The sequence below is a fragment of the Achromobacter sp. NPDC058515 genome (assembly GCF_042721735.1).
In the GTDB taxonomy this organism is placed as follows: Bacteria; Pseudomonadota; Gammaproteobacteria; order Burkholderiales; family Burkholderiaceae_B; genus Achromobacter.
The window spans coordinates 55,478-110,969 of the sequence record NZ_JBHXNI010000008.1 but is presented as its reverse complement, the minus strand read 5'-3'; the positions used below and the strand labels follow the sequence as shown (position 1 = coordinate 110,969).

Sequence of the window (55,492 nt, the reverse complement as noted above, 5' to 3'; positions counted from 1 at the left end):
CGTCATGCGCTCGGGCCGCCTGGGCAGCCTGCCGGACGTGGCGGTATCGGCACCGCAGGCGCGCGAGGACCGCCGCGCATTGTTCGCGGAGATCTGGCAAGGCGTCTATGCCAAGCGCACCGCGATGCTCTGGATCCTGTGGCTGTTCGCCTTGCTGGGATATTACGGACTGACAACCTGGCTGGGCGCGCTATTGCAGCAGGCAGGCTACGAAGCCACAAAGTCGGTCCTGTACACCGTGTATATCTCGCTGGCGGGCATACCCGGATTCATCTTTGCCGCATGGCTGCTGGAAGCCTGGGGCCGCAAGCCCACCTGTGTGCTGACCTTGCTCGGCAGCGCGGCCTTCGCCTATCTCTACGGGCAGGCCGCGGCCACGCAAGCCCCCCTGGCCTACCTCATCGGGGCAGGACTTTGCATGCAGTTCTTCCTGTTCGGCATGTGGTCGGTGCTGTACGCCTACACGCCGGAGCTGTATCCCACCCGCTCCCGCGCAACCGGCGCAGGCTTTGCCTCATCGATCGGCCGCATCGGCTCCCTGGCTGGCCCCTACGTGGTCGGCGTCCTGCTGCCTGTTGCCGGCCAAGGCGGCATCTTCGCGCTTGGCGCGGCATCCTTCGTGATTGCTGCGCTTGTTGTCGTCCTGCTCGGGGTGGAGACCAAGGGGCGGTCGCTGGAGGAGCTTTCGCACTGATTGCTGGCGGCCGCGTCCGCTCACGGTGAACGGACGCCTACCCTTGGATTGGGGTCCAGCACGATTGGAAAATGTTCCAATGGCATGGAAGCTAGGCGTTGCAGACAACGCCAATCTTGTTTCCAGACGGATCGCGCATGTAGGCGGCATACCAGTGCGGTCCATAGTTCGGGCGCAGACCTGGTGCGCCTTCATCGCTACCACCATTGGTCATGGCGGCCTCGTAAAAAGCATCGACTTCTGCGCGAGACTTAACCATAAATCCGACCATGGAACCATTGCCGGCACTGGCCTGTTCCCCGTTGAAAGGCGTGCAGACCCAAAGGGTAAACCCATTGCCCGTCCCATCTTCAGAGTAAGCACGCCAGCCAGGAAACGCCGTGTACTTACTCCATCCGATCGTCGTTAGTACTGCGTCATAGAAGATGTTCGACTTCGCGGGATCCGATGCGCCCACGGTTATATAGGTTCCCATACTCCCTCCGAAATACTGTATGAATAACCAGTATATATGAGGCGCAGGCGGTGTGGGCGCCTGAGGAAAGAGTTCGATCCACGCATCTCCGGCATCCGATCAACGGAGACTTGGAAAAGGTCCAGACCGGCGACGCCACCCCGATCACCGCCGCGAGCGTGCGTTCGCTGATCGGGCGCGGCAAGCAGAAGAAGGCAGCATGAGCGGGTATCATCTGGCCTTGTCTCCGGCGAACGCCAACCACGCCCCGGACGAGTAGCCAGATGAGTAGCTAGACCGGGTTTTTGGAAGGCACCCCCGCCAAGAACCGCATAAATAAACGGTCTGCAAAATTTATGAAATTAGCCACCTGGAACGTCAACTCCCTGAACGTGCGCCTGCAACAAGTCCTGGACTGGCTCGCCGCCAACCCCGTCGACGTGCTGTGCATCCAGGAGCTCAAGCTCACCGACGACAAATTCCCCGAAGCCGCCTTCACCGAAGCCGGCTACCACGCCGTCTGGGCCGGCCAGAAAACCTATAACGGCGTGGCCATCATTTCGCGCGTGCCCGGCACGACGATGGTGCGCAACATCCCCGGCTACGACGATGCGCAGCAGCGCGTGCTGGCCCTGACCTTCCCCAGCCCCGAGGGCGACGTCCGCGTCGTCTGCGCCTACTGCCCCAACGGCCAGTCCGTGGGGTCGGACAAGTACGCCTACAAGCTGGAATGGTTCGAGGCCATGCGCAAATGGCTTGCCGACGAGATCAAGCAATTCCCCCGCTTGGCCGTGCTGGGCGACTACAACGTCGCGCCCGCCGACGAAGACGTGCACAACCCCGAGAAATGGGAAGGCCAGGTGCTGGTGTCCGAACCCGAGCGCCGCGCGCTGCGGGACCTGCTCGACCTGGGGCTGGCCGATTCCTTCCGCCTGTTCGAGCAGCCCGAGAAATCCTTCAGCTGGTGGGATTACCGGCAGTTCGCGTTCCGCCGCAACGCGGGCCTGCGCATCGACCACGTGCTGCTGTCCGCCCCGCTGGTCAAGCGCTGCGTGGCCTGCGTCATCGACAAGGAGCCGCGCCGCAACGAGCAGCCCTCCGACCACGCGCCGGTCATCGCCACCCTGCAATTCGCCTGACGGATTTAGTTTTCGGGCGTGTTGCGCAGGCTGGGAAGATTCCTGTATATTCTTGATCTTGCTTCATTTGGGGCGGTAGCTCAGCTGGGAGAGCGTCGCGTTCGCAATGCGAAGGTCGGGAGTTCGATCCTCCTCCGCTCCACCAAATTCCAGACGGAAAAGCCTTGGAAACACAACGTGTTCCAAGGCTTTTTTGTTTCTGTTGCCTTGACCGGCAGCGCGACGCTGCGCACCACGGCAACGCTGCCAGCACGCGTCAAGGTCAAGACTCGGGCTTCAGGGTGGCGACATCCTGAAAAACGCCGTCCGGATCGTAGCGCCGCCGTAGTTCACCGATGCGCCGCCAGTTCTCCGGGGCGAAGCAACGCTCCAGCTCGGCGGCACGTGTTTCGATATCGAATTCGTTGATATAGCAACCGCTTGCCACCGCCGCGAGATCGTCGTACAGCCCTTTGAGCCAGGTCCGGTTGATATCGTCGTCTTCCGCATCGTTCCACTGCGCATACGTCGAGAGAAAAAACTGCCCTCGCGCCGAATAGGCCGCGTCGGGATATGTTGGCGCTCCACGCCAGACAATGAGCGGCACGCTGGCCGCAGACGGCTGTAGCGGCAGATGCCTGGCGAGAATCGCGATGGCGTCCTCGGCGTCGTCGGTAAGGATGTTGTCGGTGCGATAGCGCTTCGAGACCAGCATCGCATCGGACTGTTTGTAGATTGACTCGAAACCGGAGGGCTCATCCTCCGCGATTGCCGTGAGCCATTCTCCTGGCAATCGCGACACGAGGGCGCCGTGCAGCGCCTTCGCGTGCGTCGTGCTGTCGGCGAACGCGATTGTGTTGAGCAGCACGTCGCGCCCCTGGTCTGCGCCGCCCCCCGGAATCACGGCGAGCATCACCTGCAATTGCGCTGGTGGCTGGATCTGCCGGATCGCCGTCAGCAGCGATGGAAGCTTGTGGAACGGCGCGCGATACATGTTGCTCGTGATCGCCCGCGGCAACGGCTGGCATGCCAGATGGAAGCGGATGACGGCGAAGAACAGCGCAGGACCACCTCCGCGCGCCGCCCAGAACAGGTCGGGTTCGCTGTCGGCGCTGATATGGCGGACGCGGCCGTCGGCGGTCACGACGTCAAGCGCCTTGATATTGAACACGCTCATGCCACCCCAGGCGGCGCAGTTGATCCCCAGCCCGCCCCCGAGCAGAAATCCGCTGATCGCGACCTCACTGCCATGACCGGTTGGAAAGGCGAGATTGTCCCTGGCGAGGCGTACGCTCAACTCGCGGCTCGTCACGCCCGGCTGTACGATCGCGCGTCGCGCGGACGTATCGATGCTGATTTCCCGAAGCGCCGAGAGGTCGAGAAGAATGCCGCCTTCGCGCAGGAAGCACCCGCTATAACTGTGGCCGCCGCCTCTTACGCTGATACGCAGCCGGCGCGAACGGGCGAACTCCACCGCCTGCACGACGTCTGCCTCGCTGCATGCCTTTACGATGTACGCCGGATATCGTGCGAACGAGCGGCCGTTCCATGTGGTTTGCTTGTGCCAATCCGCGTATTCGGGATGATGCCGCGAGCGGACGCGGCCCTCGGTCTTGATGGAATACTCGCGAAAAACGTCTGCGGCAGCGGTGGTGCGCGGCAACGCCATGGCGCTTACTCCTTGCGACCGGAAAAGCAGGTGGAGGGCGAGGCGCGGACGATCGCCGCAGCGCCGGTCGACGAATCAAGGCTTGCAGTGTCTGCGAGGTCGGCGCTCGTGATCGCGAAGAGCTGGCGCGGATGCAAGCCGAGTCGGGTCTTGATCCTGAAATTGAGCCGGCCGCCTTCAACCCGGCGGCACTGCCGCTCAAGCGCATGCCGATAGCATGTTGCGAAGGAGATCGTGTAGGGACTGAAGTCTGTCTGATCGTAGTCCATGCCCGCGGACCAGATATAGAAAACGCCGGCCTTCTCGAAGCAGATGAGGCCACTGATCAGCCGCCCGTCCCGTTCGATCACGCACAGGCGCACAAGGTCTCCGCATAACTCGCAGAATTGCACCAGTTCTTCTTTGGGGAAGTACTGTGGCGTTCCATGCCGGGCCGTCGTTGTATGGCACATCCCGGCGAGTTGTTCGAGTTTGCCGCCGAAAGGCGGCGTGACGACATGCGCCTGCGTGCCGCTGGCGGCAAACTTCCTGAGCTGGCGATTCATTTCCCACCGACCTTCGCTGGGCAGTTGCGCGACCAGGTCATCGAAGTCCCGGAAGTCGCCGGCATCGAGGTGAAAGCTGTCCACCATGTAGTTGATATGAAGGCCGCAGTCCTTTGCGCTGGCGAGCAACGCCGCGTCGCGGACGTTCAGAATGCCGTAGTACCGCGCCCCAGTGCGCGCCGCGAGTTCCGCGAGCGCCTCGAACAGCAAGCGGTACACATCGGCGCAGGCAAGAACCGAAGGAATAGTGCTTTCGAAGCAGTGCATGATGTGACTGAACAGGCCGAGATCGCCGCCGTCGTCCACGAGTCCGGCGGTTCGCCTGAGGACGCCCAGTGGATCAACGGTGCTGATCTGCTGCAGATAAACGGGAAGGAATGCCACAAGCCGGCGTTCCTGGAAAACGCAAAGGTAGTAGGAGCCCAGGGCCGGGAGCAGCGGCGACCGTTCCGCGGCAAGCAGGAATCTCGGATCGTAGAAGAGCGAAGCCTGGCTTTCCGCATAGAACGCTTCGTAATCCCCGGGCGCGATCCGCTCGAGTGCGTCGGTGACCTCCACACGCAGCTGCATGTCGAACCTCCTCCGTTATGCGTTGATGTGTCGTCTGCTGAAGATCGAACCGGTCAGGCCGGCCAGGACAGCACGACCTTGCCCGCATCGCCGGCGAGCATTGCTTGAAAGCCCTCTTTGTAGCGATCGACCGGCAAGCGGTGCGTAATGATGCCGCGGACGTCGAGGCCGGTGGCGATCAGGTTCAGCATCTTGCGCCATGTTTCGAACATTTCGCGGCCGTAGATGCCTTTGAGGAAGAGCCCCTTGCACACGATACGGCTCCAGTCGAGACTGATCCTTCCCGAGGGCAAGCCAAGACAGGCCACACGCCCCCCCGGCTCCATCGCGCCGATCAACTGTTCCAGCGCTTCGTTGTAGCCGCTCATCTCGAAACCGACGGAAAATCCGTTGACGATATGCAGACGGCTCATGACATCCGCGAGCGGCATCTCGCGCGGATTGACAGTTACCACGTCCGCGACGCGGCTCGCGAGCGCGAGCCGCACCGGATTTACATCGGTCAGGACCACGTTGCGCGCCCCCACGTGCCGGGCAACCGCGGCCGCCATGATGCCGATGGGCCCCGCCCCCGTAATCAGCACGTCCTCGCCGACGAGATCGAACGAAAGCGCGACGTGAACAGCGTTGCCCAACGGATCCAGAATCGCGCCCAACTCGTCGTCGATCTCATCGGGCAGCGGTATCACGTTGAATGCCGGCAGCGCCAGATACTCCGCAAACGCGCCGGGACGATTGACGCCGATGCCGCGCGTGTTCGGATCGAGGTGAAACCGCCCGGCCCGGGCGGCGGCGCTGTTGATGTCGATGATGTGCCCTTCGCCGCTCACGCGCATGCCGGGCCTCAGATGACTGACGAGCTTGCCGACCTCGACGATTTCACCCGCATATTCATGGCCGGTCACGAGCGGCACCGGCACGGTTTTTCGGGCCCAATCGTCCCAGTTCCAGATATGCAGATCGGTGCCGCAGATACCGGTCTTCCGGATTTGAATCAGTACTTCGTCGGCGGCGGGAATGGGCCTGGCAACCTGCTGTAGCCAGAGGCCAGCCGAGTTTTCGGCTTTGACGAGAGCGAGCATGGGGAGCTCCGAAGCATCAAGGAATAGAAGGCTTGCGAAACGGGGTGCGCGATGGGTCGCGCTTGCGGTCGCCCTCGCCCTATTGGCAGCGCAGAATTACCGCATGGGGCTTGGACAGGTACGCGCGGAGCAATTCGGGCGCCCGCTCGATGGGGACGAGGGCCTTGGGAAGCGGATTCAGATGGGCGATCTGCTCAAAGCCGGCCGTCTGCAACGCGGCATTGAGCGATGCGGCGGACCAATACCACGCGGTGACGGTGCCGTTGTATCCGGAATGGAACAGTTCGAGCTCGATGGCTCCGCCATCCTCATGGGGCGGATTCTGCGTCAGCGAGAAGCCATACGGCCGGTAGTACGCTGGATCCGCGACATATTCGGGATGAACCGGAAGCGTCACAAGCCGGCCGCCGGGGCGTATCAATCGCTTCATGCTTGAGCACATCTGCTCAAGCGCCTGCCTGTTCGATGCATAGGGCAATACGTATACGCCGAGCACCAGATCGAACTGCCGATCGAGCTTCGGATCAAGCTTCGAAACGAACGAGATGCCCAGACGATCTTTAGACTCGCGATTTCTCGCATGCTGCAACATGCCCTCGGACTCGTCGAAGCCGACAACTGTGCGTGCTCCTCGTTGCTTGAGCATGCGGGAATACGTGCCGTCTCCGCATCCAAAGTCCAGGACATCCTGGCCAGCAACCTCGCCAATGGCTTCGAGCACGCTGGGAATTTCGATGTCCCGTCGAAACGGCCAGGTTGCCATGTCTTCGTACAAAGTGGCCAGACTATCGAACTGGCTGTTCGTTGCGTTAGTCATGTTGGCTTCCTTGGGAATAGACGTCTGAACGGCGTATGTGAATATTCTTATTACATCTTTAGATACGCCGACATTGATTGGCTGCAGCTCAGGAAAAGACGGGAGAAGTCAATACGGACATTCACCCCTTAACAGCATGGTGAATTTTATGGGTTTTCTTCTGATTGGGCCGTGCGCGATCGGCAATATTTTTCAATATCCGCACGGATACTGATAGAGAGAATATTTACAAAACCGGTATTTGAAAATGTAAAACGCGTCAATGTATGACGCCTATGCGACACGTATCGGTTCTGCTTTGCGCGCATCGCAGCGTCCAAGGGGAAACCGGAAACCCGTCCAAAGCTGCTTCCTCGTCGACGCAATTCGACCGAAAAAACGTGGTTGACTATGTTTGTATATACAAGTTAAATCATGCCCATCGATTGCGCCGCGCAAGCGTCCAGCATGAGCCCCCAATGCGGGGCGTGCGCGACGGCATTCCGTAAGCCAATTCGAGGCTTTCCTGCTGCTCGGCTTCCTATCCCTCCGAAGGAGTTTTGATGCACCGTCCATCCCCGGCTACGCGCCGCGCCGTCATCGCCTTGCCGTACGCATTCGGAATCAAAGCCAGCATGGCATTGGCGGGCATCGTGCTCATGGCGGGCGGCGCGTTTGCATCGCCAGCCGCGCAGCCTGCCCTCGTCCTGGACGGCGCTACCCTGACGCTGGACCAGGTTGTCGATGTCGCCCGCAACGGGCGCGCGGTGGAGGTTTCGAAAGCGGCGCTGACGCGGGTGGAGCGCTCGCATGCGCTCCTGCTGGAATATGCGCGGCTGGGGCAGCCGGTGTACGGCTTGAACCGCGGGGTCGGCCAGAACAAGGACCAGACCATTTTCTCGGGCGACACGATATCCGACGAAGCGCGCGGCCTGTCCGAAGCGTTCAACCATCGCATGCTGCTCTCGCACACCGTGGCGTTTGGCGAACCCGCCCCGGCCGACGCGGTGCGGGCGACGATGGTCATCAGATTGAATACCGCCCTGTTTGGCGGCACAGGCATGAGCCGCGCGCTGGTCGACCAGTACGCCGCCTTCCTGAACGCGAGCCTGACCCCGGTGGTGCTGGGAGAAGGATCCGTGGGCCAAGCCGATATCACCATCTTGCCGCAGATCGGGCTGGCGATGATGGGCGAAGGAAAGATCGACATGGGCGGGGAAGTGATGAATGCGGCCGACGCATTGCGCCGGGCAGGCCTCACGCCGGCCAGGCCCTATGCCAAGGACTCGCTCTCCATCCTGAGTTCGAACGCGTATGGCGCGGCGTTGGCGGTGCTGGCCGCGCACGATGCCGCAGCCATTTTGAAACGGGCCGACGAGGTCGCCGCCCTGTCGCTTGAAGGCCTGAACGGCAACGTGGCGCCGCTGCTGGCGGCCACGCAGGCGCAACGCCCTTACGGCGCGCAGCAGCAGACCGCCAAGGGTATCGTCGAGATGCTGCGCGGCAGCGCGCTCTGGCAGAAGGACGACAAGCGCCCGCTGCAAGACCCGCTGAGCTTTCGCACCATCAGCCAGGTCCATGGCGCGGCGCGCGAGACGCTGCAGGCGCTGAAGGCGCAACTGGCCATCCAGATCAACAGCTCCGACGACAATCCCACGGTCGCCCTGGACGTCGAGCCGCCCAAGGACGCGACCCCGCAAGAGGCCCGCTACTACGTGACCCAGGGCGATGTGCGCGGCGCGATCCTGCCCAGCGCCAGCTTCGATCCCACGGTATGGGTGCTGCCGCTGCAGAGCGTCGGCGTGGCCCTGTCCCAAGTCGCGCAGTCGTCGGCGCAGCGCACTTTGCGCATGGGCGATCCCACGTTCACGCAGCTGTCGCGCTTTCTTGCTCCCGATGACCGGACGCTGGCCTACACCACGATCCAGAAGCCGGTCTCCGTCCTGGCCTCCGAGATCCGTTCGCTGTCGCAGCCCGTGTCTTCGGATGCGCTGGCGCTGGCCGGCAACATCGAGGATATCGGCACCAATGCGCCCCTGGTCGCGCAGCGCGTGCAAAAGCAGGTCAGGTATCTGCGCACGCTGCTGGGAATCGAGCTGATGCATGCGGCTCAGGCCGTGGACCTGCGGACACGGGCCGACCCGCAGCGCCAGACCGGCGCCGGCACCGGCGCGCTGCTCCAGGCATTTCGCAAGCAGGTTGGATTTCTATCGCAAGACCGGCGGTTGGCCGACGACATCGCGCAGGCCGATCGCTTTCTTCAAGGGGCCCGCGACGCTGCACAGTAGCGCCAGGCTGTTTCCGTGCAGTGAGACTTTCAAGGGGAAAATATGAAAACGTCTCTTGCCTTTCGTAGCACCGCTTCCGCAATATTGACCACGGCCGCCATTCTGGCCGGCGCATTGCCCGCGACGGGCGCATCCGCCGCGAACAGCGGATTTCCGGACCACCCGGTCACCATCGTCGTGCCATTCGGCGCGGGCGGCATTGCCGACGTCCTGCCGCGCATCGTGGGCCAGCAGCTCAGCGCCAAATGGGGCGTGCCCGTCATCATCGAGAACAAGCCCGGCGCGTCGGGCAACATCGGCATGGCCCAGGTTGCGCGCGCAAAGCCGGACGGCTACACCCTGGCGCTCGCGCCCACGGGCAACCTGACCGTCAATCCGCTGCTCTATACGCAGCTGCCGTTCAACACCGCCAAGGATTTCGTGCCGGTGACCATGCTGGCCACATCGCCCAACGTGCTGGTGGTAAATGACGCCTTGCCGGTGAAGACCTTCGCGGAGCTGGTCGCCTATGCCCGGCAGCATCCGCAAAAGCTGAACTACTCGTCGCCTGGCCCCGGCAGCGGCGCCCACCTGGCCGGCGAACTGCTCAACCAGTCGGCCAAGATCAGCATCCGCCATATCCCGTACAACGGCATGGCCCCGGCGGTCAACGATGTCATCGCGGGAAATGTCGACATGATCATTGCCGGCGTCTCCACCGTGCTGCCGCAGGTCCAGAACGGCAAGCTGCGCGCGCTGGCCATTGCCGGACCGAACCGCCTGCCGCAATTGCCTGACGTGCCCACCATCGCCGAAAGCGGCTACCCGGGCTTTGACGTGACGTCGTGGTACGGCATCGTCGCCCCCGCGAAGGTACCTGCGGACATCCTGGAAAAGCTGCAAACGGATTTCGCCGCGGCCGTGAACGAAGAAACCGTTCGCCAGAAATTCGCCGGCCTGGGCGTGGATGCCGCAGGCTCATCGCGCGAGGCGTTTGCCAAGACGATCGAGGAAGAGACCCGGAAGTGGGCCGACATTCTCAAGAAAGCGGGCATCGAGCCCATCCAATAGCCGAGGAGACCCCATGCAATCCATAGACATCACCTATCTGAACGGCCCCGACGCGCGCGCGCTCGCGTTGACCGACGCCGAAATCCTGGCGGCCGTTGAAAGCGCGCTCGACGCCCAAGGGCGCGGAAAGACCGTCATCGAGCCGCGCATGCACCTGGTGCCCGAATCCTCGGACAAGGGGCACTTCAACGTCTTGCGCGGCTACATCGAGCCGCTGGGCATCGCCGGCGTGAAAGTCGTCAGCGATTTCGTCGATAACTACAAGTACGACCTGCCCTCGGAAATGGCGCTGCTCAACCTGTTCGACCCCTTCAATGGAAAGCCGCTGGCCGTCATTGACGCGACCGCCATTACCGACATGCGCACGGGCGCGGTCACGGCCCTGGGCGCAAAGCACCTGGCGCGCAAGAACAGCAAGGTGCTTGGCCATATCGGCGCGCGAGGCACCTCCTACTGGAACGTGCGCCTGCTCGACAGCCTCTACGATTTCGACGAAATACGCGTGCATTCGCGCCGCCCGGAAAGCCAGCAGGCCTTTGCCTTGCGGCTGTCCGAAGACCTGGGCAAGCCGGTGAAGGTGGTGAACGATTGGGAATCGTGCGTGCGCGGCGCCGACATCGTGGTCGAGGCCTCGCGCCTGCCCGCCCCCACGCCCTTGCTGAAAACCCAGTGGATCAAGCCCGGCGCGCTGGTCATGCCCTACGGCACGATGAGCGCCGTGGAGCTCTCGCTGACGGACATCATGAGCAAGGTGGTGGTCGACGATTGGGGCCAGTGCCGCAAGGGACTGCCCTACGGCGCGCTGCGCGCCCACGTGGACAGCGACCGCGTCACCGAAGAGAACCTGCATGCCGAACTCGGGCAGATCGTCGCGGGCGTCAAGCCGGGGCGCGAGCGCGAGGACGAGACCATCCTTTTCTGGCACCGCGGCCTGTCGACGACCGATATCGCGCTGGGCCATGCGATGCTGGAGAAGGCGCGCAAGATGGGCCTGGGCCAGACCTTGAAATTCGCATAGGTTCACACCGCCATGACACTCATCACTTCGACCAGGATGTACGACGTGGCGCCGGCCGCAAGAGCGGCATGGCATGCGCTCTTGCATGCGGCCCACGTCCGCGCGGGACTGGATGTCCAGTTCGTCGAGCATGCCTGGCCCACGCCCATCGGCGAACTCTGGGAACGCCCGGGACTGTGCGGCGTGTTCATGTGCGGCTGGCCCTTTGTGCGCGCCGTCCACGAAGGGCGGCGCTACACGCCGATGGCGTGCGTCGTGCCCTCATGGCCTGCGTACGAAGGCTTGCCGCGCTATCGAAGCGAATTCCTGGTCCGCGCGGACAGCGGCTGGCGAACCCTCGCCGACGCGGCGGGCTCGCGCTACGGCTGGATGGTGCGGGATTCCCAATCGGGCTGGAACGCGCCCCGGGCCGCATTGGCCGCGCTTGCGCCCTTGGGCGGTCCCTCGCGTCCGCGGTTTTTTGCCGAATCGAAGGGCCCCTACGGCAATCCGCGCGGCCTGCTGCGCGCCCTGGCCGGGCAGGAGATCGACCTCACCGCCGTGGACGGGTGGTATCTGGACCTGCTGCGCGCGCACGACCCGGCTGCGCTGGCCGGGCTGCGCACGCTGGCCGTCACGCCGTGGACGCCGAACCCCCTGCTCGTGGCCGGCCCCGATGTGGATGCCGGCGCCACGGAAAAGCTCGCCGGGGCGCTGCTGGCCATGCACGAGGACGACCGGTTCAAGGGGCTGTTGCAGCAGGCCCATGTGGCGCGGTTCGTTCAGCCCGACGCCGCCCGCTACGAAGCGTTGATCGATATGGAACGGCAGGCAGTCGAGCGGGGGTACGGGGAAATTGTCTGATCGGCGCGACCGCCCTTCTACCCGTGCCGCGAGATTTCCCTCAAACCGTCTCCTGATCCAGCCTGCGCACCGCGGCGCTCAGGGTCGAGAAATCGAACTCCTTGCGGCGGCGGGCGAGGCAGCGGATCAGCACCGTCGTCACGACCGGCACGAAAGCCGCCAAGAGGAAGGACTCAAGCAGGAAGGTGGGCTTGTCGCCCGGCGCCGGGAAGAAGAACAGGCCGGCAGCCAGGCCCGTGATCGTGGCGGCGGTGGCGGTGAAACCGTCGTGCTTGCGGCTGAACAGGCCATAGAACACCGGGAAGGCCGCCGCCGAGCACAGCAGGTCGGCCAGCAGGAACAGGTAGAGCACGCTGTAGCCCTGCGAGGCCACGATCATGACCGGAATCGCCATCAGCAGCACCAGCCAGCGCGCCAGCCGCTTCATGGTCATGGTCCGGGCGTTGGGCATCAGGCGGCGCAGGTCGACCGCGATAATGCTGGACACCGCGCTGATCGCCGTGTCGGCGGTGCTCATCACCAGCGACAGGCCCAGCGGGATCAGGGCGATGACGAACCACGCCGGCGCGTGCGGCATGATGACGCTGAACAGCGCGATCGAGCTGTCGCCCCCGGGGGCCAGCCCCACAAAGGCCAGGCCGAACAGGCCCATCAGGAAGATGAACGGCGCCACCAGCACGCCGCCCAGCAGGAAGCCGTTGCGCATCGTGCGCGCATCGCGCGCGGCGTAGATGCGCTGCCAGTTGCCCTGGTGAAAAATGCCGGTCAGCAGGATCGCCACGAAGAACGTCAGCCCCGCCTTCACGCCCACCGGATCGGTCAGGTCCAACAATTGCGGGGCCTTGGCCTGCAGCGCCTCGATGGTGGGCAAGGCCCCGCCGGCGGCCTGCCAGCCCACGAAGCACAGGACCACCAGCAGGGGCACGATGACCATCATCTGCACCTGGTCCGTGAAGATGGACGAGCGCAGGCCGCCGTAGGTCGTGTACAGCAGGGTCGTGCCCATCACGATGGCGGCGGTCGCCCACAGCGGCACGGGCGCCAGCATGGCGACCAGCTTGGCGATCGCCGTGACTTCGGCGGACAAGGCGATGAACAGGTAGAACAGCATGATGAACAGCGCCAGCCCGTACATGGGCCGCCCGTAGCGCGCCATCAGGAACTCCGTCAGGGTGTGCCCGTGCGGAATCAGCTCGCGCATGCGCCGCCCCAGCGGAATCATGACCAGGCGCGGCGACATCGAACCCAGCGCATAGCCGATCACCGCCGCCAGGCCGCCCCAGGTTGCCGCCTGCGCGGGCGAGAACAGGATCCAGGCGCCCAGCGTGGACGCCATCAGGGTCAGGATCGTGCCGAAGGCCCCCTGGCTGTTGCGCGCCACGATGTAGTCCTCTAGCGTGCCCCGCTTGCGCCGCGTGTACAGCACGCTGGCCACGGCAAAGCCGCCGGAAAACAGCAGCAGCCACATCAGGGCGGTGGTTTGGGTCAGCATGTAGATCGGTCCTCCCGCGGCCGGCCTTGGGCCGGACGCGCAACGCAGCGGCCCGCCGCAAGGCGTAGGCCGCAAGATGAGTAAAAGTCTAGGGAGGGCGCGCGAGACGTGCGATGTCCTTCCCTTCGCCGGCATTACCCGGATCAGGTTCAAAGGGTTACCGCGGCGACGCGGAATCTCAGCCCGAACAGGGCTCCCCCAGGAATTGCCGCAAGGTTAGGAGAGCGGCGCGGCAATGTCAACGCGCCTTGCAGGCCGCCGCAAGCCAGCGCCCGTGCCGCGGTTTTATGCTAAGTTCGCCCGCTTGCGGCACCCGATGGCGTGCCTGACGATGGAACCGACGAGCCCGATCATGTCTTTTGCCCCCCTCGCCTTCGCCTTTGGCCTGTTCGCCCGCGCGGAGCGCTGATCGCCATGATGCACCTGAACCTGTTCATTTTCGGCTGCGGCCACCACCGCGCCGCCTGGCGCCATCCGGATTCGGCCGCCGAGCGCCTGGGCGACATCAGCTATTACGAAAGCCTGGCCCGCACCGCCGAACGCGGCAAGCTCGACGCCATTTTCTTTGCCGACGGCCAATCGACGGACAACATCGGCGACGGACCTCGCTGGCACCTGGAACCGCTGACCACCATGGCGGCGATCGCGCGCGCCACCACCCATATCGGCCTGATCAGCACCGTCTCCAGCACGTTCTTCACGCCCTTTCATGCGGCGCGCATGGTCGCGTCGCTGGACCACATCTCGGGCGGGCGCATGGGCTGGAACGTGGTGACGTCCATGTTCGACGCCGAGGCGCGCAACCATGGCTACGAGGCCATGCCGGGCCACGACTGGCGCTACGCGCGCGCCGAGGAGTTCGTCGACGTGGCCCTGCGGCTGTTCGACTCCTGGGAGGACGACGCCCTGGCCATCGACCGCGGCGGGGTCTATGGCGTGCCCGACCGCGTGCACAAGATCAATCACCACGGCGAGCACTTCCTCGTCGACGGCCCGCTGACGGTGCCGCGCCCGCCCCAAGGCCATCCCGTGCTGTTCCAGGCCGGCGCCTCCGACCAGGGCCGCGACCTGGCGGCCCGGCGCGCGGAAGCCATCTACGCCGTCGCCTACGACCTGGCCGCGGCGCAATCCTACTATCGCGACATCAAGCAGCGCGTGCGCGCCGCAGGGCGCGACGCCTTCGTGCCCATCATGCCCGGCCTGGTCGCCTACGTGGGCTCCACCGAGGCCGAAGCCCGCGCCAAGCAACGCGAGCTGGATATCCTGCTGCCCAGCGACGCTTCGCTGCGCCAGTTGGGCACCTTTGTGCTGCAGGACTGCGCGGGCTGGGAACTGGACGCGCCCGTGCCGCCCCTGCCCCCCTTGGCGGCATTCACCGGACCCAAGGGCCGGTACGCGACCATTCTGCGCATCATCGAAACCGAGCAGCCCACCGTGCGCCAGTTGCTGGGGCGGCTGGCGGCCGGCGGCGGCCACTGCACGATGGTCGGCACGCCCGAACAGATCGCGGACCAGATGGAGCATTGGTTCAGGAACGAAGGGGCCGACGGCTTCAACCTGATGCCGCCGTCATTGCCGGGCGGCATCGACGATTTCGTGGAACAGGTGGTTCCCGTCCTGCAGCGCCGCGGGCTGTTCCGCACCGACTATGAGCACCGCACGCTGCGCGGGCACCTGGGGCTGGAGAGGCCGCGTCGCTGACGGCGCGGCGCTGGCCATGCCGCGCGCCGCAAGGCGCGAACGCAAGCACTCAGCCGGCCTGCGTGGCTGGCCGGCGCCTTTCATTCTTGAGCGGTGTGTTGGCGGCGGGCGCGGGCTTTCTGGCGCGGGTCGCGAACCAGTCATAAAGCACGATCCCGGGTTGGCGCAGCAGCGCCGCGCCCAGCCCTGCCGTCGCCAGGGCAATCAAGCCCAGCAATAGCCAGGACATCATGGCGCCCTCCCGGGCCGGCCGCTTTCCGTGCGCTTGCGGCCCGGCTGGAATGCCTGGGGCAAGCGGCAAGATGGAGAGAGGGACGGAGAGTCGGTCATGGCGTCTCGGGCAAAAACAAAACGCGGGGCTCGTGTGCCCTAGCAGCTGCACGTGGAATATTCAATTGTGTAATGTACTCTACATTACATTTTGTCGCCGGGCTACATTCTGCCGACGGAGAGGAAGCAAACAAGAGCAAAAAGGAGAGCCGGGATGAACGATCCCATCGGATCGACGCCGCGCGCGCTGACCAGCAAGGGCGAAGCCCGGCGGCTCCGCCTGCTCGAAGCGGCCACGCAGTCGCTGCTGGAACACGGTTACGCGCAAACCTCCATCCACCGCATCGTGCAGCAGGCCGGCGGATCGGCCACCACCGCCTATCAATTGTTCGGCAACAAGGAAGGCCTGCTGGCCGCGGTGCTCCAGCACGAACTCGACAAGATGCGCGCAACGGTGTTTCCGGACGCGCTGCCCGAGCAGCCGGTCGGCGCGGCCCTGCACGACTTGGCCGTGCGCCTCTTGACCTATGCCGTCCAGCCCAAATCCGCTGCCCTGTACCGCCTGCTGGTGGCGGAATGCCACCGCATGCCGCAACTGGCCGCGTCGCTGCAGCAGTCAGTGGACACGCAGGTCCACGGGCCGCTGGAGCAATGCTTGCGGCTGGCCTGCGAACGCGGCGAACTCAAGATCGACGACCTGCGCCAGGCGGCCCTGACGCTGGGAAACATGATCCATGGCATTGCGTTCCACGCGCGCCTGGTCGGCGGCTACGCCGGCGGGCCGCAGGCCGACCACCTGGCCACCTGCCGCTATGGGGTCGACATGCTGCTGCACGCCTATGGCGCCTAGCGCTCAGCCGCCGGGATACTTGCTCACGATTTCCAGGACGCCGTTGATGACGAACTGCACGCCCATGCACACCAGCAGGAATCCCATGACGCGCGAGATGGCCTCGACTCCGCTCTTGCCGATCACCGCCACGATGCGGCCGGCGAAATGCAGGCAGACCCAGAACAGCAGGCCCAGCAACGAAAAGACGATGACGGGGGTCACGGCCACCACCCAAGGCGAATAGTCCGGCGTGATGGCCGTATCCATCGACGCCGCGCCGCTGATGATCATGGCGATGCTGCCCGGCCCCGCCGTGCCGGGCAGCGCCAGCGGCACAAAGGCGATGTTGGGGGTCTGCCGCTCTTCGGCGTCGGCGGCGGCTTCCGCTTCCAGGGCGCGGGGCTGGTCCGTGGGAAACAGCATGCTGAAGCCGATGGTGACCACGATCAGCCCGCCGGCGATGCGCAGCCCGGGAATGGATATGCCGAAGGTGTGCATGATCCAGGCGCCCGCGTAGAACGTCACCATCATGATGCCGACCACGTAGAACGCCGCCTGGGTCACCTGGCGCTGGCGTTCCCGGTAGGGAATCTGCTGTCCCAGGGACAGCAGCAAGGTCATGGAGGTCAAGGGATTGCCCAGCGGCAGCATCAACGCCAGGCCCAGGCTGACCAGCTTGCCCAGTTGGATCAGGTCGTCGGTCATCGAGCCTCGCTAGAGTAGGTGCGGCGCGCATGCGCAGTTGAAATTTGCCGGCACTCCGGGTCTCGCGCGCAATCTACTCTACATCACATCGCTTTGCCCCCGCCGCCGCCGGCCCGCAGACGCGTCACTCGCGGGGCGGCTGCCAGCGGCTGGCCGCCAGCGCCAGCAAGGCCTCGTCGGCCCCCGCCGCGGCCACCAGCTGCAAGCCCACGGGCAGGCCGTCGACCCAGCCGGCGGGCAGGCTGATCGCCGGCAGGCCCAGCACATTCCACGGATTGGTCAGGCCCAGCAGGGTCTCCCGCACGCCGGCGCTGCCCGGGCCCGCCACGCTGCGCTGCTGCAACGCGGGCGCGGTAATGGCCACCGTCGGCAAGGCCAGGACGTCTACCTCCTGGAACAGGCGCGCGAACTCGGCCTGCAAACGCGCCCGCTCCTTCAGGGCGCGCACATATTCCCACCCCAGCACGCCGCGCGACGCGCGCAGGCGTTCGAGCACTTCCGGGTCGAATTTCTCGGGCTGGTCCTCGATCCGCTCGGCATGCACCTCGTAGGCTTCGGCGCGCTGGATCGCGCCCAGCGCGGCTTGCAGCGCGCGCGCATGCCGCGTGACCTCGGGGGCATCGCGCAGCGGGCCGCCGGCCAGGCGTTGCGCCGCCGCGCGCACGCGCGCCGTGACGGCCGCCGTGTCGATGGCGAAGGGCGCGTTGGCCACCCAGGCCACGCGCGGGCCGTCCGTCCCGCTGGCCGCCGCCGGAGCCATGGCCCCGGCGCTCAAGGCCTGCATGAAGAGCTGCGCATCTTCCACGCAGCCGGCCAGCACGCCAGGATCTTCCAGGGAGGGCGACAGCGGAAACACCCCCGCGTCGGAGACGCGGCCATGCGTGGGCTTGAAGCCGACCAGGCCGCACAGCGCGGACGGCACGCGCACGGAACCGCCGGTATCGGTGCCCAGCGCCACTGGCACCATGCCCGACGCCACGGCGCCCGCGCTGCCGGCGCTGGAGCCGCCGGTGATCTGGCTGGCGCGCCACGGATTGCGCGCCGCGCCCTGCACGCTGCGATCTCCGGTGGGGCCGTAGGCAAATTCGTGGGTCAGCGTCTTGCCGACGATGATGGCGCCGGCCTCGCGCAGCAGCGCCACACAGCGCGCATCCGCCGCCGGCCGGTGGCCCAGGAAGTGCGCCGCGCCCATGGTGGTGGGCATGTCGGCCGTGTCGACGTTGTCCTTGATGGCTACCGGGATGCCGTGCAGCGGCCCCCTCGCCTTGCCCTGCGCCCGCTCGGCGTCCCGTTCGCGGGCGGTGGCCAGCGCAGCGCCGATGTCCACGTGGACGAAGGCGTTGAGCTGCGGGTTGAGCCGCTCGATGGCGGCGCCCGCGTGGCGCACCAGGTCCTCCGCGGTGAGGCCGCCGCCGGCCATGGCCTGCTGCAATTCGGCGATGCGACGGCCGCGGAAGAAGCCGGCCTCCACGGCCAGCGGGGGGACGGAAGAACTGCGGTCGGTCATTTGGCGGCTCCAGGTTGCAGCGCCGGGCGGGCGGGCATGCGGGGCCCGACGCCGGGGCGCACCTGAAGCATAGCGAACATGCCCACGGCGGTGGCGACCGACGCGGCGACGAACATCACCGAATAGCCATGGCGCGCGGTCAGGTAGCCCGTCAGCGTGGGCGCCAGGATGGACGCGATGTTGGCGAAGAAGTGCATCAGGCCGCTGAAAGTGCCCACGCGATTGGAGGGCGCGGTGTCGATCACCACGGCCCAATAGACCGAGTTGGGCAAGGCGTTCAGGGCGTTGGCGAGCGTCATCAGGGCGATCACGGCGAACACCGATTGCGCCTGAGAGACCAGCAGGAAGCACAAGGTGGTGGCCAGCAGGCAGGCGGCGGCGAACCAGCTGCGGGCGATCTTCAGGCTGCCCGTGCGCTTGAACAGCAGGTCGGAGATGCGGCCGCCCAGCAGCACCGTGAAGCAGGCGCCGATCCAGGGGATCATGCCCATGTACCAGAGCGAGGACAGGCTGTAGCCGAAGTTGTCCTGCAGGTACTTGGGCGTCCAGGTCAGCAGCAGGAAGTTCACGTACATGAACGAGAAATAGCCCAGCGTGTTCAGCAGCAGCGTCTTGCTGCGGAAGAAGCTCCACCATGGCAGCACGGGCGCGCCGGGTTCGTCGGCCGCGGTGGCCGACTGGGCGCGCGAGGCCTGGATATCGGCCAGTTCCTGGGCCGACACGCGCGGGTTGGTCTCGGGGCGGTCGGTGAAGATCCGCATGAAGAACACCAGCACGACCAGCCCCGCGCCGCCCAGGATGAAGAACATGGCGCGCCAGCTGTCGGTCAGCGTCAGCAGGCCCACCGCCACCGGCGCCGTCAGCAAGGCGCCCAGCGGCGTGCTGAGCAGCCCGAAGCCGACCACGAAGCCGCGTTCGCGGGTGGTGGCCCAGTTGGCGATGGTCTTGTTGATGATGGAATACGCCGGCCCTTCGGCCGCGCCGAACAGGATGCGGACGGTGGCAAAGCCGGCCAGGGCCGAGCCGCCCAGGAACGCCAGGCCGAAGTCGCCCGCCCAGGCCGTGGCGATCTCGAACAGGGACCAGGCCACGCCGGCCACGATCCAGACCTTGCGCGGGCCATAGCGGTCGGACAGCATGCCGCCGAACAGGGCGCCGACCATGTAGCCGTAGCCGAAGTAGCCCAGCACCGAGCCCCATTCGCCGCGGTCCAGTCCGTACTCGCCGGTGATGTGGGCGGCGGCGTAAGACATGGCGCCGCGGTCGATGTAGTTGATCAGCGCCAGCAGCACGACCATGGTGAAGATCCGGTACCGGAACCGGGAATTCTGGCTTTCAGTTGTCATTGCGTTTCGATCCAGTCGGTTTACCCAAACGTTTGGGTTGCGCAATGCTAAGGGGTTCAAAGGCAAAAATCGATTCGGTGTAAACCCTAGGTTGCCGCGAGATGCCCTGCTGCGCTATTTCCGCGTGTATCCTCCAGCCCCATGAATAAATCGCGCCCTGTCACGCTGCAAAGCCTGGCGCGGCAGCTCGGTTTGAACGTTTCGACGGTGTCGCGGGTCCTCAATGGTTCCGAAGACGATGCGCGCGGCGCCGCGGCGCCGGACACCGTGAAACGCATCCGGGCGCTTGCCGCCGAATTGCAATATCAGACCAATCCGCACGCGGCCAGCCTGAAGACGCGCCGCAGCCGCACGATCGGCGTCCTGGTGCCGCGGCTGTCCGACATGGTGCTGGCCACCATCTACGAAGGCATCGACGAGGCTGCCGCCGAGCACGGCTACCTGACGTTCGTCTCCAACACCCAGGACGTGCCCGAAAAGCAGCGCAAGCTGATCGAAATGGCGCTGGCGCGGCGCGTGGACGGGCTGATACTGGGCGATGCGCACAGCGCGCCGGCCGACGCGCCCCCCAACCCGCTACTGGCCGAACTGGCCCGGCGGGACGTGCCTTTCGTCCTGGTCAGCCGCCACGCCGACAGCCATTGCGCGGTCACGTGCGACGACGTCGAGGGCGGCCGGCTGGCGGCCAAGCACCTGCTGGACATGGGCCACCGGCGCATCGCCGTGATGGTGGGCGAGCCGTTCGCCAGCACCGGCCGCGACCGGTCCGAGGGCTTTTTCAGCTATTGCGCGCAGCATGGCGTGGAAGTCCCGCCGCAGTGGCGCATCGAAAGTCCGTTCGACACCGACGCCGGCCGCGTCGTGGGCGCGCAATTACTGGCCGCCGCCGACCGCCCCACCGCCATCTTCGCCGTCAACGACTTCCTGGCCGTCGGCGTGATGGGCGCGGCGCGGGACCACGGACTGGAAGCCGGCCGCGACGTCGCCATCGTGGGCTACAACGACACGCCGCTGGCCGGCGCCCTGCCCATCGGCCTGTCCACGATACGCTCGCCCATGCATCAGATGGGGCGGCTGGGGCTGGAACTGCTGCTGCAGAAAATCGCGGGCGGCCAGCCCCAAAGCCAGCGGCTGGCGCCCGCGCTGGTGGTGCGCGGCAGCAGCAACCGGAAGATCCCGGGCTGATCCGCGGGGCGCGGCCGCCCCGCAGCAGCGGGCGACCGGCTTCCTGCCTTCTACCGCAAGCGGGACCGCGCCGGCCACAGCGCGATCACGGCCAGCAGCATGCAGGCCGCCGCCAGCCACAAGTTGGCCCGCAGCCCCAAGGCATCCACGCTGGGCGCCCCCAGCGCCGAGCCGGCCGCGATGCCTAGGTTGAACACCGCGACGAACAGCGAGGTTGCCGCTTCGACGGAGCCGGGCGCGGCTTTCATCATCCAGGTCTGCAGGGACACCGACACGCCGCCGTACGCCAGCCCCCACGCCAGCAGCAAGACGACGCCCGCCGCGCGCAGGTGCCCCAGCCAGCCGAACAGCAGCAGCGTCGCCAGAAGGCCGGCGGCAATCGCCAGCAGGGTTGCCCCCGGATGGCGCGAGGCCGCGCCGCCCGCCATGAAGTTGCCGGCCACCCCGGCCGCGCCATAGGCGAAGAGCAGCGGGCCGATCCAGTGCTGGCCGAATCCGGCATGGGACTGCAGCAGCGGGCGGACGAAGGTGTAGGCCATGAAATGGCCGGCCACCAGAAGCAGCGTGACCAAAAGGCCCAGCCGCAGGCGCGGATTGGCCAGTTGCGACGCCAGCAGCCGCGCGGACAGCGCGCGCTGCGCAGGCAGCGGCGGCAAGGCCACGACATTCAGCAGCAGCACGCCCGCGCAGAACGCCGCCATCGCGCCGAACGCGGCCCGCCATCCGGCGGCCTCGCCGATGAATGCGCCCAGCGGCACGCCCAGCACGGACGCCACCGCCACCCCGCCGAAGATGATGGCGGTGGCGGGCCCGACCGAGCCGGGCGGGACGAGCCTGGCCGCCAGCCCGCCCGCGATCGCCCAGATGCCGCCGATGCAGAATCCCACCAGCACGCGCGCCGCCAGGAACCACGGCATGGATTGCGCCCAGGCGCTGGCAAGATTGGCGCAAACCAGCAGCGCCAGCAAGCCGCACAGGATCAGCCGGCGGTCCGCGCCCTTTGCGCCGACGACGACCATCGGCGCGAACAGGGCCGCCAGGATCGCGGGCACGAACAGCATGAATCCGCCCATGCCCGTCGACACCTCCAGCGAGGCGGTGATGGGGACCAGCAGGCCGACCGGCAGCATTTCGGTCGTGACGACGCTGAAGGTGGCCAGCCCCACGGCGGTCACGCTCAGCCACGAGCGCGCGTCCGGGCCGGTGGGCGCGGGGTCGGGGGATTGAAGGCCAGGATTGACAGGACTAGCCAAGGAAGCGCTTCGGGTCATGATGCGTAGGTGTTTCCGATGAAGCCCGTGGCCGGGCCGACCCCTACGCAGTCTACTGTTTCCCATCCGCTGATAAAGTAGGCAGATAGATAAACAAAAGGGACAAAACGTGGACAATAAAACCGCCCCGCCCGCCCGTCTGGACCACATTGGCGATGTGCTGGCGTTCGTGCGCGTGGCCGACGCGCAGAGCTTCACGATGGCCGCCGAACGGCTGGGCCTGTCGCGCTCGGCCATCGGCAAGTGCATCGCGCGCCTGGAGCAGAGCCTGGGGACGCGGCTCCTGAACCGCAGCACCCGCAGCGTCAGCCTGAGCGACGAGGGCCGCCTCTTCTACGAGCATGCGCAATGCATCCTGTCCGAGGTCGACAACGCCACGGACGCGATGGCCAGCCGCAGGCAGGCGCCACGCGGACGCCTGCGCATCGACCTGCCGGTGTCGCTGGGCCGGCTGCACATCATGCCCTTGCTGCGCGACTACCTGGAGCGATGGCCGGCCGTCGAGGCCGACGTCAGCTTCTCGGACGACTACGCCGACCTGGTGCGGGACGGCATCGACGTCGCCATCCGCATCGGCGGCGCCACGGACAGCCGGCTGGTGCGGCGGGTGCTGGCCCCGCACCGCCTGATCACCTGCGCGGCGCCGGAATACCTGGAGCGGCATGGCGTCCCCGCCACGCCCGATGAGCTGGGCCGGCACCAGGCCATCGCCTTCACCCACGCAGGGACGCTCGTGCCATGGCGTTTTGCCGTCAACGGCCAGGAGCGCATCGTGCAGGTCGCCGGGCGGCTGAGGATGGGCAACACGGAAGCCCTGCGCGATGCGGCGCTGGCGGGCGGCGGCATCGTTCAGCTGGGCGCCTTCCTGGTCGGCGACGACCTGCGCGCCGGGCGGCTCTTGCCCGTGCTGGAATCCGCGGCGCCGGCCGGCGCCCCCGTGTGCGCGGTGTATCCGCACCGGCGGCATCTGGCGCCCAAGGTCCGGGTCCTGATCGACGAGATCGCCGGCCGCTGGAGCAGCGGCGCGCCATGGTCCAGGCATGCGCAGCCCTCGCGCTAGCCGCGCATTGCATCACCCGGCCTGATTATCAATATCCATTAAACTGATGCAATACCTGCGGCGGGCCGCGCTGCCTAGCATACGATCGCCCGCGCACCGCGGGCCGGCCCGCGGCGCACTGCCTTTGTTACCCGGAGTTTTCCCTTGAGCGACATCTACCACTTCAGCCGCGGCGCCACCCCGCTGCTGATCTCCATTCCCCATCTCGGCAGCCAGATCCCCGATGCGCAACGCGCGCAGATGACCCCGCTGGGCCTGCAGTCCGGCGACACCGACTGGCACCTGGACACGCTGTACCAGTTCGCCGAAGCGCTGGGCGCGTCCGTCATCGGCGCGCGCTACTCGCGCTACGTGGTCGACCTGAACCGCCCGCCCAACGACGAAAGCCTGTATCCCGGCCAGACCAAGACCGGCCTGTGCCCGACGCAGACCTTCCGCGGCGACGCGCTCTACCAGAACGACGCCGTGCTGACGGACGCCGAGCGCGCGCACCGCCTGCAGACGTACTGGCAGCCCTATCACGCCAAGCTGCGCGAAGAGCTGGACCGCATCAAGGCCGAGCACGGCGCCGTGCTGCTGTGGGAAGCGCATTCGATCGCCGGCGTGCTGCCGCGCCTGTTCGAAGGCAAGCTGCCCGACCTGAACATCGGCACCTCCGACGGCGCCGCCTGCGCGCCCGATATCCTGGCCGCCGTCCAGGCGCGGCTGGACAACTGCGCCGACTACACCTGGGCCGTCAACGGCCGCTTCAAGGGCGGCTACATCACGCGCCACTATGGCGCGTCGGCCGACAACGTCCACGCCATCCAGCTTGAGATGTGCCAGTCCACCTACATGGACGAGACGCACCCCTACGGCTACCGTCCCGACCTGGCGGACAAGGTCATTCCGGTCGTCGAAGGCATGGTGCGGGCGGCGCTGGGCCAGGCCATCGCGCGCCGGCGCTGAACACCCGACGCCCCGCCCAGGACGCCGCCCGCGATGAACCGCTTTTTGTTCAGCAGCACGGAAAACTATCCCGAATGGAGCCTGCTGCTGACCTGGGTGGCGGTGGTGGAAGCCGCGTCGGTGTCCGGCGCGGCGCGGCTGCTGGGCCTGTCGCAGGCCGCGGTGTCGCAGCGGATCAAGCAGCTGGAGGCCGCCATGTCGACCGAGCTGCTGGACCGCAGCACCCGGCCGGCCCGCCCCACGCCCGCCGGCGAACTGCTGTTTGACCACGCCGCGCGCCTGTTGGCGCAGGCGGGCGACATGACGGAAAGCGTGCGCAACCTGAGCCGGGCCAAGCGCAATATCGTCCGCTTCGGCTGCGTGGACTCGTTCGCGGGCACGCTGGGACCGACGCTGATCCACGGCCTGTCCGGCGCCTCGCGCCAGATCCGGCTGTGGTCGGGCATCACACCCGTGCTGGACAAGCAGCTGGAAGACCGGCAGCTCGACCTGGTGGTCACCACCAGCGCGTCGGCAGGCAAGCCCACCATCCGCAAGTACAGCCTGTTCAGCGAACCCTATGTGCTGATCGTGCCGCGCTCGATGAGCATGGACAGGATCGATACGCTGAAAGAACTGGGCAAGCGCACCCAGTTCATCCGCTACAGCGCGCGCTCCTTCATCGGCGCCGAGATCGACCGCCTGGTCGAATCGCACGGCGTGATGATCGAGCGCACCTACGAGTTCGACAATACGGACCCGCTGCTCAGCCTGGTCACGGCCGGGCTGGGGTTCGGGATCAGCACGCCGCTGTGCATCTGGCAGTCGCGCCATTTCCTGGAGCAACTGCGCGTGCTGCCGCTGGCGCCCTATCTGGGCATCGCCCGCGGCGAGGACGCCAGCCTGTCGCGCACGCTCTATCTGGCCGCGCGCCAGCAGGAAGTGGGCAAGCTGCCCACCGAGGCCCGGGACGTGATCCTGATGGCGATGGAACGCCTGATCCAGAAGGACATCGCCCCGGCCCTGGGGCTGCCGCCCGCCACGCTCTGGCGCAACCTGCGGCGCTGAACCGCGCAGCGTCAGGGCAGCGCGGCCGTCAAGGCCGGCACGGCCTCGAACAGATCTCCGACCAATCCGTAATCCGCCACGCCGAAGACCGGCGCGTCGCCGTCCTTGTTGATGGCGACGATGACCTTGGAGTCCTTCATGCCGGCCAGATGCTGGATGGCCCCCGAAATCCCCACCGCCACGTAGAGCTCGGGCGCGACGATCTTGCCGGTCTGCCCGACCTGCCAGTCGTTCGGCGCATAGCCCGCGTCCACCGCCGCGCGCGATGCGCCCAGCGCGGCGCCCAGCTTCTCGGCCAGCGGATCCAGCAGCTTGAAGTTCTCCGCGCTGCCCAGGCCGCGCCCGCCCGACACCACGGCGCGCGCGCTGCCCAGGTCGGGGCGTTCGGACACCGCGATTTCGCGGCTGACGAAACGGGACCGTCCCGTATCGCCCACTGCCTCGACCGCCACGACCGGCGCGCTGCCGCCTTCGCCGGATGCGGCATCGAAGGCCGTCGGGCGTATCGTCGCCACCACCACCGGATAGCCGCTCCTGACCGTGGCGATGGCGTTGCCCGCATAGATGGGACGCTTGAAGGTGTCGGGCGCCAGCACCTCGATCACATCCGACACCTGCCCCACATCCAGCAGCGCGGCGATGCGCGGCGCCACGCTCTTGCCATGCGCGGTGGCGGGCACGAACAGATGCGAGTAGCCGGCGGCCACCGCCACCGCTTGCGCGGCCAGGTTCTCCGCCAGCCCGTCGGCCAGCTGCGGCGCCTGCGCCAGCAGCACTTTTTCCACGCCGGCGACGCGGGCAGCGGCGGCGGCCGCGCCTTGCGCGCCGGCGCCCGCCACCAGCACATGCACCGGCATGTCCAGCTTGCCGGCGGCGGCGATGGCGTTGAGCGTGGCGCCGTTGAGCGCCTGTTTATCGTGTTCGGCAATAACTAGGACGGTCATCAGATCACCTTGGCTTCGTTCTTCAGTTTGTCGACCAGCGCGGCCACGTCGGCGACCTTCACGCCGGCCGCGCGCGCCGCGGGTTCTTCCACGCGCAGCGTCTCCAGGCGGGACACGGGGTCCACGCCCAGGCCTTCCGGCGTCTCGATGTCCACCTGCTTCTTCTTGGCCTTCATGATGTTGGGCAAGGTCACGTAGCGCGGCTCGTTCAGGCGCAGGTCGGCCGTGACGACGGCGGGCAGGGTCAGCTCCACCACTTCCAGGCCGCCGTCCACCTCGCGCGTGACGCGCGCCGTGCCGGCGCCGATCTCGATGGCGCTGGCGTTGGTGGCCTGCGGCCAGCCCAGCAGGGCGGCCAGCATCTGGCCCGTCTGGCAGGCGTCGTCGTCGATGGCCTGCTTGCCCAGGATCACCAGCGCGGGCGCTTCCTTTTGCGCGACGGCGCGCAGCAGCTTGGCAACCGCCAGCGGCTGCAGCGCGGCATCGGTCTGCACCAGCACGCCGCGGTCGGCGCCGATGGCCAGCGCGGTGCGCAGCGTCTCCTGCGACTGGGCCGTGCCGCAAGACACGGCAATCACTTCGGCGGCGGCGCCCTGCTCTTTCAGGCGCACGGCCGCCTCGACGGCGATCTCGTCGAACGGATTCATGGACATCTTGACGTTGCCGATATCCACGCCGCTCTGGTCGGCCTTGACGCGCACGTTGACGTTGTAGTCAACCACGCGCTTGACCGCGGCAATTACCTTCATGAAAACACTCCTGGGAAAAAGGGAATCAACAACCGCCCTGGCGCCTGCCCGGCGCCCCGGACGGGATGGAAAAGCCGGGGCCGGACGCAAGCACGGCGATGTCCAGCCGCACCGCGGCGACGCGCCCCGGGACCGTGGCTTCAGAGGGAAGGAAAAGGTCTCCCGCAGCGCCGCCGCCCACGCTGAACTCGCCCGCGGCCAGTTCGCGCTGCGCGCCGGGATCCGGCCCGCTCAGCCTTCCCGCGCTCACGGCCACGGTCATCCGGATGGTCTGGCGCTCCCCCGCCGCATCGGGCAAGGATCCGGCCGCGCAGGCTTGCGCCGTCCCGCCCACGCACGCAACCCGGGCGCGGGCCGCGCCGCGCTGGACGAACAGGTTCAGCACGCGCACCGGCCCGCCCGCCAGGCGCGACTGGTAGGCCGCGTCTCCGGCAAACCGCGCGGGCGCGCCCGGCAGCAGGGAAACCGGCTCGCCGTCGCCGCGCAGCTCGACGCCCTGGCCCATCAGCACGACGGACACCCGGTCATAGCCGGGAAAGCAGGAGTACGGGCCATCGGCATCGATGTCGGCAATGCTGACCCGCCAGCGCGCGCCGGCGTCCGCCGCCAGCGTGCGCGTGACGCCCCCGCCGTTTTTCCAGGGCTCGGGCGGCAGCGCAAGCCAGTTGGCTTGCGTCATGCCGCGAGCATCAGGAAACCGCGCCAAGGCCGTACTTCCCGGTCAGCAATGCGCCGCTCTGGAAGCGGCCCAGGTCATAGGGCTTGAGCGACACGTCGGTGGCCAGCCCCAGCGCTTCCTGCGCCAGCACGCGGCCCACGGTCGGCGACAGCTTGAAGCCATGGCCCGAAAAGCCGAATCCCACGATCAGGCCATCGACGCCCGCCACCCGGCCCAGCGCGGGGTTCCAGTCGGGCGTGACGTCATAGACGCCGGTCCACGACGACGCCAGGCCCGCGGTCTCGTAGGCGGGAAAGCGCTCGGCCACCTGCGCGCCCACTTCGGCCACGTAGTCCAGCGGGATGTCGCCCTGCTCGGCGTCGCTGTTCTGGAGCTTTTCGCCGACGATGCCTTCGCTCACCAGCATCTGGTTGCCGCCGTAGCTGCGGCAATACAGCATGCCGGGCGAGGCCAGGTCCTTGTAGACCGGCATCGAATACGTATAGGGAGCTTCGTCGCATTCCAGCACCAGCACCGCGTGGCGCTCCGGCACGACGGGCATGGCCACGCCCGTCCATGCGGCCAGTTCCGGCGTCCAGATGTTCTGGGTACTGATGACCAGCGGACTGGCGTAGTCGCCTTCGGAGGTGGACACGCCCGCCACACGGCCGTTTTCCACCAGCAGGCGGTGGACGTTGACGTTTTCGCGGATGGTTACGCCGCGGCGGCGCGCGCCGCGCGCAAAGCTGGTGGCCACGAGGTAGGCGTCGGCAAAGCCGGCTTCGGGTTCAAAGCCGATCAGCGCGGCGTCGTCAAAGGACGCGATGGGCAGCAGTTCGCGGGCCTGGGCGGGGTTCAGCAGTTCCAGCGCAATGCCTTGCGCCTGCTGCTGCGCCAGCGCGCTGCGCAAGGGTTCCAGCTTGTCGTTGTCGGCCGCGCTTATCAGGTAGCCGCATTTGACCAGGCCGCAGGAGGCCTCCTCGTCGCCCACGTAGCCGGCGAAGTTGTTGAACACGCTCCATGAGCGCTGGGCCAGCTCCACGTTCTCGCGCACGGAATAGTGGGTTCGCAGAATGCCGGAAGACTGCGAGGTGGTGCCCGCGCCTATCGTTTCCCGATCCAGCACCAGCACGTTCTTCGCACCCAGCTCGGCCAGGTGAAAGGCCACCGAACTGCCGATCACGCCGGCACCAATCACGATCACGTCATAACTTTTCACGACAAGGCTCCAAGGACAAGTGCCGCGAGTGTGAACCCGGCGTTTTGGGGCCGCCGCAATATAAGCATGGCGAATACTTAATAAAAGCATCGCGCCTGGATTGCTTAAGCGCGACGAATTTTGACCATCGTCGCTGCTTATATTCATGCCGCCGCCCGGCGCTCGGGCGACAGTCTCGTCTGCCGCACCCCAGAGTGCCGGCGACATGAAATCTATCAGTCAATCTACGTTCAAGTAGGGGAAAAATATGAACATGAATCGCCGCGCCATGCTGGTGCGCACCGCCGCCATCGCGGGCGCAAGCGCCCTTGGATTTCCCATGATAGGCCGCGCCGCCGGCGCGTCGTACACCTATGGCGGCTCCGCCTGGCTGGGCCATTATTCGGCCTACATCGCCATGAAGACGGGCCTTTTCGCCAAGCAGGGACTGGACATCAAGTGGCAGAGTTTCGCCACGTCCTCCGACCGCATGAGCGCCGTGATGGCCGGCAACATCGACCTGGCCGGCACCGGCGTGGTGTCGTCGCTGGCGCTGATGGCGGCCGGCGCGCGGCAGTTCCAGGTCATCGCCACGCCCAATAACTTCGGCCGCGCCGAGGGCGTGCTGGTGCGCGAAGACGTCAAGTCGGTGGAGGGCCTGAAAGGCAAGAAGATCGGCGTCACCTATGCGTCGAGCGCCCACGTGCTGTTGCTGGACGTGCTGCGCCAGGCGGGCCTGAACCCGGACCGCGACGTCTCCATCATCAACCTGCCCGCCACCAATCTGCTGTCGGCCTACCAGGGCGGGCAGATCGACGCGGCGGTGGCCTGGACGCCGGCTTTCGACCGCATCAAGGCCGTGCCCGGCACCCGCGTGCTGCTCGACGACACCGCGTTCTCGCTCTACAAGCAGTACGCCATCACCCCCGGCCCCGACGTGCTGCTGACGCACACGAGATTGGGCAAGGAAAACCCGGAGGCCGTGCGCAAGTTCCTGCAGGCGGTGTTCCAGGCCAACGCCATGCTGAGCGGGCAGCCCGAGGAAGCCGCGGGCGTGCTGCTGGAGCTGACCGGCCTGTCCAAGGCGGACCAGCTGGCCGTCATCAAGCAGACGCAGTGGTATTCGGCCGAGGACCAGAAGGCGCTGATGGTGGATCCGGGCAACTTCGTCAACGGCATGCAAAAGCTTGCCGAGATGCTGGTGTCGCTCAAGCAGATCGACCGCGCGCCCGCCGTCAAGGACTGGGTCCAGGCCTCGTACCTGTAAGCCGGGACAGTCTGCTTATGTCCACGCGTCCGTCTTCAAGGGAAACACGCCTGCTCTGGGTCAGCGTGTTTTCGCTTCTGTGTTTTCTGTTGCTGTGGGAAGGCCTGTGCCGCGCCGGCGCGGTCGATCCCATTTTCCTGCCCGCGCCGTCGCAGGTGCTGGCGCGCGCGCTATCCATGTCGGACCAGGGCACGCTGTTCTACAACGTGCTGGCCTCCACGCGGCGGGTCATGGTGGGCTTCCTGGCCGCCGTGATCGTGGCCATTCCGCTGGGCATCCTGCTGGGCACGTCCAGGGTGGCCCGCGCCGTCTTCGATCCCATCATCTCGTTCCTGCGTCCGCTGCCCTCGATGAGCTGGATTCCGCTGTCGCTGCTGTGGTTCGGCATCACCGAAACGCAGAAGTACAGCATCGTGTTCATGGGCTCCTTCGTGCCCGCCCTGCTTTATGTGATGGAGGCGTCGCGCAGCATCGATCCGGTGCTGGTGCGCGCCGCGCGCAACCTGGGCGCCAACCGCTGGCAGGTCATGCGCGAGGTGCTGTTTCCCGGCTGTCTGCCGCAGATCCTGTCGGGCATGAAGATCATTCTCGGCCTGTCCTGGACCTGCGTCATCTCGGCCGAACTGGTGGCCTCCAAGGAGGGCCTGGGCTTCATGATCATGAACGGCAAGGAGTTCTTCCAGACCGACACCGTGGTGCTGGGCATGGTGCTGATCAGTTTCACCGTGCTGGTGACCGATCTGTGTTTGCGGCTTCTTGAGCGATGGGTGCTGGCATGGCAACGATGAACGATACGATGATCCGGCTCTCCGGCGTCTCCAAGGCCTATGGCGACGTGACCGTGCTGGACAAGGTGGACCTCGATGTCAAGCGGGGCGAATTCCTGGTGCTGCTGGGCGCGTCCGGCTGCGGCAAGTCGACCTTGCTGAACCTGATGGCGGGCTTCATCACCCCCAACACCGGCACGGTGGCCATCAACGGCAAGCAGGTCGCGGACGTGACGGCCGCCTGCGGCATGGTGTTCCAGCAGTACGCGCTGTTTCCCTGGCGCACGGTGCAGGAGAACGTGGAGTTCGGCCTGAAGATGCGCGGCATGTCCCGGCAGGAGCGCGCGCCGATCGCCCGCAAGTTCATCGAGATGGTGGGCCTGAAGCAGGCGGCGGACAAGTACCCGCACGCGCTGTCGGGCGGCATGAAGCAGCGCGTGTCGATTGCGCGCGTGCTGGCCAACGACCCGGACGTGATGCTGTTCGACGAGCCGTTCGCCGCGCTGGACGCCATGACGCGCCAGGTGCTGCAGGAGCAGCTGTTGTCCATCTACGAGCAGAGCGGCAAGACGATCGTCTTCATCACGCACTCCATCGACGAGGCGCTGACCCTGTCGACCCGCATGGCGGTCATGGGTTCCAAGCCCGGCCGCATCGTGCAGGACATCCAGAACGACCTTCCGCATCCGCGCAGCGCCGACGTGCAGTTGTCGCCCCGCTTCGTGGAATTGAAGCGGGCCATCTGGGAACGCGTGCAGGAAGAAGTGACGAGCAGCATGGAGCTGGCCGGCGACTAGGGCCTGTTCTGCCACGCCCCCGTGCTGCGCCCCTCTTCCGCCAGGAATTCCACCAGCGCGGGCAAGGACGGGTCCATCGGCCGGTTGGCGTGGATGCGCATGACATAGCCCCACGAGCCCGGCATGCGCAGATGGGGCACCAGCGGCACCAGCCGGCCGCTGGCCAGGTCCTCGTCGATCAGCGGCGCCCGGCCCAGCGCAATGCCCACGCCCGCGGCCGCCGCGGCCACGACGGTGCTCAGGCCGCTCAGCACCATCGGGTCCTGCCAGTCCGCCCCCGCCAGGCCCAGCCTGGGGCTCCAGGTCCGCCAGTCGGTCTCGGGGCTGTCGATGTGCTTTTCCTCCAGCCAGCGGTGGCGCAGGAAAACACGGGGGTCGTCGCGGTCGGACGCGTCGATCAGCGCCGGGCTGCACACGGGCACGACCGTTTCGCTCATCAGCGGGATGTCGCCGGCTTCCGCGTTGTGCGGCCCCATCGCGCGCACGTGCAGAAAAGCCAGGTCGATGTCCTGGCTCTTCCAGGCCGGATCCTGGCTGGCATGCAGGTAAACCTGGATGTCGATATCCGGATGCAATTCAGTAAAGCGCCCGATGCGCGGCGCCAGCCACAGGGCGGCAAGCGAGGGGTTGGCCGACACGTTCAGCCTGTAGCGCCGGCGGCCGCGCGCCGTGGCGCGGACATTGCGGCAGGCGGTCTCCAGCAGGGTCAAGGCCTGTTGTACCGATGCGAGCAGGTCGGCGCCCGCTTCGGTGGTTTCGGCCCGGCGCACGGTGCCGCCCCGACGCAGCAGCGAGACGCCCAGATCGGCCTCCAGCGCGCGCAGCTGATGGCTGACCGCGCTCTTGGTGACGTTCAGTTCCGCGGCGGCGCGGCTCAGGCTGCCCAGCCGGGCAACGGCTTCAAAGGCGCGCAAGGCGGCCAGCGGCGGAGTGCGGTTGGGGAGATCGGCCATCGGTTGAGTTTATCTCAACCCATGATTGAAAAAGTATCGCTTTCGCGCGGGCGGCCGATCAGTGACCATGCAGGCTCTGGATGGAGTAATGCCATGTATTTCGATTCAAGGCTTTGGCGGCTGACGCTGGGCATGCGCGCCGGCATGGCGGGCGGCATCTTCCTGGGCCTGCTGGCCCTGGCGGCGGGCATCGCCCGCTATGTCTTCCTGGGCCAGCTGCTGGCCCGCGTGTTCGACGGCGCGCCCTGGCAGGACTGGATCACGCCCGCGCTGTGCGTGGCCGCGATGGTGCTGCTGCGGGCGTTCTTCGACCACTGTCGCACCGTGCAGGCCAACCGCTGCTCGGCCACCGTGCAGCACGTGCTGCGCGGCAGGCTGTACGACCGCATCGTGGCGCTGGGACCCGCGTGGTTCGCCAACCAGCGCACCGGCGGCATCATGCTGACCGTGGTGGACGGCGTCGAGCAACTGCAGACCTTCTTCGGCCAGTACCTGCCGCAGGTGGCGATCGCCGCGGCCGCGCCCTTCGCGATCTTTGCCGTGATCGCGTTCTGGGACGTGCCCACCGCGCTGGTCTTCCTGGGCGCGGCCCTGTTCGCGCTCTTTGGGCCGATGGCGGTGCACATGCTGGACCGGCGCGCCAGCCTGGCGCGCACGCAGTCGCTGAATGATTTTGGCGAAGACTTCCTGGACGCGGTGCAGGGACTGCCCACGCTGAAGTCCTATGGCCAGGGCAAGGCCTGGGGCCAGCGGCTGGCCGCCCGCGCGCGCAGCCTGTCGGACAACACGTTCTGGGTGCTGTCCGTCAGCCTGCTGACGCGCGGCATCAGCGACCTGGGCGTGGCGCTGGGCGCGGCGCTGGCGCTGACGCTGGGCGCCTGGCGCGTGGCCGCCGGCGACATGAGCGTGGAAGCCCTGCTGATCGTGCTGATGGCCGGCACCGAGATCTTCCGCCCGCTGCGCGACCTGCGTTCGGTGCTGCACCGGGGCATGCTGGGCCAATCGGCCGCCGTCAGCATCCATGCCCTGATGGACGCCCGGCCCCTGACCCCCGCGCCCGACGCGCGCGCAGCCGGCGCCGCCCCCGCCCGCCTGGCCCCCACCATCGAGTTCGACGGCGTCGCCTTTTCCTACACGCCCGAGCGGCCCGCCCACCAGGGCCTGGCGTTCACCATCGCGGCGGGCGAGCGGGTCGGCGTGGTCGGCCCCAGCGGCGCGGGCAAGTCCACCATCGTGCGCCTGCTGCTGCGCGAATGCGTGCCGCAGGCCGGCAGCATCCGGGTCGGCGGCCGCGACGTGAACACGCTCGACACGCAGACGCTGCTGTCGCACATCGCGCTCGTCAGCCAGGACATCACGCTATTTCACGGCGCCATCGACGACAACCTGCGGCTGGGCCGCCCGGACGCCACGCACGAGCAGGTGCGCGCAGCCGCCCGCGCCGCCAACATCGACGACTTCATCATGGCGCTGCCGGACGGCTACGCCACCCGCATCGGCGAACGCGGCCTGCAACTGTCGGGCGGCCAGCGCCAGCGCGTGGCGATCGCCCGCGCCCTGCTGCGCGACGCGCCCATCCTGATCCTGGACGAAGCGCTTTCGTCGGTGGACACCGAGAACGAAGCGCTGATCCAGCAGGCCCTGGACCGCCTGATGGCCGGCCGCACGACGCTGATCCTGGCCCACCGACTGGCCAGCGTCATCGGTGCCGACCGCTGCCTGGTCCTCGACCAGGGTCGCGTGGTGGAGTCCGGCCCGCATGCGGAACTGATGGCCCGGCGCGGCCTGTACTACCGCCTGATGCATGAACAGGCGGCGGCGCACCAGAACCCTTCGGCCGGCGCGGCCGCGCCGGCCGCCGCCCAGGCCGCGGCAACGCTGGGCGACGCGGCGCAAAACGACGGATCCGACAGGCAAGGACCCGCGCTGCGCGCGCTGGACGCCGACGCCGCGCATGTCGGGTGGCGCGCCACCCTGGGCACCCTGCTGTCGGTCGTGCGCCCATGGCGCGGGACGCTCGCCGCGACGATCCTGCTGGGCGTGGCGCGGGTGGCCGCCTTCATCGGCGTGGGCGTGTTCAGCGCGCTGATCGTGGCCGCCATCCGCGACGGGCGCGAGATCTCGGGCCTGATCGTGGGCCTGCTGATCGCGGCGCCCCTGGCCGCGCTGTTCCACTGGCTGGAATCATGGCTGGCGCACGCCATGGCGTACCAGCTGCTGGCCGACATGCGCGTCAAGCTCTACGACAAGCTTGAGCGCCTGGCCCCGGCCTACCTGCTGCAGCGGCGCTCGGGCGACCTGGTGGCGCTCGCCACGCAGGACGTCGAGATGGTCGAGTACTTCTACGCCCACACCATCGCGCCGGCCATCGTGTCGGTGCTGGTGCCGCTGTCCGTGCTGGGCTTCCTGGGCTTCTACAGCTGGCCCGTGGCGCTGGCGCTGCTGCCCTTCCTGGCCTATGCGCTGGTGTCGCCGGTGCGCGGGCGCCGCAAGGTCGACGCCCTGGGCGACAAGGCGCGCGAGGCGCTGGGGGAAATGAGCGCCCACACCACCGATACGATCCAGGGCCTGGCCGACCTGACCGCCTTCCAGGCCACCGGCCGCCGCCGCGACCAGTTCCTGCAGGTGGCCGACCGCTACCGCACGCGGCGCCTGGCCATCCTGCGCGATTTGTCCCGGCAGACCGCCTGGTTTGAAGTCGCGATGGGGCTGGGCGGCCTGGCCGTGGCCGTCGTGGGCGCGCTGCAGGTGCAGGCCGGCGCGCTGTCGGCCAGCATGCTGCCGCTGCTGGTGCTGATCGCGCTGGCGACCTTCCTGCCGGTATCGGAGATCTCGCAGGTCAGCCGGCAGCTCGCGGACACCATCGCCGCCACGCGCCGCCTGCATGTGGTCAGCAACGAGCCCGAGCCGGTGGTCGACGGCCCCCTGCCCGCGCCCGTCGCCACGCATGGCCTGTCGCTGGCGTTCGAGCATGTCAGCTTCGCCTATCCGGGCAAGAACGAAGACACCTTGCGCGATCTGAGCTTCACGGCGCCCGCCGGCGCCACGGTGGCGGTGGTGGGCGCCTCGGGCGCGGGCAAGAGCACGGTGGCCAGCCTGCTGCTGCGCTTCTGGGATCCGCGCCAGGGCATGGTGAAACTGGACGGCGTGGACGTGCGCCAGCTGCAGCTGGACGGCCTGCGCGAACGCGTGGCGCTGGTCACCCAGGACACCTATCTGTTCAACGACACGCTCGAAGGCAACATCCGGCTGGCGCGTCCCGAGGCCAGCCGCGAGGATCTGGCGCGCGCGCTGGAGCAGGCCGCGCTGGCGGACTTCGTGAAGAGCCTGCCCGACGGGCTGGCGACGCGGGTGGGCGAACGCGGCATGCAGCTGTCGGGCGGCCAGCGCCAACGCATCTCGATCGCGCGGGCCTTCCTGAAGAACGCGCCGGTGCTGATCCTGGACGAAGCCACCTCGCACCTGGACACCTTGTCCGAGATGCAGGTGCGCGGCGCGCTGGACGTGCTGATGCGGCACCGCACCACCCTGGTCATCGCGCACCGGCTGTCCACCATCCGCGACGCCGACCTGATCCTGGTGCTGGACCGGGGAACCCTGGCCGAAGCCGGCACGCACGACCAATTGCTGCGCAAGCAAGGGGCCTACGCGCGCCTGGCCAGCCACCAGGGCGGCTACGGCGTCGGCAGCGCGGCGCCTGTTCCAACCTAGCATTGGCGCGGGCAGGCGAAGCGGCGGCGGGAAGAGTTGAAAAAAACCCACAGCGCGCCTCTTCCCTGCACGCGCCACGTTGATTCGCCTACATCAATTCTATAGAATCAGCAATTCGGGCCTGTGCCCATTCCTTTACTCCACTCTACCCACCGACAGGGAGGCGCATGATGATGTATCCCATGCTCAACGCCATCCCGCGCGTGTCTCCGCGACGCCATTAAGTCGTCGCCCGCGCGGACCCATCGCCAGCTTTTTACCTGGCGACTGGTCCTCCGCGCCCGCCCCAAACCTTTAAACGCAATCGCCGGCCCCTGACGGGCGCATGGCTTGTTTTCCCCTCTTTCCTCACAAGGACATCCTGGCGTGTCTTGTGCCGCCAGGCCATTGCAATGGCTAGAAAAAAAATCGACTTTCGAGGACAGGCCTTCAAGGACGTCCTGGGCTTTACCTTCCGCTATTGGGGCCGGCAGCCCCTGCGCATCCTGGTCATCGCGGCGCTGGCGCTGCTGTCGGCGGTGGCTGACGTGCTGACCCCGATGTACGCCGGCCGCCTGGTCGACGCCGTCGCGTCCGGCGCCGCCGGCGAGCAGCTCGCCTGGAGCGCCGCCATCACGGCCTTCTGGCTGCTGGTGGCGCTGGGCGTGGGCGGCACCCTGCTGCGCCAGGCGGTGTTCCAGAACATCATCACGTTCACCCTGAAGATGATGAACGGCATCGCCTCCAACGCCTTCTACCGGGTGCAGCGCTTTTCCACCGACTGGCACGCCAACAGCTTCGCCGGCTCCACGGTGCGCAAGATCACGCGCGGCATGTGGGCGGTGGACGTGCTGAACGACACGCTGCTGGTGGCGCTGCTGCCGTCCGTGGTGATGCTGGTGGGCGCAACCGCCCTGCTGGGCGCGCACTGGCCGCTGATGGGGCTGGTGGTGGGCCTGGGTTCGGTGCTGTACATCGCGGTGACGGCGGCGCTGTCGCTGGGCTATGTGGCGCCCGCGGCGCGGCTGGGCAACGCCTGGGACACGCGCATGGGCGGCGCGCTGGCCGACGCCGTGAGCTGCAACGCGGTGGTCAAGGCCTTCGGCGCGGAAACGCGCGAAGAAGCGCGCCTGGACCGCGTCATCGACAAGTGGCGCCGCCGCACGCGCCGCACCTGGGTGCGCGCCACCTTCAACGGCGGGATCCAGGGCGCGATGCTGGTGGCCATGCAGGCCGCCATCCTCGGCGCGTCGCTCGTGCTGTGGTCGCGCAACCAGGCCAGCGTGGGCGACATCACGTTCACGCTGACGATGTTCTTCATGCTGCAAGGCTATCTGCGCGACGTGGGCATGCATATCCGCAACCTGCAGCGCTCGGTCAACGACATGGAAGAACTGGTGTCGCTGGAAAAGCAGCCGCTGGGCGTGGAAGACAAGCCCGGCGCGGGCGGCATCGAGGTGACCGCCGGCGAAATCCGCTTCGAGGACGTGACGTTCCGCTATGGCTCGCACAACACCGCGCTGTACGACAAGTTCTCGGTGCGCATCGCGCCGGGCGAACGCGTCGGCCTGGTGGGCCACTCGGGCTCCGGCAAGACCACGTTCATCAAGCTGATCCAGCGCCTGTATGACGTGAACGACGGCCGCATCGCCATCGACGGGCAGGATATCGCCCAGGTGAAGCAGGCGTCCCTGCGCAGCCAGATCGCCATCGTGCAGCAAGAGCCCGTGCTGTTTCACCGGACCCTGGCGGAGAACATCGCCTATGCCCGCCCGGGCGCCACGCAGGCCGAGATCGAGCAGGCCGCCCGGCTGGCCAGCGCGCACGACTTCATCATGACGCTGCCCAAGGGCTACGACACGCTGGTGGGCGAGCGCGGCGTGAAGCTGTCCGGCGGCGAACGCCAGCGCGTGGCGATCGCGCGGGCGTTCCTGGCGGACGCGCCCATCCTGATCCTGGACGAAGCCACGTCCAGCCTGGACAGCGAAAGCGAGGTGCTGATCCAGCGGGCGATGGACCGCCTGATGGAAGGCCGCACGACGCTGGTGGTGGCGCACCGGCTGTCCACGGTGCGCGCGCTGGACCGTCTGCTGGTGATGCACCATGGCCGCATCATCGAGGAAGGCAGCCACGATGCGCTGATCCGCTTGAAGGGCGGCCTGTACCGGCGCCTGTTCGAACGCCAGGCCCTGGAGCTGACCAAGGGCCTGACGCAGGCGGAGTTGCTGGAAGACGGCGCCGCGCCGCCGCCCGCGAAGGCCGAGGACGTGGACGCGGCGTCGTACGCCTTCGGCAAATAAGTCAGGCGGGGCGCTGGGCGAAGGTCAGGCGCAGGCCAAAGCCGATCAGGGCGGCGCCGAACACCACGCTCTGCGCCTTCTGCGCGCGCGGGCTGGCGGACATCCATCGGCCCACCGCCCCGCCCGCCAGCGCGCACATCACATCGAACGCCAGCCCCAGCCCGACCAGGATCACGCCCAGCACGGCGAACTGCTGAGCGATCGATCCCTGGGCGGGCGACACGAACTGGGGCAGCAGCACCGAGCAGAACAGCAGAGCCTTGGGATTGAGCACGCTGGTCAGCACGCCGCTCAGCAGCGCCGCGCGCCAGCCCGCGTGGCGGGGCGCGGCGCCGCCCGTGGCCGCATAGGACATCGGGCCCGCGCGCAACAGGCGCACGCCCAGCCACACCAGATAGCAGCCGCCCACCGTGCGCGCCGCGTCGAATGCCCAGGGATGGGTCTTGAACAGGGCCGCCAGGCCCAGCGCGGCCAGCGTCACATGGGCCGTCCGCGCAATCGCAAGCCCGGCCGCCACCGCCAGCGCCTGCCCGCGGCCGCGCAGCAGCCCGGTTTCCAGCAGCAGGATCATGTCCGGTCCGGGCACCACATAAACAATCGCCAACGCTCCCAGAAACAACGCCATATCGGTCATGATTGCGCTCCCACGCAGCTATTCCATGGCGTCATTCTAGAAAAAGCGGGCTGGCATGTGCATGCGATTCATGCCAACCGATAGGCCATTATTGGCATAATCAGCCAATCCCAACATTTCTGTTTAAAACTCATGCCAAAACGCGAACTCGACGCCTATGACCGGCGCATTCTCGATGCCCTGCAGAAGAACGGGCGCCTGACCAATGTCGAGCTGGCCGAGCAGATCGGCCTGTCCCCGTCCCCCTGCCTGCGGCGGGTGCGGATGATGGAAGAGGCCGGCGTCATCCAAGGCTATGAAGCGCGGCTGGACCCGCACGAAGTCGGCCTGGGGCTCACGGTGTTCGTGGGCGTGAAGGTCGAGCGCCACCACGAGCGCGACGCCGAGAAATTCCGGCAGGAAGTCAGCGCCCTGCCGGAAGTCGTCGCCGCCCATCTGGTGTCCGGCGAATCCGACTTCCTGCTGCAGGTGGTGGTGCCGGACCTGCGCGGCTATGAGCAGTTCCTGCTGCATACCCTGCTGAAGCTGACGGGCGTGAAAGACATCCGCAGCAACTTCGCCATCCAGACGGTCAAGCCGCAGAGCCCGCTGCCGCTGGACCATCTGGCCAGGTAAGGCGCGCCGGTCTAGGGCATCGCGGCGGCGGCGCGGTCCACCGCCGCGCAGCGGCGTTCGAAGCGCGCCTGGGACATCGCCAGGTAGCGCTCCACCACGGCCGGCTCCGAGGTCGCCGGCGTGCCGCCCGGGAACGGCGGCTTGGGGTCGTATTCAATCTGCAGCTGGATCAGCTTGGCCACATCCTCGCCGCACAGCGCCGCCACCACCTTCAACGCCATGTCGATCCCCGAGGTCACGCCGCCCGCGGTGTAGACATTGCCGTCCACGCACATGCGCTCGTCGCTGCGGATGGCGCCGAAACGCGACAGCAGCTCGCGCGCGCGCCAATGGCTGGACGCCCGCTTGCCGCGCAGCAAGCCTGCCGCGCCCAGCAGCAGCGATCCCGTGCAGATGCCGAACAGGTACTGCGCGCCCTGCCCCTGCCGGCGGGTGAAAGCCACCCAATCCGGATCAACAATGGCATCATCCGTGCCTGGACCGCCCGGCACCACCAGCAGATCGCACGGCGGAGCCGAGGACAGCGTCTGCGTCGGCACGAATCGCAGTCCGCGGTCGCAACGCACCGGGTCCAGCGTTTTTGCGACAAAATCCACGGTGAAGCCCGGCGCGTTCGCCAGCACCTCATACGGCCCGGTCATATCAAGCTGGGTCAATCCTTCGAACAAGACAAAATTCACATGCATGACGATGCTCCCTTGGAAACGCCAGCGTCCAGCATAGGCGGACGCGCCCGGCCCGTTGCGCCAAAATCCGCGCCAAACGCGCCACAACGCGTGGTGTTCGTCCTGTACGACGGCTTCCAGCCGCTGGACCTGGCCGGCCCGTGGCAAGCCTTCAGCTCGGCCAACGAAGAGGCGGGCCGCAAGCTCTATCAGTTAAGCACTATCGCCGCGACGCCGGTGGTCGCCACCTGGGAACAGGGGCTGCGCATGCAGGCGGACGCGACCTTCGAGGAAGACGGCGACGCGCCCATCGACATGCTGTTCGTGCCCGGCGGCCCCGGCGTGGACCGCGCCAGCGCCCACGGGGAAACGCGCGCCTGGCTGCGCCGCCGCGACGCCGGCACGGGGCGCACCTGCAGCGTCTGCACCGGGGCCTTCGTGCTGGCCGCCGCGGATCTGCTCAATGGCCGCGCCGTCACCACCCACTGGCGCTCGGCGGACCGCCTGCGCCAGCTCTACCCCGCCCTGCGGGTGGAAGACGACCGCATCTTCATCGAAAGCGGCAAATACTGGACGTCGGCGGGCGTCACCGCCGGCATCGACCTGGGGCTGGCGCTGATCGAGCGCGACTTCGGCGCGGCGCTGTCTCAGCAGGTGGCGCGGCGGCTGGTGGTCTTCATGCGCCGCAACGGCGACCAGCGGCAGTACAGCCAGATCCTGCGCTTGCAGGACCGGATCGCCGCGCCCTTTCGCGACCTGGTCGAGAAAATGGAAGCCAGGCTGTCGGCGCGCTGGTCGGTGGACGACATGGCCGACGCCTGCCATATGTCGCGCCGCACCTTCCAGCGCAAGTTCGCCGCGCATTTTGGCGTGGCTCCCACCGAAGTACTGCGGCGGCTGCGCGAAGAACGCGCCAGCGCGCTGCAAGGCGCCGGCGCGGCGCCGAGAAAAAGCAGCCCCTAGCCCGCCAGCCCCACCGACACGCCGCCGCACACGTACAGCAGCTGCCCCGTCATGAAGCCCGCGCGCGGGTCCAGGAACATGGCGACCGTGTGCGCCACCTCTTCCGGCCGGCCGACGCGGCCCACCGGGATCGAGGCTTCCAGCGCCAGCGTCTTGGGCGCGCCCGGCGGATTCGACTGATTGAACAGTTCGGTCGCGACCGGCCCCGGCGCCACGGTGTTCACCGTGATGCCGTCGCCGGCCAGTTCCAGCGCCCAGGTCCGGGTCATGCCCGCGAGCCCGGCCTTGGACGCGCCGTAGACCGTCCGCCCGCCTTTGCCCAGCGCGGCGCGGCTGCCGATGTTCACGACGCGCCCATATCCCGCCGCCCGCATGCCGGGCAGTAGCGCCTGCATCAGCAGGATGGGCGCGGCGACGTTCAGCGCCATCGTGCGCGCAAGCTCCTGCGGCGTGACGTCCTCGATATTGGCGACCTGGATCATGCCGGCGTTGTTGACCAGGTTCAGCACAGGCCGCTCGGCCGCGAGTTCGCGCGCCGCGGCAATGGTCGCCCCCGCATCGCCCAGGTCGACCGAACGGAAGGTTTCGCCGCGCAGCACCTGAGCGGGCGCCGTGCGGCTGAAGTTGACGACCTGATAGCCGTCGTCGAGCAAGCGCGCGACGATGGCGCGGCCGATCCCCCGGCTGCCGCCGGTGACAAGAGCGATGGGTATGTTCATTGCGCGGTGATTCCTTTGTCTTTGATGAGTCCGCCCCATTTCTTGCGCTCCGCGACTTCAAAGGCGGCCAGATCCGCGCCGAAGAGCGTGCCGGGCTTGGCGCCCATGGTGGCGAAGTTGGTGGCGATGACCTGGCTTTGCAGGCCGCTGCGGGCAGCGTCTATCAGTTGCGCGACGACGGGCGCCGGCGTATCGCGCGGCGCGTACAGCGCGAACCAGGCGGTGACGTCAAAGCCCGGCAGGCCGGACTCCGCAACGGTGGGCAGATTGGGCACCGACGGATCGCGCGCGGCGGAAGTCACGGCCACGCCGCGCACCAGGTTGCCGTCCTTGATCTGCGCCAGCGCGCCGGGCAGGTTGTCGAACAGCAGATCGACCTGCCCGCCCGCCACGGCGGGCAAGGATGCGGACGTGCCCTTGAACGGCACGTGCAGCATCGTCACGCCCGCCATCGCTTCGAAATAGGCGCCGGTCAGGTGCACCGACGAGCCGATGCCGGGCGAGGCGTAGGTCAGCTTCTTGTCCGGCGACTGCTTGGCCGCCTTGATGACGTCCGCCACCGTCTTGTAGGGCGACTTCGCGCTGACGGCGATGACATTGGGCGTGGTGGACACCAGCGCGATCGGCACCAGGTCGCGTTCGGGGTCGAACGCCATGTTGCTGTAGAGGAATTGATTGATGGTCTGCGTGCCGATGGTGCCCAGGCCCAGGGTGTAGCCGTCGGCTTTCGCGCGGGCCACGTAGGCCATGCCGATATTGCCGCCCGCGCCGGGCTTGTTTTCGACCAGCACGGTCTGCTTCAGGCCGGGCTGCAGCGCATTGGCGATGGCGCGGCCAAAGAGGTCGGCGCCGCCCCCGGGCGGGTACGGCACGACGACGGTGACGGGATGGTCGGGATACCCGGCGGCATGCGCCGAGGGCAGCGCCAGCAAGGCCAGCGCGGCGACAGCCAGCCTGGGCCACGCGGCGCGCGGATGCAGCAATTTCGTCATGGTTTTGTCTCCTATCGAATCCGCTGATTGCGGATTTCTTTTTAAAGTACGTAAATACGTACTATATTCATAAGAACATAGAAAACCGACAGGAGACAAGCAAATGAAACGCTGGACGCAACGCCCCGAAGGATCGACCTGGGGCGACTTCGGCCCGGACGACGAACTCGGCCGCCTGAACCTGCTGACAGAAGAGAAGGTGCTGCAGGCCGTGCGCGAGGTCCGCGCGGGCAAGGTGTTCTGCCTGTCGCTGCCGCTGGACCTGCCCGGGGGCAATGTGCTCAATCCCCGCCGCCACGCGCCCATGCTCAAGCCCACCTTCCGCGAGGGCACGCCCTACCTGAACTTCGCGATGTCGCAGGTGCAGCCCGATGCGGTGGACGTGCTGTCCGATGACCAGGTGACGCTATCCATGCAGTACTCCACGCAGTGGGACGGCCTGTGCCATGTCGGCGCCATGTTCGACATCCAGGGCGATGGCGAGGCCCGCCGCGTCTACTACAACGGCTACGCCGCCGGCGTCGATGTATTTGGCGGCGCCGATCCGGACACTTCCCCCGAGGCCTGCTGCCCGCCCGGCGGCTCATATGCGCGCAAGCTCAGCGTCAGCGGCTACGCGGAAAAAGGCATGCAGGGGCGCGGCGTGCTGGTGGACCTGGCGCGCGCGTTCGGCCCCGGCCGCACCCTGGTGGGCCACGCGGAGCTGCAGGCCGCCATGCGCGAACAGAACGCCGTGCTGGAAACGGGCGACATGCTGGTGCTGCGCACGGGTTTCGCGGAGAGCATCGTGGCGATGGGCGGCCAGCCCGATCCGCACAAGCTGGAAGAGACGGGCGCCGTGCTGGACGGTTCCGACCAGGCGCTGCTGGACTGGATCACGGATTCCGGCGTCGCGGCGATATGCGCCGACAACTACGCGGTGGAATCCTATCCCGCGCGCGCGTCCGGGCCCGGCCATTCGATCCTGCCGCTGCATCATCACTGCCTGTTCAAGCTGGGCGTGCCGCTCGCCGAGCTCTGGTACCTGAAGGACCTGGCCGACTGGCTGCACGCGCAGGGACGCAACCGCTTCCTCTTGACCGCCCCGCCCTTGCGCATGCCCGGCGCGGTGGGTTCTCCCGTGACGCCCATCGCCACGGTGTAAGCCATGACCTCGACTTTCTCCGAACACCTGGACCTGCTTGCCGCCCGCCAGCCGGACGCCACCGCGCTGGTCGACCAGGACCAGCGGATCAGCGTCGCCGCCCTGCGCGCGCAAAGCCGCGCGCTGGCCGCCGGCCTGGCCCGCATCGGCGTGCGCCCCGGCCACCGCGTCGCCGTCTGGCTGCCCAATTGCACGGCCTGGGTGGAATCCTTCCTGGCCTGCGCCCATCTGGGCGCGCTGGTGCTGGCGGTCAACACGCGCTTTCGCGCGCTGGAGGTGGCCGACATCCTGGGGCGCGGCCAGGCCGATTGGCTGGTGTTCTGGCCAGGCTTCAAGGGCATCGACTTCCAGGGCATCCTGGACGGCGTGGCGCCCGCGGACCTGACGCGCCTGCAAGGCGTGGTCGCGCTGTCCGAAGCGGGCGAACCCGTGGCCTCGTCGCTGCACGGCAAGCCGGCGCACCGCTATGCCGACCTGCTGGCCTGCGCCGACCCGGCGCCCGCCGCCCAGGGCAATGCGGGCGTGCTGTGCTTCACCACGTCCGGCACAACGTCCAAGCCCAAGTTCGTGCTGCATGACCAGCAGACCTTGCTGCGCCACGGCGCGGCGGTCGCGCGGGCGCACGGCTACGACGACCGCAGCTGCGTATTGGCCAGCGCGCCGTTCTGCGGCGCCTTCGGCTTCGCAACGCTGGCGGGCGGCCTGGCGCGGGGCGTACCCGTGGTCTGCGCGCCCGTGTTCAACGCCGCGCAGTCCGCCGACGCCATCGCCCGCTACGCGGTGACGCACACCTACGCCAACAACGAGGCGCTCGTGAGCATGATGCAGGCCGCGCCGCCCGCGAACTTCGCCTCGGCGCGGCTGTTCGGCTTTGCCAGCTTCACGCCGGCGCTGGACAACATGCTGGACCTGGCCCGCGAGGCCGGCGTGCCGCTCATCGGCCTGTACGGGTCCAGCGAACTGATCGCGCTGGTGGCCGGCCAGCCCCGCGATCCGGCCGAAGGCGATGTGTCGGCCCGCCATCAGCCCGGCGGCACGCTGGTCTATCCCGAAGCCCGGGTGCGCGCGCGGGACCCGGAGTCCGGGCAGGTGCTGCCCCATGGCCAGTCCGGCGAGATCGAGATCCTGTCGCCCAGCCTGATGCAGGGCTATCTGGACAATCCCGAAGCCACCCGCAACGCCGTCACCGACGACGGCTATTTCAAGACCGGAGACCTGGGCTACACGCTGACCCCGCGCCAGTTCGTGTTCCAGACCCGCATGGGAGACTCGCTGCGGCTGTCCGGTTTCCTGGTCAATCCGGTGGAGATCGAACAGGTCGTCGAAACCCTGCCCGGCGTGCGCGCCTGCCAGGTGGTGGGCGCGGCAAGCAAGGGCAAGATCGTGCCCTACGCCTTCGTGCTGCTGCACGAGGGCGCCCGCGCGGACCCCGCCGGCTGGACCGCCGCCTGCAAGGCCGCCATGGCGGGTTTCAAGGCGCCGGCGGGCTTTACCGTGCTGGACGCCTTCCCCTCGGTGGAGAGCGCCAACTCGGTCAAGATCCAGAAGCACCGGCTGCGCGAGATGGCGGACGCTATGCTCTCGGATTCTTCATCCTAGCCCTCGGCCCGACCATGCCCGCCCGCAAGCTCTTCTCGCGCAGCCCCCAGCCGCTCTACCTGCAGGCGGCTGCGCTCTTTCGCAGCCATATCCAGAACCGCACCTGGCGGCCGGGACAGCAGATCCCGCCGCTGGAATCGCTGATGGAGACCTATGGCATCTCGCGGGCGACCATACGCCAGGCCTTCGGGCTGCTGGAAGAGGACGGCCTGATCCGGCGTTCGCGCGGGTCGGGCACCTTCGTCAACGCCGAGCTGCCCGAAACGCCCACGCTGCTGATTCCCAAGACCTGGGCCGAGACCGTCGAGCTGAGCAACCAGCTGGGCACGGTGTCGCTGGTGGAATCCAGCGCGGATTCGCCGCTGCCCGACACGCTGGGCATGCCTTGCGGCGCCGACCGCAGCGGCAGCTTCCAGTACCTGCGCCGCGTCCACACCACGGAGGCCGGGCCCTTTTGCTATAGCGAGGTCTTCCTGGACAGCGGGCTGTTCCGCAAGCACCGGGCCCGCATCCAGAAGAGCACGGTGGCGCCCGTGCTGGACCAGTTCTACGGCGCGCGCATCACCGAGGCGCGCCAGGTGCTCAACGTAATCGAGGCGGGACAGGAGTCGGCGGAATCCTTGCAGATTCCCGTGTCGTCTCCGGTGGCCGAACTGCGCCGCTATGCCTGCATCGATGGCCGCGTGGTGTATTTCGCGCGGCTGGAGTTCCCGTTCCGGAAAGTGCGGATGGAGTTCGACCTGCTGACCAGCCGCTGACCGCAGCGCCCCAACCCGACCCAAGGAGCCCATCCAACGCCACGCCGACCGCCGCAGTCCCACAACAAGGCGCCGCAGCACGCCATAACAAGCGCCAGCGCAATCCGAGAATCAGCCCCCACGCCGCACCCGCTTCCGCAGGCTTGCTGCCCCCAAAGGGGGCGGTCTTGCCTTGGGACGGCCCGGCGGCCAAACAAATCCGGCACACAGGGAGACAAACCATGAGACATGCCGAAAAGCCCCGGATTTCATTGCAGTGCCGCAGCACGCTTGCCCAGTTGTTCGCCATGGCGGCCGTCGCCGCCGCGCCCGCTGCCTTAGCGCAAACGCCAGCCCCCGCGATCTCCGACGACGTGGTCCGCCTGGGCCTGATCCTGGACATGAGCGGCGTCTACGCCGACGTGACCGGCAAAGGCAGCGCCACCGCCGCTGAAATGGCGATCGCCGATTTTGGCGGCACGGTGCTGGGCAAGAAGGTGGACCTGATGGTGGTGGACCATCAGAACAAGGCCGACATCGCCGCCGCCAAGGCGCGCGAGTGGTACGACACCCAGAAGGTGGACGCCGTCATGGACGTGGCGGGCTCCGCGCCCGCGCTGGCCGTGCTGGAAGTCGCGCGGGAAAAGAAGAAGATCGTGGTCTTCAGCGGTCCAGGCACCGAACGCATCACCAACGACCTGTGCTCGCCCTATTCCGTGCACTACACCTACGACACCTGGTCGCTGGCCAACACCACCGCGCGCGCCACGGTCGAGCAAGGCGGCAAGAGCTGGTACTTCCTGACGGCCGACTACGCTTTCGGCCACACCTTGCAGGCGTCCGCCACGGAAGTCGTAAAGGCCAACGGCGGCACCGTCGTGGGGGCCTCGCGCCATCCGCTGGGCTCCAGCGACTTCGCCTCCTACCTGCTGCAGGCGCAGGCCAGCAAGGCGCAAATCGTGGGCCTGGCCAATGCGGGCGGCGACACGGTCAACGCCATCAAGGCGGCCAGCGAGTTCGGCCTGACCAAGGGCGGGCAGAAGATGGCGGGCCTGCTCCTGTACATCAACGACATCCACGCCATCGGCCTGGACGCCGCGGCCGGGCTGACGCTGACCGAAGCCTTCTACTGGGACATGAACGACCAGACCCGGGCCTGGTCCCAGCGCTACTACGACAAGCTGAAGAAGATGCCCAACATGAGCCAGGCGGGCACGTATTCCTCGGTAATGCACTACCTGAAGGCGGTGCAGGCGGCGGGCACTGACGAGCCCGTCGCGGTGATGAAGCAGATGAAGTCCATGCCGATCAACGACTTCTTCGCCGCCAACGGCCGCATCCGCGAGGACGGCCGCATGGTCCACGACATGTATTTGTTCGAGGTGAAAAAGCCGTCCGAATCCAAACGGCCCTGGGACTACTACAAGCTGGTGGCCACCCTGCCGGGAGACCAGGCCTTCATGCCGCTGTCGAAGTCCACCTGCCCGCTGGTGAAGAAGTAGGCGCGATGCGGCGGGCAGGCGCTGCGCCTGCCCGCCGCGCCGGCTATCGGGCGTCCGGCGCCGCGATCGCCTCTTCCAGCATCTCCAGCCGGTCCTGGCCCCAGAACACTTCGCCCCGGTACACATACGCGGGCGAGCCGAACACCCCGGCCTTGACCGCGTCGTCCGTGTTGCGGCGATAGGCCGACTCGATGGCGGGCTGCGCGGCCGCCGCCAGCAGCGCCGGAGCGTCCAGCCCCAGCCGCTCCAGGATGCCGCGCAAGGCGGCGAGATCGGAAATGTCCTGCTCGTCGCACCATTCGGCCTTCAAGATGGCCTTGTACAACGCCGGCACCGGCAGCCCGGCGCGATCGGCCGCGATCACGATGCGGGACGCCAGGCCCGCGTCGGGACACATGAAGGCCGGCTGCGGATTGACGTGGATGCCCAGCTTGCGGCACCAGCGCGCCAGTTCCGCCACGCGATAGGCCTGGCGTTCCGGGGACCGCCGGCCCAGCAGCACGCCCCCGGTGCGCGCATAGACATCGGGCAGGTCCACGGGCAGGTGGCGGATCGCCGCCTGTTGCCGCGCGGCCAGCGCCTCCAGCCGGTCGGCGCCCAGGTAGGCCCAGTCGGAGTTCATCCAGAAGTAATAGTCGATCGTCTTCATGTCGTCCTCAGGTCCGCGCGGCGGCCGGCACGCGCAGCGCCGGCTGCGCGGCAGCGTCGCCCCGCATGCGCCAGGCGCTGAATACGGCGATCACGCCCAGAATGCTCAGATACCAGACCACGTACTTCGGATCGCCTCCGCCCTTGGCCAGCAGCCAGGTCGCCACGATGGGAGCCAGTCCGCCGCCGATGGCGCCGGACACCTGCACCGCCAGCGAAATGCCGGTGTAGCGCACGTGGGCCGGAAACTGGCTGGAGAAGAGCGTGCCCTCCGGCCCGTACAGGCAAGCGTAGACCAGCCCCACCGCCAGGCACACCGCCACGATGATCCAGGCCTTGTCCCCCGTGCCCAGCAGGTGGAAGAAGACGGGCGCGCACGCCAGAATGCCCACGGCGCCCGCCATGAACACCCACTTGTGGCCGATCCGGTCGCCCAGGATGCCGAACAGCGGCATGGTGAACAGCGCGATGGCGGCGCCCCAGATCGTGGCGTCCAGCATGACCGAGCGCGGGATGCCCAGGGTGCCCGTGGCGTACGCCAGCGAGAACGTCACCACCGTGTAGAACCAGGTCACCTCGGCCAGCCTTGCGCCCACCACCACCAGCAGGGCGCGGCGATGCTTCTTCAGCACTTCCGCCACGGGCACTTCGACCTTGGCGCCCTTCTTCTGCATCTGCTCGAAGTCCGGCGATTCGGCCACCTTGACCCGGATGAACCAGCCCACCAGCAGCAGCACCACGCTGGCCAGGAACGGCAGGCGCCAGCCCCAGGCCAGCATGTCCGCCTCGGGCAGGGCCGCCACCGCGCCCATCGCCAGGGACGACAGGATCAGTCCCGGCGCCACGCCGGCCTGCGGCAGGCTGCCAAAGAAGCCCTTCTTGCCCTCCGGCGCGTGCTCCACCGCCATCAGCACCGCCCCACCCCACTCGCCGCCCACCGCGATGCCTTGCAGGAAGCGCATCAGCACCAGCAGCACGGCCGCCCAGTAGCCGATCTGGTCATACGACGGGATCAGCCCGATGAGGATGGTGGGCACGCCCATCAGCAGCAAGGTGATCAGCAGCATGGACTTGCGGCCGATCTTGTCGCCGTAGTGGCCGAAGATCACGCCGCCCAGCGGCCGCGCGAAAAAGCCCACCGAGTACGTGGCGAATGCCGCCAGCGTCCCGGTCAGCGGGTCAAACGCGGGAAAGAAGATCTTGTTGAAAATCAGCGCGGCAGCCGTGCCGTACAGGAAAAAGTCGTACCACTCGATCGTGGTGCCCATCATGCTGGCCAGGCCGGCCGTCACATAGTCGCGGCGCGAACGCGCAGCCGCAGGTTTGGTCGTCATCATCGTGACTCCCCAAGGAAAGAGCTGAAAAGGAGGCGACGCGGAATCAGGCGGCGGGCAGCGGCAGCGGCGCGATGCCGTGCGTCTGGCGGGCCCAATAGTCGAAGGTCGCGCGGACGATGGAAGGCTTGAGCAGATAGTCGTGCGCCTCGCGCGCGAGCGCGTCGTCCACCGGCGTCAATGGCCCGAACGCCTGCGCGCGGATCTGCATGCGCGCCGCCCGTTCCAGGTAGACCGACAGGTAGGTCGCCTCTTCGCAGGAGCCGCCCGCCGTCAGGTAGCCGTGATGCGCCAGGATGATGGCGCGCTTGCGGCCCAGCGCCTCGGAAATGATCACGCCTTCCTGGTCCGCGATCGGCACGCCGGGCCATTCGCCCAGGAACGCGCAGTCGTCATGCAGCGGCGTCATGTCCATCTGCGAGATCACCAGCGGCTGGCGCGCCGCGGCCAGCGCCGACGCCCAGGGCGAGTGCGTGTGGATGATGGACTGCACGTCGGGCCGCGCCTCGTAGACCCACAGGTGAAAGCGCGTGGCCGGATTGGCCATGCCCTCGCCCGTCAGGGTGTGCAGGTCGCGGTCGACCTCGATGAAGTCCGCCGGGGTCGCCTCGTCAAAGCCCAGGCCGAAGCGCAAGGTCCAATAGGCGCCGGGCCGCTCCGAACGCACGCTGATCTGCCCCGCCAGTCCGGCCTCCTGTCCGGTCATGGCCAGGATGCGGCAGGCATAGGCCATGGTTTGCTGGATGCCGCGCGGCGCGGCGCGCAGATGGCGCGCCATCTCCTGCGTGGCGCGGGTGTCGAAATACGATTTCTCTCGAAGTGCGGTGCTCATGGTTTCCCCTTGTCTATTCCCCGTCAACGGATGCCGCGCGAGGTATCGACAGTATGGAAACGGCAGCGCGATCAAGCCATGCAGCCAGGCTCATAGCTGCTATTCGGCGCAGCCGGCGCGGGGTGGCGGCTACTGCGCGGCGATGCGGCGCGCGCAGGCCAGCAGTTCGCCCACCAGCGGCAGCGGCTGCCGGTGGGCCAGGGTGATGGCCACCACTCGCCGGCGCAGGATCGGGCTGCGGATGCGGATCTTGCGCAGCTCATAGTCCGTCAGCAGCTTGTCCGGGATGCGCGAGGGCAGGATACAGGCGCCCACGCCCGAGGACACCAGCTTGAGCATGGCGTCGATGGTCTCGGCCTCGGCCACGAACTCGGGCTCCAGGCCCGCGCTGTGGATCATCTTGCGCAACGCGTAGTGCGAAGGGAACCCCACCAGGCGCAGCGCCATGCCCGCCAGGTCCACGTTGTCCATCAGCGGCACGTCGCGCCGCACGATCAGGCACATCTCGTCGTCGAACAAGGTGGTGGACGCCAGGTTGTCCGAGGCCACCGCGGCGTCGTAGACAAAGCCCACGTCCGCCTTGCCGCCTTCCACCAGCGCCACCACCTCCGGGGAACTGCGGCCCATCACGGACAGGTTCACGTGCTCATGGCTGCTGACAAAGCTGGCCACCACCTCGGCCATGAAGTAGTAGCTGAGCGTATGCACGGTGGCCAGCCGCACGGTGCCCTGGGTCACGCCCTCGCGCTGGCGCACCGCTTCGAGCACACGGTCGATGCTCTGGTAGGCCGGCTGGATGCCGTCCAGCAGGCGCATGCCGGCCTCCGTCAGTTCCACGCCCCGCCCGGTGCGGATGAACAGCGGCTTGCCCACGTGCGCTTCCAGCGCGGCCAGTTGCCGGCTCAGGCCGGATTGCGTCTGGTCCAGGTCCTCGGCCGCGCGCGACAGCGATTTGAGTTCCGCGATCCGCACAAAATAGCGTAACTGCCGGTCCGGCGTGTCCATGCTGCAACCCCTTGTACTGGTCTGACGCGCTCGTCCCGGCGCGGCTGACAGTGTGCCCCAACGGCCGGGCGCGGCACTACGGGGATTTGCGCTAACCCGGGACAGGCGTACCCTTACCGGCTGCGTCCTTGCAGGAGACCCGAATGACCAGCCCCGCCCCGCAACGCCCCATCGCCGCCACCATCGCCGCCGTCATCCGCGACGGCCATGTGCTGCTGGTGCGCCGCGCCAACCCGCCGGACGAGAACTGCTGGGCCTTTCCCGGCGGCAAGATCGACGCCGGCGAATCTATCCTGGCCGCAACCGCGCGCGAGCTGCTGGAAGAAACCGCCGTCGTCGCCGAACCGCTGCGCGTGTTCGACGCGGTGGACGTGTTCGACCGCGACGACACGGGGGCGCTGCGCCGCCACTTCATCCTGATCGCGGTGCTGTGCCGCTGGCAGTCCGGCGAACCGGTGGCGGGCGACGATGCGCGTGATGCGCGATGGATTGCGCTGGAGGACCTGGAAGGCCACGCGCTGGCGATGAGCTTCGGCGTGGCGGAACTGGCGCGCAAGGCGGCGGCGCTGCTCGTTGCAGGCTAACAAATCCCCGGACGCTTTGGGGTGTGCCGGACTTGTCCAAGAGTGCGAAACCCGCGCCTCTTTTGAAGCCAGCGGACGTCCGAACACTCGGTCAAATGCCAATTCGGCTTGCGCGCGAATCAGCGCTGAACTCCGCGGCATCGTATGAACTATGGCGCGCCACTGATAGCGCTCGTATGGCGCTTCATTGATGTTTATCCCGTTCTTGTCATCCAGCCCGGACCGCGTCATTCCTCGGACGGCAGCGCGCGCGCCTTGATCCACAGGAACATCGGCATGCGCGACCACTGCCGCAGCTGCTCGGTGCTTGCCGCGTCCGGCTGCGGCTCGCGCAGCGACACGATCGCCAGGCCCGCCGCCTCCAGCGCCGCCATGTAGTCCTGCAAGGGCAGCGACCAGCCGGCGAAGTGCATGCTCAGGCCGTCGCGCGATTCCACGCCGTCGAAATGCTCCCGGCCGTAGTACGTGCCCTCGACGACAAAGGGCGCGTCGACGGACGGGCCCGCGAAGCGGCCGCGGTCGCGGAAGGGATGCACGATGGAAATGAAGAGCGTGCCGCCGGGCTTGAGCATGCGGCGCGCTTCCTTCACCGCGGCCGGCACGTCCTCCACGTCCATCAGCACGTTGTAGGCGATCACCAGGTCAAACCCGCCATCGCCGAACGGCAGGGCTTCGGAGGAGGCCACCGCATAGGCGTCGGCGGACTGCGCGGCCCTGGCCGCATCCACCATCGCGGCCACGGCGTCCGTGGCGGTGACGTGATAGCCCAGCGCCCGGGCTTCGCGGCTGATGCGGCCTTCTCCGCAACCGATTTCCAGCGCGCTGCCCCGGCCCGCGCCCAGGTAGCTCGCGAAGCCGTCGCGATAGGCCCAGAACGCATCGTGCCCCGGCGCGCCCGCCCAGGCGATCCACTGGTCCGCCACCGCCGTCCAATGCGCGTGGTCCGGTTTCTGCTTGTCCATGATTCCTCCTTTCCGCCGGCCAGGGCCGGCGCAGGCCCTACTATATACATCGCCCCGCAACCCGAATGCTCCGCGCCCCCTGCACATGTTCGACGCCTACCTCAACCGCTGGAACCTCGCGCCCGACGGCGCCCCCATCGTCACCCACGCGGCGCGGCTGCTGCCCGTGCTGCATGCAGGCGCGCCCGCCATGCTCAAGGTGTCGATCGAAGAAGACGAAAAGCAAGGCGGCGTGCTGATGAACTGGTGGGACGGCCACGGCGCCGCGCGCGTGCTGGCGCACGACGACGACGCCATCCTGCTGGAACGCGCCACCGGCGCGCGCTCGCTGTCCCACTATGCGCGCAACGGCCGCGACGACGAGGCCACCCTCATCCTGTGCGACGTGCTCAAGGAACTGCACGCGCCTCGCGGCAAGCCGCTGCCCGCCCTGCGTCCGCTGGAGGAATGGTTTGCCGAACTGTGGCCCATGGCGCGGGCCCACGGCGACATCCTGGCGCACAGCGCCCGCCACGCCCGCGCCTTGCTGGACGACCCGCGAGACATGACGGTGCTGCACGGCGATGTCCACCACGACAACGTCCTGGACTTCGGCGAGCGCGGCTGGCTGGTGATAGATCCCAAGCGCCTGCATGGCGAGCGCGCCTTCGACTACGCCAACATCTTCTGCAACCCCGACCTGGCGGACCCGACGCCTCCCGTGGCCATCGCGCCGGGGCGCTTCGAGCGACGGCTGGAACTCATCGTCGCCCGGTCCGGCCTGGACCGGCGCCGGCTGCTGCAATGGATCGTGGCCTGGTGCGGCTTGTCGGCCGCCTGGTTCATGGGCGACGGCGACGACGCCGCGATCGACCTGAACATCGCGCGCCAGGCGCAGGCGCTGCTCGACCGTTAACGCCCGCGCCCGCGCTACCTGGCCGGCATCGCCGGCTCGAAGGCCGCAGCGAAGACCCCGGCCAGCCACTGCGTGAATACGCGCACCCGCGCCGGCACCTGCCGGTTCTGCGGATACAGCACCGACACCGGCATGGGCGCGGGCGGGGCATGGGGCAGCACGATACGGAGATGGCCCGCCGCCAGTTCGCGCTCCACCCGGTAGCGCGGCACCTGCGCCAGCCCCAGGCCGGCCAGCGCCGCGCTGGTGTAGAGCTCGGCGCCCGTCACGCTGACGACGGAACGCGGGCGCACCAGCACGTTGCGCCCGTCCAATGTGAAATCCAGCGGAACGCCGCGCCCCGTGGCGCTGGACACGTAGTCCACGGCCCGATGATGCTCCAGCTCTTCCAGGCGCGCGGGCACGCCAAAGCGCGCCAGATACGCGGGGCTGGCCACCGTCACCTGCGGCATCAGGGCGATCTGCCGGCCCGCCAGCGTGGAATCCTGCAGGACGCCGGCGCGCAGCACGCAATCCACCCCTTCCCGGACCAGGTCCACCAGGCGGTCGTCCTCGCCCAGGTGCAGCACGATGTCGGGAAAGCGCTCCAGGAAGTCGGGCAGGCCCGGCATGACGAAGAACCTGGCCAGCGTGCCCTGCGCATTGATGCGCAAGAGCCCCTTGGGCGCCGTGTTCAGAAACGCTCCGTCGGCCTCCTCCAGATCCGCCAGCAGGCGCAGGCAGCGCCGGTAGTGCGCCTCGCCGTCCTGCGTGAGGCGCACCTGCCGCGTGGTGCGTTCGAGCAGGCGCGCGCCCAGCCGGGCTTCCATGCGCTTGATCAGGTTGGTGACCGTTGCTCGCGGAATCCG

At 67.6% G+C, this 55,492-nt stretch carries 50 protein-coding genes, 1 tRNA gene, 1 pseudogene and 1 riboswitch (2 of these 53 cut by a window edge); of the genes and pseudogenes, 26 read left to right on the top strand and 26 right to left on the bottom strand.

The features are described 5' to 3' along the window. Positions 1 to 694 carry the 3' portion of an MFS transporter gene (locus tag ACFWP0_RS15745; protein ID WP_377843552.1) on the top strand. The gene continues 686 nt to the left of window position 1, outside the view, so 694 of the gene's 1,380 nt are visible here — the last part of the coding sequence; its start codon lies off the left edge, out of view; the stop codon is at positions 692 to 694. Positions 695 to 785: 91 nt separating this feature from the next. Here ACFWP0_RS15745 and ACFWP0_RS15740 read toward each other — a convergent pair. After that, positions 786 to 1,250: pseudogene (locus ACFWP0_RS15740) on the bottom strand (VOC family protein); the annotation flags it as partial. 254 nt (positions 1,251 to 1,504) lie between these two features. On the opposite strand from ACFWP0_RS15740, the gene xth reads away from it, so the two are divergent. Next, complete coding sequence (gene xth, locus ACFWP0_RS15735; protein ID WP_377843550.1) at positions 1,505 to 2,287, top strand: exodeoxyribonuclease III; 783 nt, start codon at positions 1,505 to 1,507, stop codon at positions 2,285 to 2,287. 69 nt (positions 2,288 to 2,356) lie between these two features. Further along, a tRNA-Ala gene (locus ACFWP0_RS15730) sits at positions 2,357 to 2,432 on the top strand. A 117-nt stretch (positions 2,433 to 2,549) separates the two neighbouring features. On the opposite strand, the gene ACFWP0_RS15725 is transcribed toward ACFWP0_RS15730, so the two are convergent. From ACFWP0_RS15725 to ACFWP0_RS15710, 4 genes are all read right to left on the bottom strand, one after another. Next, positions 2,550 to 3,935, bottom strand: a complete 1,386-nt coding sequence (locus ACFWP0_RS15725) for an FAD-binding oxidoreductase (protein WP_377843548.1) — start codon at positions 3,933 to 3,935, stop codon at positions 2,550 to 2,552. Positions 3,936 to 3,940: 5 nt separating this feature from the next. Further along, complete coding sequence (locus ACFWP0_RS15720; protein WP_377843546.1) at positions 3,941 to 5,050, bottom strand: GNAT family N-acetyltransferase; 1,110 nt, start codon at positions 5,048 to 5,050, stop codon at positions 3,941 to 3,943. 53 nt (positions 5,051 to 5,103) lie between these two features. Beyond that, positions 5,104 to 6,132 carry an L-threonine 3-dehydrogenase gene (gene tdh / locus ACFWP0_RS15715; protein WP_377843545.1) on the bottom strand — a complete coding sequence of 343 codons (1,029 nt, stop codon included), beginning with the start codon at positions 6,130 to 6,132 and terminating at the stop codon, positions 5,104 to 5,106. A gap of 79 nt (positions 6,133 to 6,211) precedes the next feature. After that, on the bottom strand, positions 6,212 to 6,949 hold the full coding sequence (locus ACFWP0_RS15710; RefSeq protein ID WP_377843543.1) for a class I SAM-dependent methyltransferase: 738 nt from the start codon (positions 6,947 to 6,949) through the stop codon (positions 6,212 to 6,214). A 542-nt stretch (positions 6,950 to 7,491) separates the two neighbouring features. On the opposite strand from ACFWP0_RS15710, the gene hutH reads away from it, so the two are divergent. From hutH to ACFWP0_RS15690, 4 genes are read left to right on the top strand one after another with little or no spacing between them, the layout of a single operon-like run. Then, positions 7,492 to 9,216, top strand: a complete 1,725-nt coding sequence (hutH, locus tag ACFWP0_RS15705) for a histidine ammonia-lyase (RefSeq protein ID WP_377843542.1) — start codon at positions 7,492 to 7,494, stop codon at positions 9,214 to 9,216. Between the two features lie 42 nt (positions 9,217 to 9,258). After that, entirely contained in the window at positions 9,259 to 10,266 is a 1,008-nt protein-coding gene (locus tag ACFWP0_RS15700; RefSeq protein WP_377843540.1) for a Bug family tripartite tricarboxylate transporter substrate binding protein, read from the top strand. 13 nt (positions 10,267 to 10,279) lie between these two features. Continuing rightward, a complete protein-coding gene (locus ACFWP0_RS15695) occupies positions 10,280 to 11,284 on the top strand; it encodes an ornithine cyclodeaminase family protein (protein ID WP_377843539.1) in 1,005 nt (334 codons plus the stop codon). Positions 11,285 to 11,296: 12 nt separating this feature from the next. Then, positions 11,297 to 12,127 carry a phosphate/phosphite/phosphonate ABC transporter substrate-binding protein gene (locus tag ACFWP0_RS15690; protein ID WP_377843537.1) on the top strand — a complete coding sequence of 277 codons (831 nt, stop codon included), beginning with the start codon at positions 11,297 to 11,299 and terminating at the stop codon, positions 12,125 to 12,127. Between the two features lie 40 nt (positions 12,128 to 12,167). Here ACFWP0_RS15690 and ACFWP0_RS15685 read toward each other — a convergent pair whose 3' ends face one another. After that, positions 12,168 to 13,619, bottom strand: coding sequence for a sodium:solute symporter family protein (locus ACFWP0_RS15685; RefSeq protein WP_377843536.1), 1,452 nt, complete (start codon positions 13,617 to 13,619; stop codon positions 12,168 to 12,170). A gap of 103 nt (positions 13,620 to 13,722) precedes the next feature. Further along, positions 13,723 to 13,829, bottom strand: a riboswitch (TPP riboswitch). 204 nt (positions 13,830 to 14,033) lie between these two features. On the opposite strand from ACFWP0_RS15685, the gene ACFWP0_RS15680 reads away from it, so the two are divergent. After that, positions 14,034 to 15,320 (top strand): LLM class flavin-dependent oxidoreductase, encoded by a 1,287-nt coding sequence (locus ACFWP0_RS15680; RefSeq protein ID WP_377843534.1) that lies wholly within the window; start codon positions 14,034 to 14,036, stop codon positions 15,318 to 15,320. A gap of 49 nt (positions 15,321 to 15,369) precedes the next feature. Here the strand turns inward: ACFWP0_RS15680 and ACFWP0_RS15675 are convergent, their stop codons facing one another. Beyond that, positions 15,370 to 15,552: a hypothetical protein gene (locus tag ACFWP0_RS15675; RefSeq protein WP_377843533.1), complete on the bottom strand. Its 183-nt coding sequence runs from the start codon at positions 15,550 to 15,552 to the stop codon at positions 15,370 to 15,372. A gap of 252 nt (positions 15,553 to 15,804) precedes the next feature. On the opposite strand from ACFWP0_RS15675, the gene ACFWP0_RS15670 reads away from it, so the two are divergent. Beyond that, on the top strand, positions 15,805 to 16,440 hold the full coding sequence (locus ACFWP0_RS15670; RefSeq protein WP_377843531.1) for a TetR/AcrR family transcriptional regulator: 636 nt from the start codon (positions 15,805 to 15,807) through the stop codon (positions 16,438 to 16,440). Between the two features lie 3 nt (positions 16,441 to 16,443). On the opposite strand, the gene ACFWP0_RS15665 is transcribed toward ACFWP0_RS15670, so the two are convergent. From ACFWP0_RS15665 to ACFWP0_RS15655, 3 genes are all read right to left on the bottom strand, one after another. Next, the gene (locus tag ACFWP0_RS15665; RefSeq protein ID WP_377843529.1) at positions 16,444 to 17,127 is read right to left on the bottom strand and encodes a MarC family NAAT transporter; all 684 of its coding nucleotides are present in this window, start codon (positions 17,125 to 17,127) and stop codon (positions 16,444 to 16,446) included. Between the two features lie 124 nt (positions 17,128 to 17,251). After that, positions 17,252 to 18,634 carry an amidase gene (locus ACFWP0_RS15660; RefSeq protein ID WP_377843527.1) on the bottom strand — a complete coding sequence of 461 codons (1,383 nt, stop codon included), beginning with the start codon at positions 18,632 to 18,634 and terminating at the stop codon, positions 17,252 to 17,254. Beyond that, positions 18,631 to 19,980, bottom strand: coding sequence for an MFS transporter (locus ACFWP0_RS15655; RefSeq protein WP_377843525.1), 1,350 nt, complete (start codon positions 19,978 to 19,980; stop codon positions 18,631 to 18,633). The genes ACFWP0_RS15660 and ACFWP0_RS15655 overlap by 4 nt, the downstream gene beginning before the upstream one ends. A 141-nt stretch (positions 19,981 to 20,121) precedes the next feature. On the opposite strand from ACFWP0_RS15655, the gene ACFWP0_RS15650 reads away from it, so the two are divergent. After that, a complete protein-coding gene (locus tag ACFWP0_RS15650) occupies positions 20,122 to 21,165 on the top strand; it encodes a LacI family DNA-binding transcriptional regulator (protein ID WP_377843523.1) in 1,044 nt (347 codons plus the stop codon). A gap of 50 nt (positions 21,166 to 21,215) precedes the next feature. Here ACFWP0_RS15650 and ACFWP0_RS15645 read toward each other — a convergent pair whose 3' ends face one another. Beyond that, entirely contained in the window at positions 21,216 to 22,418 is a 1,203-nt protein-coding gene (locus tag ACFWP0_RS15645) for an MFS transporter (protein WP_377843521.1), read from the bottom strand. Between the two features lie 127 nt (positions 22,419 to 22,545). On the opposite strand from ACFWP0_RS15645, the gene ACFWP0_RS15640 reads away from it, so the two are divergent. From ACFWP0_RS15640 to ACFWP0_RS15630, 3 genes are all read left to right on the top strand, one after another. Then, positions 22,546 to 23,496: a LysR family transcriptional regulator gene (locus ACFWP0_RS15640; RefSeq protein ID WP_377843520.1), complete on the top strand. Its 951-nt coding sequence runs from the start codon at positions 22,546 to 22,548 to the stop codon at positions 23,494 to 23,496. A gap of 144 nt (positions 23,497 to 23,640) precedes the next feature. After that, the gene (gene hutG / locus ACFWP0_RS15635) at positions 23,641 to 24,444 is read left to right on the top strand and encodes an N-formylglutamate deformylase (RefSeq protein ID WP_377843518.1); all 804 of its coding nucleotides are present in this window, start codon (positions 23,641 to 23,643) and stop codon (positions 24,442 to 24,444) included. 33 nt (positions 24,445 to 24,477) lie between these two features. Continuing rightward, positions 24,478 to 25,491 carry a LysR family transcriptional regulator gene (locus tag ACFWP0_RS15630; RefSeq protein WP_377843516.1) on the top strand — a complete coding sequence of 338 codons (1,014 nt, stop codon included), beginning with the start codon at positions 24,478 to 24,480 and terminating at the stop codon, positions 25,489 to 25,491. Positions 25,492 to 25,502: 11 nt separating this feature from the next. Here ACFWP0_RS15630 and ACFWP0_RS15625 read toward each other — a convergent pair whose 3' ends face one another. The 4 genes from ACFWP0_RS15625 to ACFWP0_RS15610 are packed head-to-tail and all read right to left on the bottom strand — an operon-like array spanning position 25,503 to position 29,061. Beyond that, positions 25,503 to 26,435, bottom strand: a complete 933-nt coding sequence (locus tag ACFWP0_RS15625) for an electron transfer flavoprotein subunit alpha/FixB family protein (RefSeq protein WP_377843514.1) — start codon at positions 26,433 to 26,435, stop codon at positions 25,503 to 25,505. Beyond that, positions 26,435 to 27,184, bottom strand: coding sequence for an electron transfer flavoprotein subunit beta/FixA family protein (locus ACFWP0_RS15620; protein WP_377843513.1), 750 nt, complete (start codon positions 27,182 to 27,184; stop codon positions 26,435 to 26,437). The genes ACFWP0_RS15625 and ACFWP0_RS15620 overlap by 1 nt, the downstream gene beginning before the upstream one ends. Positions 27,185 to 27,209: 25 nt before the next feature. Continuing rightward, positions 27,210 to 27,863 (bottom strand): HutD family protein, encoded by a 654-nt coding sequence (locus ACFWP0_RS15615; RefSeq protein ID WP_377843511.1) that lies wholly within the window; start codon positions 27,861 to 27,863, stop codon positions 27,210 to 27,212. Between the two features lie 10 nt (positions 27,864 to 27,873). Beyond that, positions 27,874 to 29,061, bottom strand: coding sequence for an NAD(P)/FAD-dependent oxidoreductase (locus tag ACFWP0_RS15610; RefSeq protein ID WP_377843509.1), 1,188 nt, complete (start codon positions 29,059 to 29,061; stop codon positions 27,874 to 27,876). Positions 29,062 to 29,308: 247 nt separating this feature from the next. On the opposite strand from ACFWP0_RS15610, the gene ACFWP0_RS15605 reads away from it, so the two are divergent. From ACFWP0_RS15605 to ACFWP0_RS15595, 3 genes are read left to right on the top strand one after another with little or no spacing between them, the layout of a single operon-like run. Further along, positions 29,309 to 30,307 (top strand): aliphatic sulfonate ABC transporter substrate-binding protein, encoded by a 999-nt coding sequence (locus ACFWP0_RS15605; RefSeq protein ID WP_377843507.1) that lies wholly within the window; start codon positions 29,309 to 29,311, stop codon positions 30,305 to 30,307. 17 nt (positions 30,308 to 30,324) lie between these two features. Continuing rightward, positions 30,325 to 31,095, top strand: coding sequence for an ABC transporter permease (locus tag ACFWP0_RS15600; protein ID WP_377843505.1), 771 nt, complete (start codon positions 30,325 to 30,327; stop codon positions 31,093 to 31,095). Further along, complete coding sequence (locus tag ACFWP0_RS15595; protein ID WP_377843503.1) at positions 31,083 to 31,871, top strand: ABC transporter ATP-binding protein; 789 nt, start codon at positions 31,083 to 31,085, stop codon at positions 31,869 to 31,871. The genes ACFWP0_RS15600 and ACFWP0_RS15595 overlap by 13 nt, the downstream gene beginning before the upstream one ends. Here the strand turns inward: ACFWP0_RS15595 and ACFWP0_RS15590 are convergent. Continuing rightward, positions 31,868 to 32,824: a LysR substrate-binding domain-containing protein gene (locus tag ACFWP0_RS15590; RefSeq protein ID WP_377843501.1), complete on the bottom strand. Its 957-nt coding sequence runs from the start codon at positions 32,822 to 32,824 to the stop codon at positions 31,868 to 31,870. The genes ACFWP0_RS15595 and ACFWP0_RS15590 overlap by 4 nt on opposite strands. Before the next feature lie 93 nt (positions 32,825 to 32,917). Between ACFWP0_RS15590 and cydC the strand changes: the two genes are divergently transcribed. Then, positions 32,918 to 36,535, top strand: a complete 3,618-nt coding sequence (gene cydC, locus ACFWP0_RS15585) for a thiol reductant ABC exporter subunit CydC (RefSeq protein WP_377843499.1) — start codon at positions 32,918 to 32,920, stop codon at positions 36,533 to 36,535. A 392-nt stretch (positions 36,536 to 36,927) separates the two neighbouring features. Beyond that, positions 36,928 to 38,814: an ABC transporter ATP-binding protein gene (locus ACFWP0_RS15580; protein WP_377843497.1), complete on the top strand. Its 1,887-nt coding sequence runs from the start codon at positions 36,928 to 36,930 to the stop codon at positions 38,812 to 38,814. A 1-nt stretch (position 38,815) separates the two neighbouring features. Here ACFWP0_RS15580 and ACFWP0_RS15575 read toward each other — a convergent pair whose 3' ends face one another. After that, a complete protein-coding gene (locus ACFWP0_RS15575) occupies positions 38,816 to 39,448 on the bottom strand; it encodes a LysE family translocator (RefSeq protein WP_377843496.1) in 633 nt (210 codons plus the stop codon). A 132-nt stretch (positions 39,449 to 39,580) separates the two neighbouring features. Here ACFWP0_RS15575 and ACFWP0_RS15570 point away from each other — a divergent pair, with 132 nt between their 5' ends. Further along, entirely contained in the window at positions 39,581 to 40,063 is a 483-nt protein-coding gene (locus tag ACFWP0_RS15570) for an Lrp/AsnC family transcriptional regulator (protein WP_377843494.1), read from the top strand. An 11-nt stretch (positions 40,064 to 40,074) separates the two neighbouring features. On the opposite strand, the gene ACFWP0_RS15565 is transcribed toward ACFWP0_RS15570, so the two are convergent. After that, a complete protein-coding gene (locus tag ACFWP0_RS15565; RefSeq protein WP_377843492.1) occupies positions 40,075 to 40,749 on the bottom strand; it encodes a DJ-1/PfpI family protein in 675 nt (224 codons plus the stop codon). A gap of 90 nt (positions 40,750 to 40,839) precedes the next feature. Between ACFWP0_RS15565 and ACFWP0_RS15560 the strand changes: the two genes are divergently transcribed. Next, on the top strand, positions 40,840 to 41,691 hold the full coding sequence (locus tag ACFWP0_RS15560; RefSeq protein WP_377843490.1) for a GlxA family transcriptional regulator: 852 nt from the start codon (positions 40,840 to 40,842) through the stop codon (positions 41,689 to 41,691). Here ACFWP0_RS15560 and ACFWP0_RS15555 read toward each other — a convergent pair. Further along, complete coding sequence (locus tag ACFWP0_RS15555; RefSeq protein WP_377843488.1) at positions 41,688 to 42,410, bottom strand: SDR family oxidoreductase; 723 nt, start codon at positions 42,408 to 42,410, stop codon at positions 41,688 to 41,690. The genes ACFWP0_RS15560 and ACFWP0_RS15555 overlap by 4 nt on opposite strands. Further along, positions 42,407 to 43,402, bottom strand: coding sequence for a Bug family tripartite tricarboxylate transporter substrate binding protein (locus ACFWP0_RS15550; protein WP_377843487.1), 996 nt, complete (start codon positions 43,400 to 43,402; stop codon positions 42,407 to 42,409). Before ACFWP0_RS15550 ends, ACFWP0_RS15555 begins: the two co-directional genes overlap by 4 nt. A 103-nt stretch (positions 43,403 to 43,505) precedes the next feature. Between ACFWP0_RS15550 and ACFWP0_RS15545 the strand changes: the two genes are divergently transcribed. From ACFWP0_RS15545 to ACFWP0_RS15530, 4 genes are all read left to right on the top strand, one after another. Then, complete coding sequence (locus tag ACFWP0_RS15545; RefSeq protein ID WP_377843485.1) at positions 43,506 to 44,546, top strand: cyclase family protein; 1,041 nt, start codon at positions 43,506 to 43,508, stop codon at positions 44,544 to 44,546. 3 nt (positions 44,547 to 44,549) lie between these two features. Then, the gene (locus ACFWP0_RS15540; protein WP_377843484.1) at positions 44,550 to 46,145 is read left to right on the top strand and encodes an AMP-binding protein; all 1,596 of its coding nucleotides are present in this window, start codon (positions 44,550 to 44,552) and stop codon (positions 46,143 to 46,145) included. Positions 46,146 to 46,159: 14 nt separating this feature from the next. Continuing rightward, the gene (locus ACFWP0_RS15535) at positions 46,160 to 46,903 is read left to right on the top strand and encodes a GntR family transcriptional regulator (protein ID WP_377843482.1); all 744 of its coding nucleotides are present in this window, start codon (positions 46,160 to 46,162) and stop codon (positions 46,901 to 46,903) included. A gap of 221 nt (positions 46,904 to 47,124) precedes the next feature. Further along, positions 47,125 to 48,384 carry an ABC transporter substrate-binding protein gene (locus tag ACFWP0_RS15530; protein ID WP_377843480.1) on the top strand — a complete coding sequence of 420 codons (1,260 nt, stop codon included), beginning with the start codon at positions 47,125 to 47,127 and terminating at the stop codon, positions 48,382 to 48,384. Between the two features lie 43 nt (positions 48,385 to 48,427). Here the strand turns inward: ACFWP0_RS15530 and ACFWP0_RS15525 are convergent, their stop codons facing one another. The 4 genes from ACFWP0_RS15525 to ACFWP0_RS15510 form a co-directional block, all read right to left on the bottom strand. Further along, positions 48,428 to 49,033 carry a 2-hydroxychromene-2-carboxylate isomerase gene (locus tag ACFWP0_RS15525; protein WP_377843479.1) on the bottom strand — a complete coding sequence of 202 codons (606 nt, stop codon included), beginning with the start codon at positions 49,031 to 49,033 and terminating at the stop codon, positions 48,428 to 48,430. 7 nt (positions 49,034 to 49,040) lie between these two features. Then, positions 49,041 to 50,369, bottom strand: coding sequence for an MFS transporter (locus ACFWP0_RS15520; RefSeq protein WP_377843477.1), 1,329 nt, complete (start codon positions 50,367 to 50,369; stop codon positions 49,041 to 49,043). Between the two features lie 43 nt (positions 50,370 to 50,412). Beyond that, entirely contained in the window at positions 50,413 to 51,198 is a 786-nt protein-coding gene (locus ACFWP0_RS15515; protein WP_377843476.1) for an aldolase, read from the bottom strand. 129 nt (positions 51,199 to 51,327) lie between these two features. Then, the gene (locus ACFWP0_RS15510; RefSeq protein ID WP_377843474.1) at positions 51,328 to 52,203 is read right to left on the bottom strand and encodes a LysR family transcriptional regulator; all 876 of its coding nucleotides are present in this window, start codon (positions 52,201 to 52,203) and stop codon (positions 51,328 to 51,330) included. A gap of 143 nt (positions 52,204 to 52,346) precedes the next feature. Between ACFWP0_RS15510 and ACFWP0_RS15505 the strand changes: the two genes are divergently transcribed. Next, complete coding sequence (locus ACFWP0_RS15505; RefSeq protein ID WP_377843473.1) at positions 52,347 to 52,787, top strand: NUDIX hydrolase; 441 nt, start codon at positions 52,347 to 52,349, stop codon at positions 52,785 to 52,787. 227 nt (positions 52,788 to 53,014) lie between these two features. Here the strand turns inward: ACFWP0_RS15505 and ACFWP0_RS15500 are convergent, their stop codons facing one another. Continuing rightward, complete coding sequence (locus ACFWP0_RS15500; RefSeq protein ID WP_377843471.1) at positions 53,015 to 53,749, bottom strand: class I SAM-dependent methyltransferase; 735 nt, start codon at positions 53,747 to 53,749, stop codon at positions 53,015 to 53,017. An 85-nt stretch (positions 53,750 to 53,834) separates the two neighbouring features. On the opposite strand from ACFWP0_RS15500, the gene ACFWP0_RS15495 reads away from it, so the two are divergent. Beyond that, a complete protein-coding gene (locus tag ACFWP0_RS15495) occupies positions 53,835 to 54,644 on the top strand; it encodes an aminoglycoside phosphotransferase family protein (RefSeq protein ID WP_377843470.1) in 810 nt (269 codons plus the stop codon). Between the two features lie 14 nt (positions 54,645 to 54,658). On the opposite strand, the gene ACFWP0_RS15490 is transcribed toward ACFWP0_RS15495, so the two are convergent. Then, positions 54,659 to 55,492, bottom strand: the 3' portion of a protein-coding gene (locus ACFWP0_RS15490; RefSeq protein ID WP_377843468.1) for a LysR family transcriptional regulator. 78 nt of this gene lie beyond the right edge of the window; the window shows 834 of its 912 coding nt (coding positions 79-912); the start codon falls outside the window, past its right edge; its stop codon occupies positions 54,659 to 54,661.

Excerpts from the sequence above, each read along its gene's own strand:
- xth (WP_377843550.1), top strand. The coding sequence starts at position 1,505 with ATGAAATTAGCCACCTGGAACGTCAACTCCCTGAACGTGCGCCTGCAA.
- ACFWP0_RS15725 (WP_377843548.1), bottom strand. The coding sequence starts at position 3,935 with ATGGCGTTGCCGCGCACCACCGCTGCCGCAGACGTTTTTCGCGAGTAT.
- ACFWP0_RS15720 (WP_377843546.1), bottom strand. The coding sequence starts at position 5,050 with ATGCAGCTGCGTGTGGAGGTCACCGACGCACTCGAGCGGATCGCGCCC.
- tdh (WP_377843545.1), bottom strand. The coding sequence starts at position 6,132 with ATGCTCGCTCTCGTCAAAGCCGAAAACTCGGCTGGCCTCTGGCTACAG.
- ACFWP0_RS15710 (WP_377843543.1), bottom strand. The coding sequence starts at position 6,949 with ATGACTAACGCAACGAACAGCCAGTTCGATAGTCTGGCCACTTTGTAC.
- hutH (WP_377843542.1), top strand. The coding sequence starts at position 7,492 with ATGCACCGTCCATCCCCGGCTACGCGCCGCGCCGTCATCGCCTTGCCG.
- ACFWP0_RS15700 (WP_377843540.1), top strand. The coding sequence starts at position 9,259 with ATGAAAACGTCTCTTGCCTTTCGTAGCACCGCTTCCGCAATATTGACC.
- ACFWP0_RS15695 (WP_377843539.1), top strand. The coding sequence starts at position 10,280 with ATGCAATCCATAGACATCACCTATCTGAACGGCCCCGACGCGCGCGCG.
- ACFWP0_RS15690 (WP_377843537.1), top strand. The coding sequence starts at position 11,297 with ATGACACTCATCACTTCGACCAGGATGTACGACGTGGCGCCGGCCGCA.
- ACFWP0_RS15685 (WP_377843536.1), bottom strand. The coding sequence starts at position 13,619 with ATGCTGACCCAAACCACCGCCCTGATGTGGCTGCTGCTGTTTTCCGGC.
- ACFWP0_RS15680 (WP_377843534.1), top strand. The coding sequence starts at position 14,034 with ATGATGCACCTGAACCTGTTCATTTTCGGCTGCGGCCACCACCGCGCC.
- ACFWP0_RS15675 (WP_377843533.1), bottom strand. The coding sequence starts at position 15,552 with ATGATGTCCTGGCTATTGCTGGGCTTGATTGCCCTGGCGACGGCAGGG.
- ACFWP0_RS15670 (WP_377843531.1), top strand. The coding sequence starts at position 15,805 with ATGAACGATCCCATCGGATCGACGCCGCGCGCGCTGACCAGCAAGGGC.
- ACFWP0_RS15665 (WP_377843529.1), bottom strand. The coding sequence starts at position 17,127 with ATGACCGACGACCTGATCCAACTGGGCAAGCTGGTCAGCCTGGGCCTG.
- ACFWP0_RS15660 (WP_377843527.1), bottom strand. The coding sequence starts at position 18,634 with ATGACCGACCGCAGTTCTTCCGTCCCCCCGCTGGCCGTGGAGGCCGGC.
- ACFWP0_RS15655 (WP_377843525.1), bottom strand. The coding sequence starts at position 19,980 with ATGACAACTGAAAGCCAGAATTCCCGGTTCCGGTACCGGATCTTCACC.
- ACFWP0_RS15650 (WP_377843523.1), top strand. The coding sequence starts at position 20,122 with ATGAATAAATCGCGCCCTGTCACGCTGCAAAGCCTGGCGCGGCAGCTC.
- ACFWP0_RS15630 (WP_377843516.1), top strand. The coding sequence starts at position 24,478 with ATGAACCGCTTTTTGTTCAGCAGCACGGAAAACTATCCCGAATGGAGC.
- ACFWP0_RS15625 (WP_377843514.1), bottom strand. The coding sequence starts at position 26,435 with ATGACCGTCCTAGTTATTGCCGAACACGATAAACAGGCGCTCAACGGC.
- ACFWP0_RS15620 (WP_377843513.1), bottom strand. The coding sequence starts at position 27,184 with ATGAAGGTAATTGCCGCGGTCAAGCGCGTGGTTGACTACAACGTCAAC.
- ACFWP0_RS15615 (WP_377843511.1), bottom strand. The coding sequence starts at position 27,863 with ATGACGCAAGCCAACTGGCTTGCGCTGCCGCCCGAGCCCTGGAAAAAC.
- ACFWP0_RS15605 (WP_377843507.1), top strand. The coding sequence starts at position 29,309 with ATGAACATGAATCGCCGCGCCATGCTGGTGCGCACCGCCGCCATCGCG.
- ACFWP0_RS15600 (WP_377843505.1), top strand. The coding sequence starts at position 30,325 with ATGTCCACGCGTCCGTCTTCAAGGGAAACACGCCTGCTCTGGGTCAGC.
- ACFWP0_RS15595 (WP_377843503.1), top strand. The coding sequence starts at position 31,083 with ATGGCAACGATGAACGATACGATGATCCGGCTCTCCGGCGTCTCCAAG.
- ACFWP0_RS15590 (WP_377843501.1), bottom strand. The coding sequence starts at position 32,824 with ATGGCCGATCTCCCCAACCGCACTCCGCCGCTGGCCGCCTTGCGCGCC.
- cydC (WP_377843499.1), top strand. The coding sequence starts at position 32,918 with ATGTATTTCGATTCAAGGCTTTGGCGGCTGACGCTGGGCATGCGCGCC.
- ACFWP0_RS15580 (WP_377843497.1), top strand. The coding sequence starts at position 36,928 with ATGGCTAGAAAAAAAATCGACTTTCGAGGACAGGCCTTCAAGGACGTC.
- ACFWP0_RS15575 (WP_377843496.1), bottom strand. The coding sequence starts at position 39,448 with ATGACCGATATGGCGTTGTTTCTGGGAGCGTTGGCGATTGTTTATGTG.
- ACFWP0_RS15570 (WP_377843494.1), top strand. The coding sequence starts at position 39,581 with ATGCCAAAACGCGAACTCGACGCCTATGACCGGCGCATTCTCGATGCC.
- ACFWP0_RS15565 (WP_377843492.1), bottom strand. The coding sequence starts at position 40,749 with ATGCATGTGAATTTTGTCTTGTTCGAAGGATTGACCCAGCTTGATATG.
- ACFWP0_RS15555 (WP_377843488.1), bottom strand. The coding sequence starts at position 42,410 with ATGAACATACCCATCGCTCTTGTCACCGGCGGCAGCCGGGGGATCGGC.
- ACFWP0_RS15550 (WP_377843487.1), bottom strand. The coding sequence starts at position 43,402 with ATGACGAAATTGCTGCATCCGCGCGCCGCGTGGCCCAGGCTGGCTGTC.
- ACFWP0_RS15545 (WP_377843485.1), top strand. The coding sequence starts at position 43,506 with ATGAAACGCTGGACGCAACGCCCCGAAGGATCGACCTGGGGCGACTTC.
- ACFWP0_RS15540 (WP_377843484.1), top strand. The coding sequence starts at position 44,550 with ATGACCTCGACTTTCTCCGAACACCTGGACCTGCTTGCCGCCCGCCAG.
- ACFWP0_RS15535 (WP_377843482.1), top strand. The coding sequence starts at position 46,160 with ATGCCCGCCCGCAAGCTCTTCTCGCGCAGCCCCCAGCCGCTCTACCTG.
- ACFWP0_RS15530 (WP_377843480.1), top strand. The coding sequence starts at position 47,125 with ATGAGACATGCCGAAAAGCCCCGGATTTCATTGCAGTGCCGCAGCACG.
- ACFWP0_RS15525 (WP_377843479.1), bottom strand. The coding sequence starts at position 49,033 with ATGAAGACGATCGACTATTACTTCTGGATGAACTCCGACTGGGCCTAC.
- ACFWP0_RS15520 (WP_377843477.1), bottom strand. The coding sequence starts at position 50,369 with ATGATGACGACCAAACCTGCGGCTGCGCGTTCGCGCCGCGACTATGTG.
- ACFWP0_RS15515 (WP_377843476.1), bottom strand. The coding sequence starts at position 51,198 with ATGAGCACCGCACTTCGAGAGAAATCGTATTTCGACACCCGCGCCACG.
- ACFWP0_RS15510 (WP_377843474.1), bottom strand. The coding sequence starts at position 52,203 with ATGGACACGCCGGACCGGCAGTTACGCTATTTTGTGCGGATCGCGGAA.
- ACFWP0_RS15505 (WP_377843473.1), top strand. The coding sequence starts at position 52,347 with ATGACCAGCCCCGCCCCGCAACGCCCCATCGCCGCCACCATCGCCGCC.
- ACFWP0_RS15500 (WP_377843471.1), bottom strand. The coding sequence starts at position 53,749 with ATGGACAAGCAGAAACCGGACCACGCGCATTGGACGGCGGTGGCGGAC.
- ACFWP0_RS15495 (WP_377843470.1), top strand. The coding sequence starts at position 53,835 with ATGTTCGACGCCTACCTCAACCGCTGGAACCTCGCGCCCGACGGCGCC.